54 protein-coding genes, 1 pseudogene and 1 riboswitch (1 of these 56 cut by a window edge) are annotated in these 56,526 nt (G+C 69.0%); of the genes and pseudogenes, 23 read left to right on the top strand and 32 right to left on the bottom strand.

The window, feature by feature from the left end; all coding sequences use genetic code 11:
• Positions 1-473 precede the first annotated feature (473 nt).
• Positions 474-1,496 (top strand): hypothetical protein, encoded by a 1,023-nt coding sequence (locus tag ACZ6O0_RS10360; protein ID WP_465764542.1) that lies wholly within the window; start codon positions 474-476, stop codon positions 1,494-1,496.
• 1,169 nt (positions 1,497-2,665) lie between these two features.
• On the opposite strand, the gene ACZ6O0_RS10355 is transcribed toward ACZ6O0_RS10360, so the two are convergent.
• The 8 genes from ACZ6O0_RS10355 to ACZ6O0_RS10320 form a co-directional block, all read right to left on the bottom strand.
• Positions 2,666-3,142, bottom strand: coding sequence for a GNAT family N-acetyltransferase (locus ACZ6O0_RS10355; protein WP_465765586.1), 477 nt, complete (start codon positions 3,140-3,142; stop codon positions 2,666-2,668).
• Between the two features lie 239 nt (positions 3,143-3,381).
• Positions 3,382-4,977 carry an alpha/beta fold hydrolase gene (locus tag ACZ6O0_RS10350; protein WP_465764541.1) on the bottom strand — a complete coding sequence of 532 codons (1,596 nt, stop codon included), beginning with the start codon at positions 4,975-4,977 and terminating at the stop codon, positions 3,382-3,384.
• Positions 4,978-5,122: 145 nt separating this feature from the next.
• A complete protein-coding gene (locus ACZ6O0_RS10345) occupies positions 5,123-5,611 on the bottom strand; it encodes a hypothetical protein (protein WP_465764540.1) in 489 nt (162 codons plus the stop codon).
• Positions 5,612-5,943: 332 nt separating this feature from the next.
• On the bottom strand, positions 5,944-6,669 hold the full coding sequence (locus ACZ6O0_RS10340) for a ComEA family DNA-binding protein (protein ID WP_465764539.1): 726 nt from the start codon (positions 6,667-6,669) through the stop codon (positions 5,944-5,946).
• Positions 6,670-6,688: 19 nt separating this feature from the next.
• Positions 6,689-7,027 carry a hypothetical protein gene (locus ACZ6O0_RS10335; RefSeq protein WP_465764538.1) on the bottom strand — a complete coding sequence of 113 codons (339 nt, stop codon included), beginning with the start codon at positions 7,025-7,027 and terminating at the stop codon, positions 6,689-6,691.
• Between the two features lie 18 nt (positions 7,028-7,045).
• The gene (locus ACZ6O0_RS10330; protein ID WP_465765585.1) at positions 7,046-8,083 is read right to left on the bottom strand and encodes a serine hydrolase domain-containing protein; all 1,038 of its coding nucleotides are present in this window, start codon (positions 8,081-8,083) and stop codon (positions 7,046-7,048) included.
• A gap of 132 nt (positions 8,084-8,215) precedes the next feature.
• Complete coding sequence (locus tag ACZ6O0_RS10325; protein ID WP_465765584.1) at positions 8,216-8,857, bottom strand: tyrosine-protein phosphatase; 642 nt, start codon at positions 8,855-8,857, stop codon at positions 8,216-8,218.
• 59 nt (positions 8,858-8,916) lie between these two features.
• Positions 8,917-10,341, bottom strand: a complete 1,425-nt coding sequence (locus ACZ6O0_RS10320; RefSeq protein ID WP_465764537.1) for an MFS transporter — start codon at positions 10,339-10,341, stop codon at positions 8,917-8,919.
• A gap of 92 nt (positions 10,342-10,433) precedes the next feature.
• Here ACZ6O0_RS10320 and ACZ6O0_RS10315 point away from each other — a divergent pair, with 92 nt between their 5' ends.
• From ACZ6O0_RS10315 to ACZ6O0_RS10305, 3 genes are read left to right on the top strand one after another with little or no spacing between them, the layout of a single operon-like run.
• Positions 10,434-11,105, top strand: a complete 672-nt coding sequence (locus ACZ6O0_RS10315) for a TetR/AcrR family transcriptional regulator (RefSeq protein ID WP_465764536.1) — start codon at positions 10,434-10,436, stop codon at positions 11,103-11,105.
• Complete coding sequence (locus ACZ6O0_RS10310; RefSeq protein ID WP_465764535.1) at positions 11,106-11,699, top strand: GNAT family N-acetyltransferase; 594 nt, start codon at positions 11,106-11,108, stop codon at positions 11,697-11,699.
• 51 nt (positions 11,700-11,750) lie between these two features.
• Complete coding sequence (locus ACZ6O0_RS10305; RefSeq protein ID WP_465764534.1) at positions 11,751-11,936, top strand: YegP family protein; 186 nt, start codon at positions 11,751-11,753, stop codon at positions 11,934-11,936.
• A 57-nt stretch (positions 11,937-11,993) separates the two neighbouring features.
• Here the strand turns inward: ACZ6O0_RS10305 and ACZ6O0_RS10300 are convergent, their stop codons facing one another.
• Positions 11,994-12,356 carry a YciI family protein gene (locus tag ACZ6O0_RS10300; RefSeq protein ID WP_465764533.1) on the bottom strand — a complete coding sequence of 121 codons (363 nt, stop codon included), beginning with the start codon at positions 12,354-12,356 and terminating at the stop codon, positions 11,994-11,996.
• 94 nt (positions 12,357-12,450) lie between these two features.
• On the opposite strand from ACZ6O0_RS10300, the gene ACZ6O0_RS10295 reads away from it, so the two are divergent.
• Both ACZ6O0_RS10295 and ACZ6O0_RS10290 read left to right on the top strand, forming a co-directional pair.
• On the top strand, positions 12,451-13,410 hold the full coding sequence (locus ACZ6O0_RS10295; RefSeq protein WP_465764532.1) for a threo-3-hydroxy-L-aspartate ammonia-lyase: 960 nt from the start codon (positions 12,451-12,453) through the stop codon (positions 13,408-13,410).
• A 294-nt stretch (positions 13,411-13,704) separates the two neighbouring features.
• Positions 13,705-13,877, top strand: a riboswitch (cyclic di-AMP (ydaO/yuaA leader).
• Entirely contained in the window at positions 13,877-14,734 is an 858-nt protein-coding gene (locus ACZ6O0_RS10290; protein WP_465764531.1) for a C40 family peptidase, read from the top strand. (Overlaps the previous riboswitch by 1 nt.)
• Before the next feature lie 130 nt (positions 14,735-14,864).
• On the opposite strand, the gene ACZ6O0_RS10285 is transcribed toward ACZ6O0_RS10290, so the two are convergent.
• Positions 14,865-15,521: a response regulator gene (locus tag ACZ6O0_RS10285; RefSeq protein ID WP_465764530.1), complete on the bottom strand. Its 657-nt coding sequence runs from the start codon at positions 15,519-15,521 to the stop codon at positions 14,865-14,867.
• On the bottom strand, positions 15,518-16,726 hold the full coding sequence (locus ACZ6O0_RS10280; protein WP_465764529.1) for a sensor histidine kinase: 1,209 nt from the start codon (positions 16,724-16,726) through the stop codon (positions 15,518-15,520). The genes ACZ6O0_RS10285 and ACZ6O0_RS10280 overlap by 4 nt, the downstream gene beginning before the upstream one ends.
• A 143-nt stretch (positions 16,727-16,869) precedes the next feature.
• Here ACZ6O0_RS10280 and ACZ6O0_RS10275 point away from each other — a divergent pair, with 143 nt between their 5' ends.
• The 3 genes from ACZ6O0_RS10275 to ACZ6O0_RS10265 all read left to right on the top strand — a co-directional run bounded on the left by ACZ6O0_RS10275 (position 16,870) and on the right by ACZ6O0_RS10265 (position 18,983).
• A complete protein-coding gene (locus tag ACZ6O0_RS10275) occupies positions 16,870-17,757 on the top strand; it encodes an ABC transporter ATP-binding protein (RefSeq protein ID WP_465764528.1) in 888 nt (295 codons plus the stop codon).
• 28 nt (positions 17,758-17,785) lie between these two features.
• Positions 17,786-18,592 (top strand): ABC transporter permease, encoded by an 807-nt coding sequence (locus tag ACZ6O0_RS10270; protein ID WP_465764527.1) that lies wholly within the window; start codon positions 17,786-17,788, stop codon positions 18,590-18,592.
• 205 nt (positions 18,593-18,797) lie between these two features.
• Positions 18,798-18,983, top strand: a complete 186-nt coding sequence (locus ACZ6O0_RS10265; protein WP_465764526.1) for a DUF3073 domain-containing protein — start codon at positions 18,798-18,800, stop codon at positions 18,981-18,983.
• A 253-nt stretch (positions 18,984-19,236) separates the two neighbouring features.
• Here ACZ6O0_RS10265 and purM read toward each other — a convergent pair whose 3' ends face one another.
• Both purM and purF read right to left on the bottom strand, forming a co-directional pair.
• Positions 19,237-20,310 (bottom strand): phosphoribosylformylglycinamidine cyclo-ligase, encoded by a 1,074-nt coding sequence (gene purM / locus ACZ6O0_RS10260; protein WP_465764525.1) that lies wholly within the window; start codon positions 20,308-20,310, stop codon positions 19,237-19,239.
• Between the two features lie 25 nt (positions 20,311-20,335).
• Positions 20,336-21,898 carry an amidophosphoribosyltransferase gene (gene purF, locus ACZ6O0_RS10255; protein ID WP_465764524.1) on the bottom strand — a complete coding sequence of 521 codons (1,563 nt, stop codon included), beginning with the start codon at positions 21,896-21,898 and terminating at the stop codon, positions 20,336-20,338.
• A 318-nt stretch (positions 21,899-22,216) separates the two neighbouring features.
• Here purF and ACZ6O0_RS10250 point away from each other — a divergent pair, with 318 nt between their 5' ends.
• Positions 22,217-23,200 carry a helix-turn-helix transcriptional regulator gene (locus ACZ6O0_RS10250; protein ID WP_465764523.1) on the top strand — a complete coding sequence of 328 codons (984 nt, stop codon included), beginning with the start codon at positions 22,217-22,219 and terminating at the stop codon, positions 23,198-23,200.
• Positions 23,201-23,479: 279 nt separating this feature from the next.
• Here ACZ6O0_RS10250 and ACZ6O0_RS10245 read toward each other — a convergent pair whose 3' ends face one another.
• The 4 genes from ACZ6O0_RS10245 to ACZ6O0_RS10230 are packed head-to-tail and all read right to left on the bottom strand — an operon-like array spanning position 23,480 to position 27,651.
• Positions 23,480-24,850, bottom strand: coding sequence for an NAD(P)(+) transhydrogenase (Re/Si-specific) subunit beta (locus ACZ6O0_RS10245; RefSeq protein WP_465764522.1), 1,371 nt, complete (start codon positions 24,848-24,850; stop codon positions 23,480-23,482).
• Positions 24,847-25,152, bottom strand: a complete 306-nt coding sequence (locus tag ACZ6O0_RS10240; RefSeq protein ID WP_465764521.1) for an NAD(P) transhydrogenase subunit alpha part 2 — start codon at positions 25,150-25,152, stop codon at positions 24,847-24,849. The genes ACZ6O0_RS10245 and ACZ6O0_RS10240 overlap by 4 nt, the downstream gene beginning before the upstream one ends.
• The gene (locus ACZ6O0_RS10235; RefSeq protein WP_465764520.1) at positions 25,149-26,273 is read right to left on the bottom strand and encodes an NAD(P) transhydrogenase subunit alpha; all 1,125 of its coding nucleotides are present in this window, start codon (positions 26,271-26,273) and stop codon (positions 25,149-25,151) included. The genes ACZ6O0_RS10240 and ACZ6O0_RS10235 overlap by 4 nt, the downstream gene beginning before the upstream one ends.
• A 43-nt stretch (positions 26,274-26,316) precedes the next feature.
• Positions 26,317-27,651 carry a M20/M25/M40 family metallo-hydrolase gene (locus tag ACZ6O0_RS10230; protein ID WP_465764519.1) on the bottom strand — a complete coding sequence of 445 codons (1,335 nt, stop codon included), beginning with the start codon at positions 27,649-27,651 and terminating at the stop codon, positions 26,317-26,319.
• A 120-nt stretch (positions 27,652-27,771) separates the two neighbouring features.
• On the opposite strand from ACZ6O0_RS10230, the gene ACZ6O0_RS10225 reads away from it, so the two are divergent.
• Complete coding sequence (locus ACZ6O0_RS10225) at positions 27,772-28,713, top strand: hypothetical protein (protein ID WP_465764518.1); 942 nt, start codon at positions 27,772-27,774, stop codon at positions 28,711-28,713.
• Here the strand turns inward: ACZ6O0_RS10225 and ACZ6O0_RS10220 are convergent.
• Positions 28,710-30,224 (bottom strand): serine/threonine-protein kinase, encoded by a 1,515-nt coding sequence (locus ACZ6O0_RS10220; protein WP_465764517.1) that lies wholly within the window; start codon positions 30,222-30,224, stop codon positions 28,710-28,712. The two genes, ACZ6O0_RS10225 and ACZ6O0_RS10220, sit on opposite strands and share 4 nt — an antisense overlap.
• Positions 30,225-30,350: 126 nt before the next feature.
• On the opposite strand from ACZ6O0_RS10220, the gene ACZ6O0_RS10215 reads away from it, so the two are divergent.
• From ACZ6O0_RS10215 to ACZ6O0_RS10180, 8 genes are all read left to right on the top strand, one after another.
• Entirely contained in the window at positions 30,351-31,553 is a 1,203-nt protein-coding gene (locus ACZ6O0_RS10215) for a hypothetical protein (RefSeq protein ID WP_465764516.1), read from the top strand.
• A gap of 75 nt (positions 31,554-31,628) precedes the next feature.
• The gene (locus ACZ6O0_RS10210; RefSeq protein ID WP_465764515.1) at positions 31,629-32,366 is read left to right on the top strand and encodes a metallophosphoesterase family protein; all 738 of its coding nucleotides are present in this window, start codon (positions 31,629-31,631) and stop codon (positions 32,364-32,366) included.
• 17 nt (positions 32,367-32,383) lie between these two features.
• Positions 32,384-33,514, top strand: coding sequence for a histidine kinase (locus tag ACZ6O0_RS10205; protein WP_465764514.1), 1,131 nt, complete (start codon positions 32,384-32,386; stop codon positions 33,512-33,514).
• Between the two features lie 9 nt (positions 33,515-33,523).
• A complete protein-coding gene (locus tag ACZ6O0_RS10200) occupies positions 33,524-34,270 on the top strand; it encodes a LytR/AlgR family response regulator transcription factor (RefSeq protein WP_465764513.1) in 747 nt (248 codons plus the stop codon).
• Position 34,271: 1 nt separating this feature from the next.
• The gene (locus tag ACZ6O0_RS10195) at positions 34,272-34,652 is read left to right on the top strand and encodes a hypothetical protein (protein WP_465764512.1); all 381 of its coding nucleotides are present in this window, start codon (positions 34,272-34,274) and stop codon (positions 34,650-34,652) included.
• 12 nt (positions 34,653-34,664) lie between these two features.
• Complete coding sequence (locus tag ACZ6O0_RS10190) at positions 34,665-36,191, top strand: sodium/solute symporter (protein ID WP_465764511.1); 1,527 nt, start codon at positions 34,665-34,667, stop codon at positions 36,189-36,191.
• Positions 36,192-36,456: 265 nt separating this feature from the next.
• Entirely contained in the window at positions 36,457-36,789 is a 333-nt protein-coding gene (locus tag ACZ6O0_RS10185) for a DUF485 domain-containing protein (protein WP_465764510.1), read from the top strand.
• 11 nt (positions 36,790-36,800) lie between these two features.
• Positions 36,801-38,432, top strand: a complete 1,632-nt coding sequence (locus ACZ6O0_RS10180) for a solute symporter family protein (protein WP_465765583.1) — start codon at positions 36,801-36,803, stop codon at positions 38,430-38,432.
• A 98-nt stretch (positions 38,433-38,530) separates the two neighbouring features.
• Here ACZ6O0_RS10180 and ACZ6O0_RS10175 read toward each other — a convergent pair whose 3' ends face one another.
• The 3 genes from ACZ6O0_RS10175 to ACZ6O0_RS10165 are packed head-to-tail and all read right to left on the bottom strand — an operon-like array spanning position 38,531 to position 40,990.
• A complete protein-coding gene (locus ACZ6O0_RS10175; RefSeq protein WP_465764509.1) occupies positions 38,531-40,018 on the bottom strand; it encodes a CYTH and CHAD domain-containing protein in 1,488 nt (495 codons plus the stop codon).
• 31 nt (positions 40,019-40,049) lie between these two features.
• On the bottom strand, positions 40,050-40,193 hold the full coding sequence (locus ACZ6O0_RS10170; protein ID WP_465764508.1) for a hypothetical protein: 144 nt from the start codon (positions 40,191-40,193) through the stop codon (positions 40,050-40,052).
• A complete protein-coding gene (locus ACZ6O0_RS10165; protein ID WP_465764507.1) occupies positions 40,190-40,990 on the bottom strand; it encodes a methyltransferase in 801 nt (266 codons plus the stop codon). Before ACZ6O0_RS10165 ends, ACZ6O0_RS10170 begins: the two co-directional genes overlap by 4 nt.
• Positions 40,991-41,018: 28 nt before the next feature.
• Between ACZ6O0_RS10165 and ACZ6O0_RS10160 the strand changes: the two are divergent.
• Positions 41,019-41,435 (top strand): annotated as a pseudogene (locus ACZ6O0_RS10160) (GntR family transcriptional regulator); the annotation flags it as partial.
• Between the two features lie 321 nt (positions 41,436-41,756).
• The gene (locus tag ACZ6O0_RS10155) at positions 41,757-42,821 is read left to right on the top strand and encodes an aminotransferase-like domain-containing protein (RefSeq protein ID WP_465765582.1); all 1,065 of its coding nucleotides are present in this window, start codon (positions 41,757-41,759) and stop codon (positions 42,819-42,821) included.
• A 104-nt stretch (positions 42,822-42,925) separates the two neighbouring features.
• Here the strand turns inward: ACZ6O0_RS10155 and ACZ6O0_RS10150 are convergent, their stop codons facing one another.
• The 3 genes from ACZ6O0_RS10150 to ACZ6O0_RS10140 all read right to left on the bottom strand — a co-directional run bounded on the left by ACZ6O0_RS10150 (position 42,926) and on the right by ACZ6O0_RS10140 (position 45,700).
• Positions 42,926-43,894 carry a hypothetical protein gene (locus ACZ6O0_RS10150; RefSeq protein WP_465764506.1) on the bottom strand — a complete coding sequence of 323 codons (969 nt, stop codon included), beginning with the start codon at positions 43,892-43,894 and terminating at the stop codon, positions 42,926-42,928.
• Between the two features lie 11 nt (positions 43,895-43,905).
• Positions 43,906-45,192, bottom strand: a complete 1,287-nt coding sequence (locus ACZ6O0_RS10145) for an MFS transporter (RefSeq protein ID WP_465764505.1) — start codon at positions 45,190-45,192, stop codon at positions 43,906-43,908.
• A gap of 163 nt (positions 45,193-45,355) precedes the next feature.
• Positions 45,356-45,700, bottom strand: coding sequence for a sterol carrier family protein (locus ACZ6O0_RS10140; RefSeq protein ID WP_465764504.1), 345 nt, complete (start codon positions 45,698-45,700; stop codon positions 45,356-45,358).
• 84 nt (positions 45,701-45,784) lie between these two features.
• Here ACZ6O0_RS10140 and ACZ6O0_RS10135 point away from each other — a divergent pair, with 84 nt between their 5' ends.
• Positions 45,785-46,414: a hypothetical protein gene (locus tag ACZ6O0_RS10135; protein ID WP_465764503.1), complete on the top strand. Its 630-nt coding sequence runs from the start codon at positions 45,785-45,787 to the stop codon at positions 46,412-46,414.
• A 12-nt stretch (positions 46,415-46,426) separates the two neighbouring features.
• Here the strand turns inward: ACZ6O0_RS10135 and ACZ6O0_RS10130 are convergent, their stop codons facing one another.
• The 8 genes from ACZ6O0_RS10130 to ACZ6O0_RS10095 all read right to left on the bottom strand — a co-directional run bounded on the left by ACZ6O0_RS10130 (position 46,427) and on the right by ACZ6O0_RS10095 (position 56,002).
• A complete protein-coding gene (locus ACZ6O0_RS10130) occupies positions 46,427-47,968 on the bottom strand; it encodes an alpha/beta hydrolase (protein WP_465764502.1) in 1,542 nt (513 codons plus the stop codon).
• Positions 47,965-48,987 carry a PSP1 domain-containing protein gene (locus tag ACZ6O0_RS10125; protein ID WP_465765581.1) on the bottom strand — a complete coding sequence of 341 codons (1,023 nt, stop codon included), beginning with the start codon at positions 48,985-48,987 and terminating at the stop codon, positions 47,965-47,967. Before ACZ6O0_RS10125 ends, ACZ6O0_RS10130 begins: the two co-directional genes overlap by 4 nt.
• 79 nt (positions 48,988-49,066) lie before the next feature.
• Positions 49,067-49,501, bottom strand: a complete 435-nt coding sequence (locus ACZ6O0_RS10120) for a DUF488 domain-containing protein (RefSeq protein ID WP_465765580.1) — start codon at positions 49,499-49,501, stop codon at positions 49,067-49,069.
• A 220-nt stretch (positions 49,502-49,721) separates the two neighbouring features.
• Positions 49,722-50,891, bottom strand: coding sequence for a DUF4190 domain-containing protein (locus ACZ6O0_RS10115; RefSeq protein WP_465764501.1), 1,170 nt, complete (start codon positions 50,889-50,891; stop codon positions 49,722-49,724).
• Positions 50,892-50,907: 16 nt separating this feature from the next.
• A complete protein-coding gene (locus tag ACZ6O0_RS10110; RefSeq protein ID WP_465764500.1) occupies positions 50,908-51,576 on the bottom strand; it encodes a DUF4190 domain-containing protein in 669 nt (222 codons plus the stop codon).
• Positions 51,577-51,701: 125 nt separating this feature from the next.
• A complete protein-coding gene (locus tag ACZ6O0_RS10105; RefSeq protein ID WP_465764499.1) occupies positions 51,702-52,910 on the bottom strand; it encodes a DNA polymerase III subunit delta' in 1,209 nt (402 codons plus the stop codon).
• Positions 52,910-54,892 carry a dTMP kinase gene (gene tmk, locus ACZ6O0_RS10100; RefSeq protein WP_465764498.1) on the bottom strand — a complete coding sequence of 661 codons (1,983 nt, stop codon included), beginning with the start codon at positions 54,890-54,892 and terminating at the stop codon, positions 52,910-52,912. The genes ACZ6O0_RS10105 and tmk overlap by 1 nt, the downstream gene beginning before the upstream one ends.
• A gap of 9 nt (positions 54,893-54,901) precedes the next feature.
• The gene (locus ACZ6O0_RS10095; RefSeq protein ID WP_465764497.1) at positions 54,902-56,002 is read right to left on the bottom strand and encodes a pyridoxal phosphate-dependent aminotransferase; all 1,101 of its coding nucleotides are present in this window, start codon (positions 56,000-56,002) and stop codon (positions 54,902-54,904) included.
• Positions 56,003-56,065: 63 nt separating this feature from the next.
• Here ACZ6O0_RS10095 and ACZ6O0_RS10090 point away from each other — a divergent pair, with 63 nt between their 5' ends.
• Positions 56,066-56,526: the start of an aminotransferase-like domain-containing protein gene (locus tag ACZ6O0_RS10090; protein ID WP_465764496.1), read on the top strand. It continues 964 nt past the right edge of the window; 461 of the gene's 1,425 nt are visible here — the first part of the coding sequence; it begins with the start codon at positions 56,066-56,068; its stop codon lies off the right edge, out of view.

The raw sequence follows: 56,526 nt of genomic DNA, 5'->3' as shown, positions 1-56,526 counted from the left end.
GTCGCGGTGAGCATCTGTACTACGCCGAGGGATCTGCTCATGGGGCACCTGCTTCGGTCAAACAATCACGCCGGTTGAGTCGATTGAATCGCCCTCTCCCACATACCGAGTGGCTTCAGCTGACTACAAGTTGAGTTCACTCCTACGGTAGATCGCAGGTGGAATCGCCGCCAGATCTAGGCGTGTCGCGACGGAGCGATCGTGGAGGGAGTAACAAAGCGGTGCGTCGCGCGTTATAGACGAGGGCGCGCCAAACCTTGTCCCAGACTTGAAGTTCAGCGGTGGCCGGTGTACTTCAGTAGACAGTATGGTGCTCCTTTGACTGCCTGCGGTTGGCCGACCCTTTGGGAGTGACAGTGGCCCCTCCATCAGAGGCCGGGCGACTCGCCAGGCGACTTCGGGATCTGCGAACGTCTCATCGACTCAAACAGGCAGACCTGGTTCGCGCCTTCAGCGAACACAGCAAGGTCTCGGTGGCAGCGATCAGTTCCTGGGAATCCGAGTCGACGACGGCAAAGGTGCCACCCGAGGAACGCCTACATGTGTACGCACTGTTCTTCTCACAGACTGACGCGGCCATCGGCGATCTGCATCTACCGCGTGAAGAGGATCTGACTCCGGCCGATCGGGACCGCTTCACTGTGCTGCACGAAGAGCTCATCGATCTCCGGAACTCGGCTACCGGCCAAGCCGGTTCGCAGATCAGCAGCTCCAGCACCTGGGCATTCGCGACGGGACCGATCACCATCATCTGTCCGGAAGCGCCGGCGGACGGTCGCTCGCCGCTCGCAAAGGACGTCAATCCCAACCACACTCGGCTGTATCGCTACGCGGACCTTGATGCGCTGATCGAGTTATGGGGTCACATCCGCGCGTCCAATCCTGCGTTGAACAACGTCGCACACCGGCTTCCGACGGAAGTGGTCGCCGACGACTTGTCCGGTGATTTGGTTGTGCTGGGTGGCATCGCCTGGAACCAGGTCGCCGAACGGCTGCAGCAAGTGCTGGACGAACTGCCCTTCGAGCAGGTCTCCGTCCCAGATCTGGAGAATGGCGAGATCTTTCGGTTGAGAGAGCCTGGCGGCCGAGAATTCCGTCCGCGCTGGGCGGATCGCAAAGGCGCTCGGCGAGAAGCGATGAACCTGGAACAGATCAAGGCCGAGCAGGCGCAGGACGCGTGGCACAACGGCAAACGTCGCGAACTGGTCGAGGACGTCGGACTCCTGGCACGGATGCGAAACCCGTTCAACCACAGCCGCACCATCACCATCTGCAGTGGTGTCTACAGCCGCGGAGTGCTGGGCTCAGTCCGCACGCTGACCGATACCGCCATCCGCCAGGAGAACGAGGCGTACGTCGCCCGCCGGTTCCCGACCGGCTCGTTCGCATTACTCATGCGGGTCACAGTGGTGAACGGCGAGGCGCTCACGCCCGATCTGGAGAATCCCGAGAACCGTCTCTACGAATGGTCACCGAACGGAGAGCCGTCCGAGTGAGCCGCCAGATCAGGCATGGACAATCCCATGCCTCCCTGCTCCGCGATGTGTCCGCTTCCGTTGTCCCCTCGAGCCGCAGCCGCCTGAACGCAATCGTGGTTCCGGCCGCACGGCCGGCGTCCGCGCTGCAGGACGTCATCTCCTTATCCGCAACGCTGTCTGTACCGCTGGTCGTGTTGTGCAGCCGGCAGGCCCATATCGACCAAGTCGCAGAACGAGTCGAGAGGACGTTCGGTGCTCGAGCGCTCGTCGTCGAGGTAGACGAGTGCACTCCACTGCTGGACATTCCCCTGCTGACCTCCACCCGGCAATTTCGCGACGCATGCGCCGATCGTTCCAGTGACTTGAGCATCAAGCGGAACATCGGGCTTCTGCTCGGCCGGTTGCAGGGCTGGAGCAAGATCCTCTTTGTCGACGACGACATCAGTCGGCTCCGCCCTTCAGACATCGAGCGACTGACGGGCTACCTCGATCGTCATGCCGTGGCATCGATGGTCAGCCGGCAGTTTCCCGACAACTCGGTCGTCTGCCATGCGCGGCGCCTCGCCAGGCTCAGCCAAGACGTGTTCGTCAGCGGGGCAGTCTTAGGCGTCAATCTGCGGGACCCCAAGCTCTCGTTCTTCCCGGACATCTACAACGAAGATTGGTTCTTCTTCGCCCGTCACGCTGCCGAGCGCGCGCTGCCCAAGATCGGAGAGGTCCGGCAAGCCGAGTACCTACCGTTCGCGGATCCGGGACGCGCGGAACGTGAGGAGTTCGGAGATCTACTCGCCGAGGGTCTCTATGCGCTCTTCGAGTACAGACCCGGCTGGGACTTCAAGGAACAGTTGCGGGCCGCATCTCGAGCCAGTTATTGGGAGCACTTCAAGGCGGTTCGCCTGCGGATGATCCGGGAGATCGATAACGCGCTTTCGGCGGAGCAGCTCACGGCGGATCGGACGACCTACCTGCACATATTGCAAGCCCAGGAGTCGCTGCGCTTCGCCGAGAAGCAGGCATCGGGGATCTCGGCGGAGCTCTGCGTAGGCTTCGTCGAGAGGTGGCAAGAGGATGAGATCCGTTGGCAGCAGGTCCTCACGAGGTACAAGTCGGTCCTCGGCGAAGGGGACGCGCTCGCCGAGCTCGGGCTGACGAAGTGGATCTCTTGTGGCTACGGCGTCAAGTCGCTGTCATCCGGGGCGCCCACGGCGTCGGAACCTCAGCCGGATCTCATTTCGGCCGGAGCCGTCGGTCAGGGGCTGAACCTCACCTGTGGGGTGAAAGTCGAGCCGGTCATAGACCCTGCGTGCCTGGATGTTGTCGTCGAGGACCCAGACGAGCCAGTCTCTGATCGTCGGCTCCACGTCGGTCAGGTACTGCAGGATCGCGCGTAGGACGCCCGACCTTCGGTACTTCGGATCGACCCAGACGGACTCGATGTGTCGCTCGTCGGGTGGGCGGTTGTCGACGCGGAGTACGCGTGCGAGGCCGATGATCTGGTCGCGATCGCGGGCTATCACCCATTGGGCGCGGTAGAACTTATGTCGCCAATCTGCCTCGGTCCAGGACTCTTCCTCCTCGTAATCCGCAATATAGGCCGCCGGAGAGTCCTTCAGCGCTCGGAGGCGGACGTCTCTCAGGACCTGCCATTGATCGGTATCGAGCATCTCGAGTTCCACCACTCGAGCCCCCTCCGTCGAACCTCACGGCCCTGCCGTCGCGCGCGAATCGCAGTTCACTCCAGCGAGCGTTTGACGCGCAGCGACAGGCATCCATCCCAGTGTGACCGTTCCGTGGGAACGCCAAACGGTTCAGGGGCAATCTGGTCTGGATCACAGACAGGGAACAGCCGCGCCGGCAGGAGCTGGTCCTGCCGACGCGGCTGTCGGTCGTCGGTACGGCTAGGTCAGCGGATCGGCGCTGACAGGGAGGCTCTCAAGGAGCCGGCGGTGGTGGTGGATTTGGCGGCTGCTGACAGGGTTTCTGGTTCGGGGGCGGGGACCGGCGGGCATTGGACGTCGGAGCGGTTGCCGGACTTGCGGGGTGGCAGGGCTCCGGTTTGGAGGTACGCCGCGATGCGGTCGTCGGTGCAGGTCACGCCGGACAGCGAGCCGGCGTGGGTGGTTCCGCCGACGCCCTCGATCAGGACCGCGTTGGGGAACGTCTTGCGGGTCTGGAGAGCGCCGGAGTACGGCGTTGCCGCGTCCAGGGTCTCGTTGATCATCAAGAGGCTCTTCACGCCGCGGCCGTCGACCTTGACCGGCTTGCCTGCCTTCGCCGGCCAGTAGAAGCACGGCGCGTTGAACCAGGCGTTGGCCCAGGTCAGGAACGGAGCCTTGGCGAATGTGCGCCAGTTGTCGCGCTGCCACGTGCTCCACTTCGCGGGCCACGGCGCGTCGGTGCACGAGACGCCGAGGTAGACGGCGTACCCGTTGTCGTCGAACGGCGGACCGCCGTACAGCTCGACCAGTGGTGCGGCGTCCTTGTTGTGCACCCACGCGGCGAACGCGTTGGCCACATCCACCCAGCCGTACACGTAGTACGCCGCTTGCGTGAAGATGTCGGTCCACTCCGACGGGCCGATCTTGCCGTCGGCCGGGTGGCCGATCAGCTTGACCATCTGCGAGTAGTACAGGCGCTCGACGGCGGCTTCGGTCTTACCGAGGTGCCAGGTGGAGTCGTGCGCGGCGACGTACTGGAAGAACACCTTGACGCTCTTGTTGAACGCGATGTCCTGGTCGAGGTTGGCGTCGTACCAGACCCGCGTCGCGTTGACGACGCCGTCGAAGACGACCCGGCGCAGCCGGTTCGGGTAGAGCGTGCCGTACACCTGACCGAGGTAGGTGCCGTACGAGAAGCCGTAGTAGTTGATCTGCGGAGCGCCGAGCGCCTTGCGGATGCTCTCCATGTCGCGCACCGAGTCGGTGGTCTTGAGGTGGCTGAGCAGCGCGTGCTGGTTGGCGTCGCAGGCCTTCGCGTACGACTTGGACAGCTTGAGCCACGTCTGCTCGATCTTCGGCGTGACCGGCACGTAGAACGGCCGGTTGTAGCCGGCATAGTCCGGGATGCAGCTCAGCGCCGGCTTGCTCGCGCCGACCCCGCGCGGGTCGAAGCCGACCCAGTCGTAGGCATCGCCGGCACCATGCGGGATCGCCGGGCCGAGGATCGAGTAGATCAGGCCGGATCCACCCGGACCACCCGGGTTGACCAGCATCGGGCCCTGCGCCTGCGAGTCAGGGGTCTTGTGCATCACCCGGGACACGGCGAGCTGGATCTTCGTCCCGTCCGGATGGTCGTAGTCGAGCGGTACGACGACGTACCCGCATTGCGCGCCGGCGCTCGCCAGGCGCGGATTGCTGCACGCGCCCCACTGCACGGGCGGCGGCGTGTAGCCGGACGACACCGGACTCGACGGTACGGCGGTGGCGACGGGGACCGACATCACCCCGGCAACCAAGGCGGACGAAACTGTGGCGGCAACAACTAGTCGGCGGATTCTCATGTGCCCTCCATCCCGAACCGCATCCTGAACCTGCAACTCACGCAGGACAAGTCCCGGGATCAACCTCACGGGGAAACCCGCAGAGCTCCGGGCGGCGGTCGAGGTCCATCCGCGCAGCCCGCGGCTGGTGCCCGGCGAGGTCGTGTCAGGATGCGCCGCCCGTACGCTGCGTGTCCGGCACCTCCTCGACGAACGGGATCTTGCTGACGCAGTGCTGATATTGATCGGCGGCTTCCTCCACCGAGACCTGCCCGAATTGGAGGGACGTCAGCACACCTTCGAGTTCCGTATTGCAAACCTCCGCGGCGGTGACATGGGCGGCGAGGTCGTGAGATTTGCTCAGGTTGCTGGAAATGGCCGAGATCAAGGAGACGATCAACGCGGCCAGGCAGAGCGGCTGCCAAACACTCGCGGGACTGCTGAGTGACAATTCCTCTTTGATCGCGTTGGTGAACGGTGGCCCGGCCAAGGCGGGACCGCCGACGAGCACGGCCGCTGTCGCGCTACTGACGATGCTGACATTGATCAGTCGATTCCGGCGCGGCCGGGCTGCGTGCAGGAAGGTGGCGATACCTGCCCGCCGAGCTTCGATTTGCGCCCGCAACTCCGCGCGGGCGTTGGGATCATCGGTCATCCCGCCCCTCCTGCCTCCCCGAGCCGGCCAGGTCCGCGATCAATGGCGGCCAGCGCTTGGTGGCAGGTCGTGCAGCAGTCGCAGAGCCGGCGATAAGGGCTCCGTCGTTACCCTGAGTCTGGCACCACCCCTTCATTTCCGCCAGCCAATTAACTGCAGACAAAAATATCCCGGAGAACGCATTCAAGAGCATCTGCACTGTCGTTTGTTTGATGACCTTGCGCACGCGACTAAACACTTGACGTATGCCACTGTCAAATGTTTGTGCACGACACCGGAAGCGCCGCGCACCGGTACTCGGCCGGCTCCGTCGTCAGCTCGCGGAGCATCCGTCAGTCGCGGAGGAACAGCAAACGTTCGGCAAGCCGATCGCAGAGGCCCGGTGGAAGATCGGCGAACACGCTGAGCTCTTCGACAGACGAGTACGGACCACGGGTCTCGCGCACCAGCACGACCCGCTCGGCCAGCTCCGGCGTCATCCCGCGCAGCTGCGCGAGCACGTTGGCAGGAACACTGTTGACGTCGACCAGACCGCCGTCGTCGAAGTCGTGCTGCTCGTCGGACCGGCCGATCCCGAGCTCGCGCGCCAGTCCCGGATCCTCGGTGGCGATCTCGCGGGCCTTGCGCCGCAACTCGCGACGGTCCCGGGCGGCGTCCGCCGCTGACTCCATCGTGAGCTGCTCGGACGGCGACTGCGAACGGAAGACCGAGGAGCGAACCGCCAGCGCGTGCATGGTGCCGCCCACCCAGGCAATCGTCAGGAAGGCGAAGGAGACGTCCTCGTTCGTCACGACGAATCCCAGCACGACCAGCACCGAGTACACGATCGTGGCCACCACGTAGTGCTTGGATCGCACCCGCTGCGCCGCCCACAGGAAGGTCACAGGTGTGGCCAGGCCGAGGGTGACGAAGGGCAGGATCGCCCAGATCCAGCTGATGACCAACGTCCGGGTGTCCAGCCGCCGGCCGCGAGCAGGCCGCGATCCACGCGGTGCGGACGACGAATCCCCCGACCGCGACACCGGCTCGGACCCCCCGGGCGGCTCACGCGCAGCCATGTTCTGGATGGTACGCGCGTCAGGCGAGGAGCGAATCGCCCGGGAAACTCCGGGCTGGGTGGAGGTGGTAGGTGAAGACTCCGGCTCGGACGCCCGGGTCTTCGTCCATGACGCGGCGGATCTCGTCCGGGGTGCCGCTGAAGATCCCGACACCGCACAGCGGGGAGTCGTCGGCGATCGGGCAGACGATGTTGAGGATTCCGTCGGCGCGGAGTTCGAAGTTGCGGCGGCCGTGTTCCCAGATGATCGCCCTGGCGTCGTCCGTGCCGTACTGCGGTCCTGCCTCGAGGAGTACGACGGTGTACTCACGGGTCTTGGTCAGCGCGGCCTGCATCTGCTCATCGGTGAAGCGAGTCATAGCAGCAGTGTGAACCCATCAGCGGCAGATCGCCTTGTCTATTAAGGCGTTGACGGGGCCGTCGGGGTTGGTGGTGAAGTTGGGGGTGACGGCGACCGTGACCTGGTGGCGGGTGTCGGCTGTGGAGAACGAATAGGCCTGGTACGCCAGCGCGTCGCCATCGTTGCCGTAGACACGGATCCCGCACGAGGTGTCGTGCCACGACAGTCCCAGGCCGTAGGTGCCGTCCTTGATGCCCGGTGTCTTCATCTCGTCGAGCAGCCGGCGCGGGAGGAGGTGGCCGCCGAGCAGTGCGGCGAAGAAGCGATTGAGGTCCGCGGTGGTGGAGATCATCTCGCCACTGGCGCCGAAGAGCGACGGATTCAGCTCCGTGTAGTCGAGAAGACCTTGCTCAGTACGGATGTAGCCGTGCGGATGCGGTCCGCGGATCCACGGCGACGTACCCGGCACCGACGTACCACTCAACCCCAGCGGGCGGATGAGCCGGCGCTCGATCTCCTGGCCGTACGAGCGTCCGGTGACCTTCTCGATGATCTCGCCGAGCAGGAGGTAGTTGGTGTTCGAGTACGAGTACGCCGAACCCGGCGGCTCGAACTCCGGCCCGTGAGCCGCCGCGCGCTCGACCAACTCGGATGCCGCCCACGTCCGCCACCGATTGTCGAAGAACTCCTGCGCGGGCGGCATCGGCAGAGTGTCCTTGTAGTCGTACAAACCACTGGTGTGGTTGAGCAATTGGCGCACCGTGATGTTCCGCCCATTCGGCACAACGCCCGGCAGCCACCGCTCCACCGAGTCGTCCAACCTCACCCGCCCCTCGGCCACGAGCTGCAGTACGACGGTCGCCACAAACGTCTTCGTAATACTCCCGACCCGCACCCGCCCGTCAACGGGCACACCCCGAGTCGACCCCACCTCGGCCACCCCGCTAGTCCCCCGCCACACCCGCCGCCCGTCCCGCACCTCAGCCAGCGCCCCCACCGAACTACCAGCCACCACCTCATCCAGCCTTGCCTGCAAGGGATCCGGCGGCCCAGCCACCGCCACCCCCGGCCCCATCCCCACCACCGCCACCGCAACCACAGCCACCACCCGCATCCCCAGCTCCCATCACCAGTCCGTCCACCCACCCTCACGAACCAGCGCGCCGCAAACATCCGGGACGACCCCGACGCCCTCCCCGAAACCCAACTAGTGGAAGCGCGAGATCAGCGATGTGAGCTGGGTCGGGGTTGCACCGGACCGGAGCAGGTACGCCGCAGTCCCGCCGTACCAAGTCTCGAGGTGAGCCAGCATGCGAAGCATGGTCTCGGGCCGCGGGGGCGCCAGTTCGGGAAGTGAGCTGCTGGACGCGGGGGCGGTGGCGTAGTCGGCGGCGATCGCCACGTGAGGTACGCCGAGCAGATCCAGCGTCAGCCCAACAACAAGACCCGTCCGGTCCTTGCCGGCATGACAGGCAACCACTACACATCCAGCAGGCGCGTCGGCGATCGCAGTGACGGCGGATGCGAAGCGATCGCGGTAGTCGTCGATCAGAAGGCGGTACTGCTTGAACAGGTCCTGCTCGGACACGTCAGGATCGGCGGGGTCGGTCAACGGCACGTTGAGCCAACGCTCGTCGTCAGCGAACGGTGATGGGAAGGTCTCGCACTCCCATGCACTACGGAGGTCGACAATGCGGCTGACTCCGGCAGCCCGGACAGCGGCGAGTCCCTCGTCGTTAAGCTGATCGAGGTTGTCACTGCGGATCAGAGCACCGGCCCGGATCTGACCACCGTCGCCGGTCGGGAGTCCACCGAGATCTCTCGCGTTCCGGCAGTGCGGCCAAGGCATCACAGCATCACAGTAAACAGCAGTCCCGGCCCGCCTGGGCCGGGACTGCTGCTGGAGAACTACGCCGCGGCTGTTGCTTCGGTCAGCTGTTCTGAGGTGGGCTGCAGTTGGGGGGTGGCGAGGGTTAGGAGGACGTTGACTACGGCGAAGAGGGCGGCTACCAGGAGGCCTCGTTGGAAACCGGACTGGAGGGCGGACTGCTGGGAGGCGCCGTGGGTTAGTTCGTTGGTGGTGTGGGTGATGGAGAGGGTGGTGACGATGGCGAGGCCGAGTGCGCCGCCCACCTGGTACATCGCGTTGACCACACCGGATGCCGCGCCGGCTTCGACGGGGCGGACTTCGGAGACGGCGGTGATCTGGCCGGGGACGCCGACGCCGATGATGCCGAAACCGAAGATGATGAGGCCGGGCAGGAGCTCGGACGCGTAGCTGCCGGCGACGTCGGCCTGCGAGAGGTAGAGGAGTCCGACCACGCTCAGTACGGCGCCGGCGAGCTGCACCGTACGAGTGCCGACCCGCTGCACGAGCTGCGAAGCCAACAGAGCACCGACGATCGCCGCACCGCCCATGGGCAGGAAGTGCACGCCCGCCTCGAGCGCCGTGTCCCCGCGGACCTGCTGCAGGTAGATAGCGGTCAGGAAGAACATGGAGAGGAACGCAGCTCCGTTCAGAGCGAGCGATCCGCCCGAAACACTCAGCGCACGCGACCGGAACAACCGCATCGGCACCAGCGGAGCAGCAGACCGACGCTCCACCACGACGAACGCAGCCAGCAGGACCACGCCAGCAATCAGTACGCCGACAACCTCAGCCGATCCCCATCCCGCGGGCTCCGACCGCACGACGCCGTACACAACAGCCATGAGTCCGGCAGTCCCGAGCACCGCCCCCAGAGTGTCGAACGTACGTCGGCCAGCAGAGTGCCGTACGTCGCGAACGAACACCGGCACCACAGCGACCAGCGCGATCACGATCGGCACGTTGACGAAGAACACCCACTGCCAGCTGAGTGAATCGACCAATATGCCGCCCGCGACGACACCGAGCGTTCCACCAAGACCGGCGAGACCACCCCAGACACCCATGGCGATGTTCCGCTCACGTCCGTGCGCGAACGTCATCGTCAGGATCGCCAGCGCCGCCGGCGAGAGCAGTGCACCGCCAAGACCCTGTACGGCGCGCGCACCGATGAGGAACTCGGGTGAGTTGGACAGCCCGGCGACCAGCGAGGTCGCACCGAACAGCAACAGGCCGGCCACGAACACCCGCCGCGGGCCGAGCAGGTCGGCCATCCGCCCGCCGAGGAGCAGGAAGCCGCCGAAGAGCAGTGTGTAGGCGTTGATCACCCACTGCAGGGAGTCGGCGGAGAAGTTCAGGTCCGCCTGGATGTGCGGCAGCGCGACGTTCACGATCGTCACGTCGAGCACCACGATGAACTGCGCGAGAGCCAGCACCGCCAGGGTGGCCCAGGGACTGCGTCGCATTGTCCTACCTCACTCGGAAGAGAGTCTACGTTGTATGTATACGGCGTAAGCTTACGTAGTAGACGGTAGGTCTACGGTGTAAACTTGTCAACGTGATCACCAAAGAGACCTCCCGCCGCCTGGATCCGGCGAAGGTCGTCGACAGCGCGCTGGCCATCGCCGACGACGAGGGCCCGGCTGCCGTCACCTTCCGCCGGCTGGCCGCCCAGCACGACGTCACGCCGATGGCGCTGTACCGGCATTTCAAGGACAAGGACGACCTGCTCGCCGCGCTCGGCGATCGCATGCTGACCGACGTCGTCCTGCCGGAGCCGACCGACGAGCGGTGGGACAAGCAGCTGCACAAGCTGCTGACGGCCTTCGTGACCGCGCTGCGCGCACACCCGCGGGTGGCGGACCTCACCCTGCCCCGCATCCTGGTGACCGATCCCGGACTGGTGATGGCCGAGCGCGCGATGGAGCTGCTCACCGAGGGCGGGTTCTCCGTCGACGACGCGGCCGAGGTCGGCCGGCAGTCGTTCTGCTCGCTGATCGCCCTGGTCACCACGGACCCGATCGCCCGCGAGGTGAGCGACCCGGTGGCCCGGGAGGACTCGATGCGGCGCAAGCGCGCGTCGCTGGCCGCCCTGCCGCCGCGGAAGTACCCGCTGGTCGCCAGCGCCGCGGATACGCTGATCTGCCCTACGTCCAGGGACCGCTACTACTCCCTGGGGATCGACATGACGGTCGCGGGCATCCGCGGCGTAGTGGAGAAGGAGCAGTAGTTGGCCCTCAGCGTCATGACCTACCTGGAGCAGAGAAGTCCTGACGAGCTGGTGCCGGCGCGAGAGCAGCCGATCGAGGTCAGGCGGGTCGAGGAGCTCTCACCGGAGTTCGCCCGCTACCTCTACACCGCGGTCGGCGGTCACTGGCACTGGATCGGCAAGCTCGGGTGGAACTGGGACCAGTGGGTCGACTGGCTGAGCCGGCCCGGCTTCGAGACCTACGTGCCGTGGGTCGGCGGTATACCGGCCGGGTACGTCGCCCTCCGCGGCGTCGGCCAGGAGACCGAGATCGAGAACTTCGGACTGCTGCGGGGCTTCATCGGCCGTGGGATCGGCGGTCACCTGCTGACGGTCGGCCTGCGGAACGCGTGGACCGTGCACGAGCGGCACGCCGGGGTGGACCCGATCACCCGGGTCTGGGTGAACACGAACACCCTCGACGGACCTGCCGCGCTGGGCAACTACAAGGCCCGCGGCATGACGCCGTACAAGACAGTGGAAGAGGAGCGTCCCGACGGCGACGGTCCGCCGCCCGGTCCGTGGCCGGGCTGGTCCGGGCCGCCCGGCGTGGTGCGCGAGGTTCCGGCGGGCTGACGACGCTACGCTCCGGAACGGAGTGATACCAATTCAGGTGGAGGTAGACCGATGGCGGGGAAGTTCGAGCTCTACAAGGACAAGTCGGGCGAGTTCCGGTTCCGGCTGAAGGCCGGCAACGGTGAAGTGATCGCGACCAGCAGCGAGAGCTACACGAGCAAGGCCGGAGCGCTGAACGGCATCGAGTCGATCAAGAAGAACGCGGCCGACGCGAACGTCGACGACCAGACGGACTGAAACCTCATAAAACAAGGGGGTTCTCCACCACCTGTGGAGAACCCCCTTCGGTGTTTCTCAGAGACCGACCTCGTGGACGACCGGCCGGACCTCGACGCCGAGGCCCTCGATCGCGGCGTCCGGGATCATCGCGGCCAGTTCGTAGGCGCGCTCCGGCGTGGCCACGTCGATCAGGTAGTAGCCGGCCAGGAACTCCTTGGCCTCCAGGAACGGCCCGTCGGTCACCGCCGGGACGCCGTCGCGGACCTTGACCACCGCGGTCCTGGCCGGCTCGGCCAGCGCGACCGTGCTGTGGAACTCCCCCGACTCCTGTGTCGTCGCCATGAACTTCTCGTGCCCGGCGAAGATGGCTTGCTGCTCCTCCTCGTTCAGCGCGGCCAGCACGTCGGGGTTGATGTTCAGGACCAGTAGGTACTTCACGGTGTCTCCTTCAGCCGTGGCCCCCGGTTGGGCGCCTTTCGTCCATCAGTACGGAGCCGTCCGCCCGATCTTGACATCGGTATAGCGTCACCCCATGGCCGAGCTGAGTCTCACAGATGTCCGGGCCGCCGCGGACCGGATCGCCGGCGTCGCCCACCGTACGCCGGTGCTCACCTCGCGGACCCTGGACGAGCGCGTCGGGGCGCGGGTGTTCCTCAAGGCGGAGAACTTCCAGCGGATCGGCGCGTTCAAGTTCCGCGGCGCGTTCAACGCGATCAGCCGGCTCACCCCGGAGCAGCTCCGGTACGGCGTCGCGGCGTACTCGTCGGGGAATCACGCGCAGGCGGTCGCGCTGGCGGCCCGGATCGCGGGGGCCAAGGCGGTCATCCTGATGCCCACGGACGCGCCGCCGACGAAGCTGGCCGCCACCCGGGGGTACGGCGCCGAGGTGGTCACCTATGACCGCTACACCCAGGACCGGACCGCCCTGGGCAAGGAGCTGGCGGCCGAGCGTGGACTCACCCTGATTCCGCCGTACGACCACTACGACGTGATGGCCGGGCAGGGGACGGTCGCGCTGGAGCTGATCGAGGAGGTCGGCCACCTCGGAGCGCTGCTCGTCCCGGTCGGGGGCGGTGGGCTGATGGCCGGCTGCGCGACCGCGGCGACGATGATGTCGCCGGGGATCCGGATGATCGGCGTCGAGCCGGCCGCCGGGGACGACCACGCCCGGTCGCTGGCCGCGGGCGAGCGGGTGGAGATCGACGTACCGCGGACGATCGCCGACGGGCAGGCGATCTCGACGCCCGGCGAGCTGACCTTCGCGGTGAACCGGCGGCTGGTGGACGCGTTCGAGCTGGTCAGCGACGAGGAGATCGTGGCCGCGATGGCGTTCGCGTTCGAGCGGCTGAAGATCGTGCTCGAGCCGAGCGGCGCGTGCGCGCTGGCCGCGCTGCTGGCCGGCCGGATCCGTGGGCTGCCCGAGCGCGTCGGAGTGGTGCTGTCGGGCGGCAACGTCGGCCTGGACCGGTTCGTCGAACTGCTCGGAAAATAGCTGAATTCGCAAGGATTTTAGGGTGCCCTGGGCACGCACTGTGCCCGTTGTCACAGACAGCAACCGTGAAATGTGACCGGAGTCACACGGAACCTCTCATTCGCCGCCTGAGCCCCGCTCAGACGCGCTCAGGACACCTCGTGTTCACCCCGGCTCCCTGATCCGTCAGAGAGCCATCCAGGGCTTTCCAGAGGGTCTCTGTGGATCTGAGGGTTTGCGTCGTGATCATTCTGTTATACAGTCGTCGGCGGTTCGGTAAAGACGACGAACCGCAGACGGGTCAACGCCGAGCCCTGCCAAGGCCCGCCTGCTCCCCTCGAACAACTTTGGCAGGGGTGGGGGACCCAGGAAGTTGGGTCTCGACCGTGAGTGGTCGAAACCCTGGGGTGAAGTCCGCGGGAGCGGACCGGGCGATGAATCCCAGCCCGAACCCGACAGCTAACTTCACAGGCGTCGGGAGACAACCATGCCCGTCACTGCCCGACGGACGTCGCTTTCGCGCGCCGTCAGCCAGAACGAGATCAGTACCACCCGGCCTACCGGCCGGACCCCCGCGAGGCACCGCAAGTCCACCAAGCCTGCGACTCCCCGAGCCGCCGCGGCCGTTCTCTCGGTCGGCCTCGCGGTCGGCAGTGGAGCCGCTCTCTCGGTCACAGCCTCTCCGGCCACCGCTTCGGCGGCGACCACTTCCGCAACTGCCACCACCACGCCGCGTGGGTACTGGAGCATTCCCAGCAGGCCGCTGCTCCGCCTCGGCGACAAGGGCCCGACCGTCAAGTACGTGCAGAGGGCCCTGCACCTGGGCCCGGACGGCTACTTCGGCACCAGCACCGTGCGGGTGCTGAAGAAGTTCCAGACCTCCTGGGGTCTGCGCGCCACCGGCTACATGGACAAGAACACCTGGGGCCGGCTGACCTGGGCAGCCAAGCACAAGGTGCTCTACGGCAAGTACGGCGCCTCCAGCGGCACCACGACCTTCCGGGCCAAGGTGCTCCGCGAGGCCGCGAAGCTCAAGGGCACGCCGTACCGCTACGGCGGCACGACCCCGCGCGGCTTCGACTGCTCCGGCTACACCGGCTACGTGTACAAGAAGGCCGGCAAGAAGCTGCCGCGTACGTCGCGGGCGCAGTACAGCGCGACGAAGCACATCAGCCGCAAGACCGCCAAGCCGGGTGACCTCGTGTTCTTCAAGAGCGGTGGCGGCGGCGTGTACCACGTCGGCATCTACGCCGGCGGGAACATGCTGTGGCACGCCTCGAAGCCGGGCCGCCCGGTCGCCAAGGCGAAGATCTGGACCAGCAGCGTGGCCTTCGGCCGCGTCTGAGTCCTACCGGTCGGCGCCCTTCCCCCCGGGCGCGCGGACCGGTGTCAGCGTCCTCTCCCCCAGGCACGCTGGCCAGTGAAACCGGCACGGGCCGTCGTCCCCCACCCCTCCGACGGCCCGGGCCGGTTTCCTACGTGTCGAGAAGGCCGGCCTCGTACGCGAGGATCGCGACCTGGACCCGGTTGGTGGCGTCGAGTTTCACCAGCGTCCGGGACACGTGCGCCTTCACCGTCGCCTCGCTCATGAACAGTGTCTTGCCGATGTCGGAGTTCTGCAGCCCGCGGCCGACCTCGACCAGCACCTCACGCTCCCGCTCGGTGAGCTTGCTGATCCGCTCCTGGGCCGCCCGCCGCCGGTCCGCCCGCGGGTCCGCGGCGAAGTGCCCGATCAGCCGCCGGGTCACTGCCGGCGACAGCATCGCCTCGCCGGCCGCGACCACCTTGATCGCCTGCACGAGCTCCCGCGGCGGCGTGTCCTTCAGCAGGAAGCCGCTCGCGCCGGCCTGCAGCGCCCGGAACACGTAGTCGTCCAGGTCGAACGTCGTGAGCACGACGATCTTCGGCGGATCGGGCAGCGCCTGCACCTCGCGGGTCGCGGCCAGGCCGTCCAGACGAGGCATCCGGATGTCCATCAGGACGACGTCCGGCCGGTGCTCCTTCACCATCGCCGCGGCGTCCGCGCCGTCCTCGGCCTCGGCGACCACCTCGAGGTCCTCGTCGGACTCCAGGATCATCTTCAGCCCGGCCCGCACCAGCGCCTCGTCGTCCACGATCAGCAGCCGCGTCATCGTTCCCTTTCCTCGCGATTCAGCACCGTGTCGACGAACACCGGCTCGGCGCTCTGCCGGTGGTCTTCCCAGGGCAGCCAGGCTTCCACCCGCCAGCCCCCTTCCGCCGTCGGTCCGGTCGTCAGCCGGCCACCGACCAGCTGCACTCGCTCACGCAGCCCGACCAGGCCGGCTCCGGCGCCCGGGAGCAGTGAACCAGCAGCCACCGGCCGCACGTTCGTCACCCTCACCGTCACGCCCTCGCCCCGGGCGCCGTGCACCTCCACGGCCGTCGACGCGCCCCGCGCGTGCTTGTGCACGTTGGTCAGCGACTCCTGGACCACGCGGTAGACAGTCCGGCCGAGCGAGACCGGTACGTCGTCCGGCAGCAGGAACTCACCCGTCACACTCACCCCGGCGTCCCGCGATGCCGCGACCAGCCGCTCCAGATCCGACGCCTGCGGCACGGGCGTCAGGTCGGCCCCGTCCACACTGACGTCAGAACGCAGTACGCCGAGAACCTCGCGGAGATCCTCCATCGCCTGCCGTGCGGTCTCCCGGATCAGCCGGGCCGACCCCTCGACCTTGTCGGGGCCGACGGCCGGGTTCACCTCGAGTCCACCGGCGTGCAGGGCGATCAGCGAGACCTTGTGCGCGAGGACGTCGTGCATCTCCTGAGCGATCCGGGCCCGCTCGCCCAGCCGGGCCTGCTCGCTGCGCAGCTCGCGCTCCGCCTCGGCCCGCTCGGCCCGGTCCCGCAGCGACACCATCAGGTCCCGGCGGGCGCCGATGTAGGCGCCGATGGCGACCCACGTCCCGACCAGGAACGGGCCCGAGAACACCGGCACCCAGAACTGGCCGTCCCCACCCCAGGTGTTCAGGACGTAGGCGGCGTACGCGGCCAGTCCGAGGATCGCGAGGACGAGGTCGCGGCGGCGGATCGCCAGCGTCAGCAGCGCGAGCCCCATCGGCACGAAGATGCCCGAGGTCAGCATCGCCACCACGGTGATCGCGGTGACGGTCGCCGGGAACCGCCGGCGCCAGAGCAGCGCGAACGACGCCACCACGCCGACGCCCAGGACGTACCAGTCCTTGACGCTCCAGCCTCCGCCGCCGGACGCGGCCTGGGCGACGATGGTGAGCAGGCTGAAGGCGACGTACAGAATGTCGCGCAGGCGCGGGGCATGCCTGACCCACCAGGCGTACCACCGGCGCAACCGTCGCATTCTGTCAGCGTAGTTGTCCGGCGTCCGCCGTCACGTCCCCCATCTGGGTGGGATCCGGGGTCTTCCCGGACGACTTTCGTAGGGGGTCGGTGCAGCCGGTTGTCCGATGTGCGAACAGGGTGCCGACCGGTTGACTCGTTGCCATGATCACCGTCGAGAACCTGACCAAGCGCTACGGCAGCACCACGGCTGTCCAGGATGTGTCGTTCACCGTCCAGCCCGGCAGCATCACCGGCTTCCTCGGCCCGAACGGCGCCGGCAAGTCGACCACGCTGCGGATGCTGACCGGACTCACCCCGCCGACCTCCGGCTCCGCGAGCATCACCGGCAAGCGGTACGTCGACCTGCCGAACCCGGGCCGGGTCGTCGGGGTCATGCTGGACGCCGCCGCGCAGCACCCGGGCCGCACCGGCCGGGAGACGCTGCTGCTGAACGCCAGCCTGCTCGGCGTCCCCAAGGCCCGCGTCGGCGAGATGCTGGAGGCCGTCGGGCTCACCGACGCCGCGAAGCGCCGGGTCGGTCAGTACTCGCTCGGCATGCGGCAGCGGCTCGGTATCGCGAGTGCGCTGCTCGGCGATCCCGCCGTACTGATCCTGGACGAGCCGGCCAACGGGATGGACCCCGAAGGCATCCGGTGGATGCGCGGTCTGCTGCAGGACTTCGCCGCCCGCGGCGGCACGGTGATCCTGTCGAGCCACCTGCTCGGTGAGGTGCAGGCGACGGTCGACCGGCTGGTCGTCATCGGCGGCGGGCGGATCGTGGCCAACGGCTCGCTGGAGGAGCTGCTGGCCGGGACCGGCACGCTCGTCCGCGGTCTCGACCCGATCCGCCTGAACGAGGCACTCACCGCCGCCGGTCTGCAGCTCGAGCCCTTGCACGACGGCTCGTTGCGGGTCGACGCCACGGCCGAGCAGGTCGGGCGGGCCGCCGCGGCCGCCGGCCAGATCCTGCTCGAACTGCGCCAGAGCGACGGCGCCGGCCTGGAGGACCTGTTCTTCCAGCTCACCAGTCCGACCGCCGTCGCGGCCTGATCACACCTACTTCCTGGAGCTCATCACCATGACCACCGTCACTGACATCGCGCCGACCGCCCCGGCCAAGCACCGGGCCGAGGTGGCGACCGCGTTGCCGCCCGCCCGCGGGCAGTCCTTCCTGAAACTCGTCACCATCGAACTCCGCAAGGCGGTGAACACCCGCAGCGGCCGGGTCCTGATCGCCGCGATCCTGCTGCTGGCCGCGATCGCGGTCGGCTGGCAGCTGACCCACCTGCCGCAGGGACCGGCCGGCATCGACGGCTTCCTCGGCGCCGCGTCGACCAGCGTCATGCTGCTCCTGCCGGTCATCGGCGTGATGGCGATGACGTCGGAGTGGACCCAGCGGACCGCGCTGACCACGTTCACGCTGTCGCCCCGCCGGGTGCGGGTCCAGCTGGCCAAGTTCGTCTCCTCGATCGTGCTGAGCGTCGTGGTGATGACCGCGGTCGTCGTCATCGCCCTCGCCGGTACGGCGCTCGCCGGAGCGGTCACCGACCACACCACGTCGTACGCCGGTCTGGGCGGGCAGCTCGCCGGGGCCTACCTGACCGTCGCGCTGAACGTGGTGATGGGCGCCGCCTTCGGTGCGGTGATCGCCCAGACCGCGGTCGCGATCCTGGTCTACTTCATCGCCCCGACCGCCTGGTCGCTCGCCGGGCCGGCGCTGTTCAAGGACAACGCCAACTGGCTGGACGTGTTCGGCGCCTTCGGCCGGATCGCGGAGCGCGACCTGCACGGGATGCTGCCCGAGACGCTGACCGCGATCGGGGTCTGGATCGTTGTCCCGACCATCGTCGGACTGTGGGCAAGCTCACGTCGCGAGGTCAAATAACGGGGCCGGACGCGGCGGGGTGGGCCGGTTCGAGGGGACCGGGCCACCCCGCCGGCGGTGTGATCGGACCTCTGTGGTCCCAGGCCAGGGGGCCGGTGCGTGTGTCGATCCCTCGCTCCGGGTATCCTTGGATCACGATTACTGACGACTGATCCGTGGGCGCCACGCTGCGTACCCGGTTGACTTGTGCGAGGGGGTCGACGCTATGGGGCGCGGCCGTGCAAAGGCCAAGCAGACGAAGGTCGCTCGCGACCTGAAGTACCGCACCTGGGACACCGATTTGGACCAGCTCAAGCGTGAGCTGTCCGGTGAGCAGGGTGGGAACGCTTCTGCGAACGGCGACAACGACGGCGACGACTACGACGCCGACGACTACCACCCCCGTCGGTAAGCAACACCAGCCCGGCTGACTGCTCAGCACCCTCGTGGTGCCTGAGCAGTTCACCGTGCGCCGACGAGCTCCACCACACTTGAACCACCGGATGTACTGCCACCTACCCGAAACCCGGGTGGCAGGATGGCCGGCTGGCCTCAGCAACAACTGCTCCCAGGCGGTGCTTCGCCTGGCCGCCGACGGTCAGTCGACCGCCGACCTGCACAGCACCGGCTGGGAGCAACCCGCAGAGCCAAGCGGCGGCCGCGGGTTACTTGGCGTAGGTGCCTTCGAGGGCGACCGTGCCACCGGGCGCGGCGGTGACCTCGCCGCAGACCCAGGCCGGGATGTCGCGTGCCGCCAGGGCAGCGATCGCCGCGTCCGCCGCCGACGGGTCGAGGACGGCGACCATGCCCGCGCCCATGTTCAGCGTCTTCTCCAGCTCCGGCAGCGCGACGTCCCCGAGCAGCCCCACCAGCCCGAAGATCGGCGCCGGCGCCCAGGTCGCCCGGTCGATCCGGACCGACAGCTCGTCCGGGATCACCCGCGCCAGGTTCGCCGCGAACCCACCCCCGGTGATGTGCGACATCGCGTGCAGCGGCCGCTCGTCCCCGCCGTTCAGCTCCTGGATCAGCTCCAGGCAGTGCTTCGCGTAGACCCGCGTCGGCGTCAGCAGCACCTCACCGAGCGTCGTGCCGAGCTCCGGCACCTCCCGGTCCAGCGTCCACCTGGCCCGCTCGAAGAACACGTGCCGCACCAGGCTGTACCCGTTCGAGTGCAGGCCCGACGACGCCATCGCCAGTACGACGTCGCCCGCGCGCACCCGCTCCGCTCCGAGCACCTCGTCCGCCTCGACGACCCCGGTGGCCGCGCCGGCCACGTCGTACTCGTCCGGCTCCAGTAGGCCCGGGTGTTCCGCGGTCTCTCCGCCGACGAGCGCCGTACCGGCCTCCACGCACGCCTCGGCGATGCCCTTCACGATCTGCGCGATCGTCTCCGGGACCACCTTGCCGGTGCAGATGTAGTCGGTCATGAACAACGGCTCGGCGCCGCACACGACCAGGTCGTCGACGACCATCCCGACCAGGTCGAACCCGATCGTGTCGTGCTTGTCCAGCTTCTGCGCGATCGCGACCTTGGTCCCGATCCCGTCCGTCGAGGTCGCCAGCAGCGGCCGCCGGTACGACGTCAGCGCGGTGGCGTCGAACAGCCCGGCGAACCCGCCGAGCCCGCCGACCACCTCCGGGCGGGTCGCCTTGGCCACCCACTCCTTCATCAGCTCGACGGCCCGGTCCCCGGCCTCGATGTCGACACCGGCGGCGGCATAGCTCGCGCCTTGACTCACGATCTTCTCTCCTTGGTACGGCGTGCTACGGGCGACTGAGCGCGTCGGCGGCGCCGCCACCGCCGGAGACCGTGGCCAGGCCGTCGGCGTCGGTGGCCACCGGCAGCTCGAGCAGGTGCTTGCCGAGGTGCTCCGGATCGGGAAGCGCCACCGGGTAGACCCCGTCGAAGCACGCCCGGCAGAGCCGGTCCTTCGGCACGGTGGTGGCCTCGACCAGGACATCCAGGCTGATGTATCCGAGCGAGTCGGCGCCGAGCGAGCGGCAGATCTCCTCGGTGTTCAGGCCGTTCGCGATCAGCTCGGCGCGGCTGGCGAAGTCGATGCCGTAGAAGCAAGGCCACTTCACCGGTGGCGCGGTGATCCGGACGTGGATCTCCTTCGCGCCGGCCTCGCGGAGCATCCGGATGACCGCACGCTGGGTGTTGCCGCGGACGATTGTGTCGTCGACCACGACGAGCCGCTTGCCCTCGATCACCTCGCGCAACGGGTTCAGCTTCAGCCGGATCCCGAGCTGGCGGATGGTCTGACTCGGCTGGATGAACGTGCGGCCGACGTACGCGTTCTTGACCAGGCCGGCACCGTACGGGATGCCGGACTCTTCGGCGTACCCGATCGCGCCCGGTACGCCGGACTCCGGGGTGGCGATCACCAGGTCGGCGTCCGCCGGGTGCTCACGGGCCAGCCGGCGACCGATCTCGACCCGGGTGGAGTGGATCCGCTGGCCGGAGATCTGGGTGTCCGGGCGGGCCAGGTAGACGAACTCGAACAGGCAGCCCTTCGGGTCCGGCTCGGCGAACTTGGTCGAGCGGAGCCCTTCGGCGTCGATCGCGACGATCTCACCCGGCTCGACCTCACGGATGAAGCTCGCGCCGACGATGTCGAGGGCCGCGGTCTCGCTGGCGATCACCCAGCCGCGCTCCAGCCGGCCCAGCACCAACGGGCGGATGCCCTGCGGGTCGCGAGCGGCGTACAGGGTGTTCTCGTCCATGAAGATCAGGCTGAAGGCGCCCTTGACCTTCGGCAGCACCTTCGCCGCGGCCTGCTCGATGGTCAGGTCCGGGTAGCCGGCCAGCATCGAGGTGAGGATGTCGGTGTCCGACGAGGCGCTGTGCTTGGCGTTCGCCTTCGCGTGCTCGACCTCGACGTCCAGGCCGAGATCCAGGTCACCCTCGCCGTTCAGGCTGGCGGCCAGCTCACCGGTGTTGGTCAGGTTCCCGTTGTGACCGAGCGCGATCGACCCGGTCGCGGTCGACCGGAACGTCGGCTGGGCGTTGGCCCAGACACTGGACCCGGTCGTCGAGTACCGGCAGTGGCCGATCGCGATATGCCCTCGGAGGGACGCCAGCGTCGCCTCGTCGAACGCCTGACTGACCAGGCCCATGTCCTTGTAGACCAGAATCTGGCTACCGTTACTGACCGCGATCCCTGCCGACTCCTGCCCCCGGTGCTGCAAGGCGTAGAGCCCGAAATAGGTGAGCTTGGCAACCTCTTCGCCAGGAGCCCAGACCCCGAACACCCCACAAGCATCCTGCGGTCCCAGGTCCTGCGGATCAATCTCATGAGTCAGCCGACCATCGCCACGAGCCACACCAGCAGTCTACGGGACGGGACACAGTGCCCTGACTCACACCGGACCTGATGGGATACGCCGGCCTCAGCCGGCGATCCGCATCACCAGCAGGCCGCGCCGATCCCACCGCACGCCGGCACGTCGGCTTCCGTGGTCCCTCCAGCGACGGGAACAGCCACGGCGACCGCCAACGCAAACACGCCGGCCCCGATTACGGACAGCATCTTCTTGATCACAACTTGTCCCTTCAGAAATAATCCGGAACCACCTATTGAGTGCTCATTGTCGACGCACTCTGTATATGGTCGGTTCCGACAAGTTCTGGGGAGAAGGATCGTGCTCGAGCCGCTCGGTGTGGATGAAGCCACCTTCGCGGTCTATCACGCCCTGCTCAGCCAGCCAGACAGTACGCCGGAGCAGATTGCCGCGCTAGTAGATCGATCCGTTACTGATGTACATGAGCTGATGGATCGGCTGCGGAAGCTCGAACTGCTCGTCCCGACCTGGGCGAACCCCGACAGTGAGCACGCCGTGCATCCGCGCGTCGGCCTGGCCAGCCTGGCCGAGCGCCGGCGGGCCGAGCTCAACGCGAAGCTCGGTGAGCTCCGCGACGCGGAGGCGTCCGCGGAAGTCGTCGCCGAGCAGTACAACGAGCTCCTGACGGCGCGGAGCAGCGGCGACGTCGAGGTGATCAAGGGCCGGGCGAACGCGTCACGCCGGATCGACGAGCTGGCGCTGAAGGCGCGCGACACCTTCTGGGCGCTGGTGCCGGCCCACATCGACGAGACGATCCGCCCGGTCGAGGGCTCCCCGGATCTTCCCCTGCTGGAGCGCGGCCTCAAGATGCGGGCGGTCTACCTGCAGAACATGATGGAGTCCAAGGTCGCCATCGAGTACGCAGCGACCATCCACCGCCTCGGCGGTGAGGTGCGAGCGACACCGACCCTCCCGATGCGGCTGCTGATCTTCGACCGCGAGATCGCGATCATGCCGATGGACCCCGGAAACCCGACTGCCGGCGCAGTCATCCACCGCAGCCCGGCCGTGGTCTCCGTCGCGCTGGCCCTCTTCGACGCCTACTGGTCCCGAGCCACCGAACTCTTCGACGCGGACGACCGCGACGACGACTCCCCGCTGACGCCGCACGAGGCAGAGGTACTGCGCCTGCTCGCCGGCGGGGCGAAGGACGAGCAGGTCGCCCGGCTCCTCGGCATCTCCCTCCGCACCGCCCGCCGCATCACCGCCAACCTCTCCGACCGCCTTGATGCCGCCAGCCGGTTTGAGTTAGGGGTTGCTGCGGCCAAGCGCGGCTGGGTCTGAGCCGCGGGTGGTTGAAACCCGAGTCCCAAGCGCGCGCAGATCCTCTGTTGGAATGCGCGCAGGGAATAGTGAATCTTCTTGGGCGGGGGATGATTTCGGGAACGGCCGGCGGATCGGAACGGAATCGGGCGTTCGTTCAGATCGAAGTCTGGCCAAGGCTGTTTTTCGCGTTCAACGAATCAGCGTGGCCGGGGTGGGACAGTGACCGCGGGCGGCCAGGTTGCGTGGGAAGCCGAGGGCGCGGGTGGGGCTGGGTTCGGTAGGACCCAGCCCCGCTGGTCACACGTTCTTGAGGGCGGCTAGGAGTTTGGTGAGGGAGTCTCGGGCGTCGCCGAAGAGGAGGGTGGTTCGGGGGTCGTAGAGGAGTTCGTTCTCGATGCCGGCGAAGCCGGGGCGCATGGAGCGTTTGAGGAAGATGACTCGCTGGGCCTCGTCGGCGTTCAGGATGGGCATCCCGTAGATGGGGGCCGACGGGGTGTTGCGGGCGGCGGGGTTGACGACGTCGTTGGCGCCGACGACGAGGACGACGTCCGTGGACTTGAAGTCGCCGTTGATGTCGTCCATCTCGCGAAGCTGGTCGTAGGGGACCTGGGCCTCGGCGAGCAGGACGTTCATGTGGCCGGGCATGCGGCCCGCGACCGGGTGGATCGCGTAGTCGACCTTCACGCCGCGGGCCTGGAGCTCCTCGACCAGGTCACGCAGCGTGTGCTGGGCCTGGGCGACGGCGAGCCCGTAGCCGGGGACGATGATGACCTTGTTCGCGTACCCGAGCAGGATCGCCACGTCCTCCGCGCCACCGGAGATGACCGGCCGCTCGGACGCCGTACCGCCGCCGAGGGTGGAACCGCCGCGGACGGCGCCGAAGAGGATGTTGAAGACGGACCGTCCCATCGCGTCCGCCATCAGCTTGGTCAGCAACGTACCGGCCGCGCCGACGAGCGTGCCCGCGATCAGCAGCAGCGTGTTGCCGAGCACGTAGCCGCCGGCGGCCACCGTCAGACCGGTGAACGCGTTCAGCAGCGAGATCACGATCGGTACGTCGGCCCCGCCCACCGGCAGCACCAGCATCACGCCGATCGCGAGCCCGAGCAGGCCGAGCAGTACGCCGACCCACACGCGCGGATCGGAGACGAGCCAGCCCGCCAGCGCGATCCCGCCGAGCAGCGACGCGATGAACAGCACCGGCAGACCCGGGAACGTCACCGGCCGCGTGGTCATCAGCTCCTGCAGCTTGGCGAACGTCACCACCGAACCCGAGAAGCTGATCGCACCGACCAGCACGGTGAACGCGGTCGCGATCGCGGCGACCGTCTGGCCGTCGCGCACCTCGCCGAGCTCCATCAGCGCGACCAGCGCGGCCGCGCCACCACCGACACCGTTGAACAAGGCAACGAGTTGCGGCATGTGCGTCATTTGCACCCGCCGCGACCCGACCACACCGCCGACCGTGCCGATCGCGAGGGCGATCAGGATCGGGGCCAGGTGGTCCGGCTTGTACGCCGCGAACGTGATGATCACCGCCAGCACCGCACCGGCGGCGCCGAGCAGGTTGCCGGCCCGGGCGCTGCGCGGCGACGACAGCGCCTTCAGCGCGACGATGAAGCAGACCGCGGCGACCAGATAGCCGATCTGGGCCCAGGTGGGGATCACTTGTGCAGCTCCTTCTTGCGAGCCCCCGGACCTTTGAACATCTCCAGCATCCGGTCGGTGACCACGAAGCCACCGACCATGTTGACGGTCGCCAGGACGACGGCCAGCAGCCCGACCACGACCACCGGAGCGGACTCGGCCTGCCCGGTGACGATGATGGCGCCGACCAGGATGACGCCGTGGATCGCGTTCGCCCCGGACATCAGCGGGGTGTGCAGGGTCGAGGAGACCTTGCTGATCACCTCGACCCCGACGAACGCGGCCAGCACGAAGATCGTCAGCAGCGCGATGGACTCGGTCATGCCATCGGTCCTTCCAGAAGCTCGCGGGTCGGCTCGTGCAGGACGCTGCCGTCGTGGGTGACGCAGCAGCCGCGGACGATCTCGTCGTTGAAGTCGGGGTCGAACGCCGCGTTGCGGGTCATCAGCCGGATCAGGTTGGTGATGTTCTGACCGTAGAGCCGGCTGGCCGGTCCGGCCATCTGACTCGGGACATTCGCGCCACCCCAGACCAGGGCGTCACCGATGGTGAGCTCGGTGCCGGCCACGGATCCCTCGACGTTGCCGCCCTGCTCGGACGCCAGGTCGACCACGACCGACCCGGGCTTCATCTGCTCGACCATGGACCGCGAGACCAGCAGCGGCGCGGTCCGGCCCGGTACGGCGGCTGTCGTGATCAGGGCGTCCGCGGCGGCGACGTACGGCGCGAGCAGTTCACGCTGGAGCTGGGCCCGCTCGGCCGTCATCTCGCGGGCGTAACCACCCGGACCGTCCAGGGTGCCGAGCTCGAGCTCGATCGGTACGGCGCCCATCGACGCGATCTCCTCGGCCGCTGCCGTGCGGACGTCGTACGCCTTGACGACGGCACCGAGGCGCTTGCAGGTCGCGATGGCCTGGAGGCCGGCGACACCGGCGCCGAGGACGAGGACCTGGGCCGGCGGGACGGTGCCGGCGGCGGTCATGTTCAGCGGGAAGAATCGCGGGAGCCGTTCGGCCGCGACGATCGCGGCCCGGTATCCGGCGACCAGGGCCTGGGAGGACAGCGCGTCCATCGACTGGGCCCGGGAGATCCGCGGGATCAGCTCCATCGAGAACGCGGTCAGCTTGGCCCGGGTGGCGGTCCGGACCACATCCGGCGGGTTGGTCGGCAGGAACGACATCAGCGTCGTACCGGCGTGCAGCCGCTGCAGGCGTTCACGCTCGAGCGGCTGGACCGACGCCACGATGGTGGCCGCGTGGTCGGCACCCCAGGCGACCTCGGCCCCGGCGTCACGGTACTGCTCGTCGGAGAACAGCGCCCGCTCCCCGGCCGCCGGCTCGACCGCCACCTCGTAGCCGAGCTCGATGAGTTTCGCGACTTGTTCCGGCACCAGCGCGACCCGGCGCTCGGCCGGTCTGGTCTCCCGTACGACTGCGATCTTCACTCGCCGAAACCTATGCCAAACACTGGGTCGCCGAAAAGCCCGATCATTCCTGGTTGGCCAGGTTCTGAAGGAGAAGTGCCTCCGCGAGGCACACCTTGGTGAACTCGGCCAGGTGCAGACCCTCGTCGATTCCGTGCGCGCGGGTGTCCGGATCCTCCACGCCGGTGACCAGGATCGAGGCCTGCGGGAAGGTCTGCTGGAACTCCGCGATGAACGGGATCGACCCGCCCATCCCCATGTCGATCGGCTCGACACCCCACGCGGTCTGGAACGCCGCCCGGGCCGCTTCGTACCCGGCACCGCGCGCATTCACGCTGCACGGCTGGCCGGTCTGGCCCTCGGTGACGGTCACCTGCGCACCCCACGGCGCGTGGTTCTCGAGGTGCTCCTTCAGCGCCAGGCTCGCCTTGATCGCGTCGTCGCCCGGCGCGACCCGCAGGCTCACCTTGGCCCGCGCCACGGGTACGAGCGTGTTGCTGGCCTCTGCCACCGACGGTGCGTCGATCCCCAATACGGCGATCGCAGGCCGGGTCCACAGCCGGTCGACCAGCGAACCCGAGCCGGTCAGCCGGACCGAGTCCAGCACGCTCGACTCCGACCGCAGCCGGACCTCCGGGTACTCGACATCCGCCGCCCGGGAGGCGTGCAGCCCGTCCACCGCGACGTCGCCCTTGTCGTCGTGCAGGGTGGCGAGCAGCCGGCACAACGTCGACAGGGCATCCGGGATCGGGCCGCCGAACAGACCGGAGTGGACCGCGTGATCCAGCGTGCGGACCTCGACGTACGCCTCGACCAGACCGCGCAGCGACACCGTCAGCGCCGGCCGGCCGACATCCCAGTTGCCCGAGTCGGCGATCACGATCGCGTCCGCGGCGAGCTCGTCGGAGTACTCGTCGAGCAGCTGCAGCAGGGTCGGCGAGCCGATCTCCTCCTCACCCTCGACGAACACCGTCACGCCGACCGGCAGATCGTTGCCGAAGGCCCGTACGGCGGCCAGGTGAGCGGCGATGCCGGCCTTGTCGTCGGCCGCGCCCCGGCCGTACAGCCGGTCGCCGCGCTCGGTCGGCTCGAACGGGTCGGACGTCCACTGGTCGACCGGTCCGGTCGGCTGGACGTCGTGGTGCGCGTACAGCAGCACTGTGGGCTTCCCGGCCGGCGCGGCCTTCTTGGCGATGACCGCGGGCGCGCCCTGGCCGGCCCGGACGATCTTCACCGTGAAGCCCTCGGCCTCGAACAGCGCCGCGGTCGCCTCGGCGGAGCGCTGGACGTCGGCCGCGCGGGCCGGCTCGTAGCTGACCGACGGGATCCGGATGAGGTCCTCGAGGTCGGCACGGACGCTGGGCAGAACGCGGTCGATCGCCGCGGACAGATCGGTCATGCGACAACCGTACGGCGTCGGTTCGCGGAGCCGACGCCCGGTGAACCCTCGCGCGTTACTCATTGGCGATCTACTCTGAAGTTCTCGTAGGTTTCCGCCCAACCTCTAGAGGACTCCACCATGGTCAGACGCCCCCTCGCCATCGTCACCGCCCTCATCACCTCCGCCGCGGCGCTCACTGCCGCACTGCCCGCGAACGCCGCGATCAGCTGCGACACAGCGACCACCGGAGGCGCGACCTTCTACGACGGGCCGTCCGCGTCGAAGAAGTACGACGCCCGGTTCAGCAACAGCGTGAGCATCCCGAACCTCAGCACGCACACCCCGCAGGGCGCGGGCACTTGGTACAACTGGGACGGCTCCGGCAAGAACCTGCTCCTGGTCGCGTCCTACCGCGAGGGGGCCGACTCGCAGATCTACGGCATCGACCCGTCCACCGGTTCCACCGTCGGCGTGGTCGCGATCGCCGAGTCGCATGTCGGCGGGATCACCGTGAGCAAGGGCTGGGCCTTCGTGGCCGGTGCCGGCAGCAGCATCCGGAAGTACCGCCTCACCGAGCTGCGGGACGCGCTGAAGGCAGCGGGTACGCCGTACCTTGCACAGGTCGGGACCGCACGGGACGTGGCCGGATCGTCGTTCATCGGCAGCTACGGGGACTCGCTGTTCTCGGGGACGTTCAACGAGACCGGCCGCGGGACCATGTACGAGTACAAGATCGCCGACGACGGCACACTGACCACGCTGGCCGGTGCGTGGGAGGTGCCGACCAAGACGCAGGGTCTGACCGTGACCGCGAACCACTTCATCTACAGCACGTCGTACGGGCGTGGGAACCGCAGCAACATCTATGTGGTGAAGCGCGGCCAGAAGGACCTGGATGCGGCGGCGTTGAGCTGCTTCCGGGCGCCGAGCATGACCGAGGGCATCACGGAGTACAACGGAACGGCGTACCTGGTCTACGAGTCCGGATCACACCTCTACGCCTCGGACCCGGCCACCCTCAACGTCATCCCCCGCATGCACAAGGCAACCATCTCGTCCCTGACGTCGCTGGTCCCTTAGGGCGTGTAGGTCACCGAGTTCAGCACTGTCTCGCGCTGTGGGTTGTTGTCCTCGCGCACCTGGATCCGCAGCAGCGTGGTGGGACTCACCTGCCGGTACTGCTCGACCACCGAGGGATGGCCGTCGCAGCTGTGCCGGAAGGTGACGATCTGCTGGTCTCCGGCCGTACTCGTGTCCGGCGACCCAGCGGTGCAGCCTTCCGGCGCGGTGGCGCTGGTCGGCAGCGAGGTCCCTGGGGTCAGCCCGACGAAGACACCCTCGGTGTCCGGGTTGGACTTCCAGGTCGCCGTGTCGGTGCTGACCACCAGCGACTTCCCAGGGTCGACCGCCTTCTGCGACCACGCGTGCGGCACCTCGACCGACATCGGCCCGTTGTCGACCTTCACTGGGCGACTGAGGACGTACTGGTAGCCGCCGTAGCCACCACCGGCGGCCAGCAGGACTGCTGCGAGCGCAGCGATCCACCATGAGCGACTGGACCGCTTCGCCGGCGTTGCGACGGTCGGCGTGGTCGCGACTGTCGACTGGTTGGCTGGGGCCGGTTGGTCGGTGCCGACCGGCTGGGTCACGCTGGCCGGCTCGGCGGTGCCGGTCGGCTGGTCCGCGCTGGACAGGGCGGTGGCCTGGTCGACAGCACCCGTCGCGTGAGCCGGAGTGGGCATGTCGGCGGCCGGCACCAGTCCGGGCGGGATCTTGCCGGTGGTGTGGGCCTCGCGCAGTGCGTTGAGGAAGCTGTCCAGGTCAGGCCAGCGCTTGTCCCGGTCCGGCTCGAGTGCACGGCGTACGACGGCGTCGATTGCGTCCGGGACGTCCTCGCGCAGTGTGGTCATCGACGGCGGTGGCTTCTCGATCTGCATCACCGCACCCAGGCTGACCACGCCATGCGGTGCCTGGCCGGTGAAAGCGGCATACGCGACCGCTCCGAGCGAGTAGAGGTCCGCACGGTGGTCCAACCGCTCTCCCAGCACCTGCTCGGGAGCGACGTACGCCGGAGTGCCGCCAGGCATCGTGATCCGGGAGACCTCGGCCAGCGACTTGCCCAGGCCGAGGTCCGACAGCATCGCCCGGTCGCCGGCCGGATCGGAGTGGAAGAGCACGTTGGCCGGCTTGACGTCCCGGTGCAGGACTCCTCGGGCGTGCAGGTGCTTGAGCCCTCTGCCGACCTGGGTGATGATGCGGACCGCCTCGGCGAACTCGAGCGGCCCGGCCTTGATCCGGTCCGCGAGCGTGCCGCCGTCGGCGTAGGTGAGGACCATGAACGGGCGGCCGTCGTCGGCCTCCCCGATGTCGTGGACGCCGACGACGTACAGCGAGTCGACCTTGCGCAGGAACCGGCCTTCGGCCAGGAACCGGCGGCGGACGTCGTCGTCCTCGATCCAGTTGTCGGAGAGGATCTTGACCGCGACGTCGGCATCCAGTTGCTCGTCCCGGGCCAGCCAGACCGTCGCGAAACCCCCGGCACCCACCCGGCGGACCAGGGAGTACCGGCCGATCCGCGGAGGCTGGTCCATGGCGCAATTATGCTCGATCCTTCCTGCGACTCGCTCGCCGGAGAGAACAAACGGACATCTTTGAGCGTCACAAACGGAGAATGGGCACGGGCGAGTGGCCCGGAGCTTGACGTTAGGAGTCCGCTGATGCGGCAGAAGAACGGGCGCCTGATCGCCCTCGTCGCAGCCGTCGCCGTGGCCGCCATAGCCATCGGCGGCGCCCTCGCCTACCGCCAGGGCCCCACCAACGCCACCCAAGCCGAAGCCGCCCCCCTCACCGGCAGCCCCTCGCCGAGCGCCAGCAGGTCCACACCCACTCCTACCCCCACGCCGTCGGTCACTCCGAGCACCAAGCCGACGCCGACCGCCAAACCGACGTCGTCGACCGGTCCGACCAGGATCACGCTGAACGTCAGCAAGCTGCCGCGCGGTCGTGATCCGCAGGTTCCGTACCTGGTCGGCCGGGAGGTCCGGGGCGGAGCGGGTTACGTGACGAGGATTCCCGGCACCGGAGGTGTCGTCGAGGTCGGCCGGCTGGACCAGTCGGTCCTGGCTGTCGTCCTCGAAGGCGACAGCGGCAACGACGGGACCGAACTGCTGAAGATCGAACACGACGACACCGTCTCCCGGCGGACCCCGGGTGTGTCCTCCCTGGTCACCACGGTGGACCAGTCGGCCGCGGCGTACGCGGTCGCCGAGATCAGCTCGATGGGCGTCGCCACCAAGGGTGGAGTCGTGTACGCCGAGACCGGGAGCGGCGTGGAGTCGCTGAAGCTCCCGGATGCCTGGAACACCGAGGTCCTGGCGTACTCCGACGGCAAGGTCTACTACCGGGCCGGCGACAAGGAGACCGGCGGCTGGAAGCTGTACACCTGGTCGCCGGGCGACGCGAAGGCGACACTCGTCAAGACGGTGACCTCACCGACCGCGGTGTCGGACGACGGCCGGATCGCCGCGTCGGCAAGCCTGATCAACGATGCCGGCAGCTGTTCGTCGGTCGTCGAGGTCGCGACCGGGAAGCAACTGTTCCGGACCTGCGAGAATCTGGTCACCGGCTTCACGCCTGACGGCGCCACCGCCATCGGCGGCCCGGCGTACGGCGACGGCTACTGCAACACGGCCGAGGCGGCGCTCGACACGCAGACGGGCAAGCTGATCCGGGAATGGAAGGGATGCTTCCACCAGGTCGCCGCGGAGGACGACCAGCACTTCCTGCTCGTCGCCGTCGCCTCGGGTGGCGGCGGAGACCCCGGCACCAAGAGCGCGATCATCCGCTGCACCGTCGCGACAGGCGCCTGCGAACTGGCCACCTCGATCAGCACCGACGTACCTCTGAGCATCGGCACCTGACTGAGGGCGGAGAACGCTGATCTGCTTTGAGCAGATTGGTCTGTGTTTGCAGGGGTTTCGGGGCAGACTGCCGACATGGCGACGGTTGCGGTGTTGGCTGATGTTCATGGGGTTTTGCCTGCGCTGGAGGCTGTGCTGGCGGAGGGGGACGTGCTCTCGGCTGACGTGATTGTGCTGGCGGGGGATATTGCCAGTGGGCCGCAGCCGGTGGAGACGTTGGATCTGCTCGCGGGGCTGGGTGAGCGGGTGGTGTGGGTGCGGGGGAATGCGGATCGGGAGCTTGTGGAGATGGCTCGGGGACGGTTCGCGGGGGAGGCGCCGGATGCGGTGAGTCCTTGGGCTGCTGGGGAGTTGCGGGCGGATCAGGTGGAGTTGCTGGCCGGATTGCCGACCTCGGTGACGATCGGGGCCGTGTTGTTCTGCCATGCGACACCGCGGGACGACGAAGAGATGGTGCTGGTGGACAGTCCGATCTCGCGGTGGGCTGAGGTGTTCAGCGGGCTGCCTGACGAGGTCCGGACGGTCGTCTGCGGGCACACGCACATGCCGTTCGCCCGGCAGGTGGATCGGCGACTGGTGGTGAACGCCGGCAGCGTGGGGATGCCGTACGGCGCGCCCGGTCCCAGCTGGGCGCTTCTCACCCCGGACGGCGTCCAGCTCCGCCGCGCACCCCTGGACGCGACGAAGGCCGCGGAGCGCATCATCGCCGAGTCCACGTACCCGGGCCGGCAGGACTGGGTGGCCGAGTATCTCCTCACCAACTACTCCGACACCGAGGCGCTGGAAGCGTTCAAACCACGCGCGGAGGGTTGACCGGCTACCGTCAAGGGGTGTTCGCGCGGCGGCGGAAGCATTTCGGGACTCCGGCTGACAAGGCGACGTATGCGACCCTGCATACCGCCTCGCTGGCCACTCCGCACCTGCGCGAGGGCCTGACGCCCGCCGCGGCCGGCAAGGCGAGCCGCCACCTCAGAGACCTCCTCGGTACGGCGGCCATCGCCATCTGCGACTCCTCCGGCGTACTGGCGTGGGACGGGGTCGGCGGCCCCTACGAGAGCACCCACCGGGGTGACGCCAAGGCCCTCGCCGCCCCGACCCTGCGCTCCGGCCGTACGGCGGTGCTCGGTCCGCACGACGTGGCCTGCAGCGACCCGCAGTGCCCGATCCGTACGGCGGTGGTCGCGCCGATCGTCACCGAGGAGCGAGTGGTCGCCGTACTGGTCGCGTACAGCATCCGCTCGTCGGCCGCACTGGTCCGGGCCACCGACGAGGTCGCCCGCTGGGTGTCCGGACAGGTGGAGCTGGCCGAGCTCAACAAGGAACGCACCCGGGCGATGGAGGCTGAGCTGCGCGCACTGCGGGCGCAGATCAGCCCGCACTTCATCTACAACGCGCTGGCCGCGATCGCGTCGTTCGTCCGGACCGATCCGGAGCGGGCGCGGGAGCTGCTGCTGGAGTTCGCGGACTTCTCCCGCTACGCGCTGCGGCGTGGCGGCGAGTTCACCACACTGGCCGACGAGCTCCGGAACGTGGAGCGCTATCTGGTGCTGGAGCAGGCCCGGTTCGGCGACCGGCTCAAGGTGTCGCTGCTGATCGCGCCGGAGGTGCTGCCGGTGGTCATCCCGTTCCTGGTCGTGCAGCCGCTGGTGGAGAACGCCGTACGGCACGGTCTGGAAGGCACCACCGGGGTCGGCCGGATCACGATCCACGCCCGGGACCGGATCAACGAGGCCGAGATCAGCGTCGAGGACGACGGCTCCGGCAGCGACCCGGAGGTGATCCGGGCCGCCCTCGCCGGCGAGTCCGGCAGTGACTCGGTCGGGCTCGGCAACGTCGACGCCCGGCTGCGCCAGGTGTACGGCGACGCGTACGGCCTGGTCGTGGAGACCGCGGTGGACGCCGGGACCAAGGTGACTTTCCGGGTGCCCAAATACTCCTCAGGAGTGCATGCCTCGCCCTAGGGTGAAGCCATGGCCGACACTCCGCTGCGCGCGCTGGTCGCCGACGACGAGCAGCCCGCCCTGTCCGAGCTGGTGTATCTGCTCGGGCAGGACCCGCGGATCGGCCGGATCCAGACCGCCTCGAACGGCCCGGACGCACTGAAGATCCTGCACGAGGCCGACCTGGACGTGGTGTTCTGCGACATCAAGATGCCCGGCCTGACCGGTATCGACCTGGCCCGCGTGCTGACCAAGTTCAAGAGCCGCCCGCAGATCGTCTTCGTCACGGCGTACGACGAGCACGCGGTGGACGCATTCGACCTCCAGGCGACCGACTACGTGATGAAACCTGTCCGGGCCGAGCGCCTGGCCGAGGCGGTCCGCCGCGTCGTCACCCAGGGCGCACCGGCCGCGCTGCAGACCCCGGAGGACACCGAGGACGAGACGATCCCGGTCGAGCTCGCCGGCGTGACCCGCTGGGTCAAGCGCTCCACGGTCCGGTACGTCGAGGCCCAGGGCGACTACGCCCGCCTGCACACCGGCCAGAACTCGCACCTGGTCCGGATCCCGCTGAGCACCCTCGAGGAACGCTGGCGCGACGCCGGCTTCACCCGGATCCACCGCAGCACGCTGGTCGCGCTCGCCCACGTGGACGAGATGCGCGTCGACGGCGGCCGTTGCGCGGTCCGGGTCGGCGGCGACTGGCTCCCGGTGAGCCGCCGCCATACCCGTGAGCTGCGCGACCTCCTGGTCCGCTCGACCTCGTTGCGCGGATGACGTGAGTACGCCGGAAGGCCCGCGACGGGTCCGGGTCACGAGCCCCCGGACCAGTGCCGCCCGGCGACCGATCATCCCCACCGGTACGCGCGAGATCGACGAGCAGACCCGGCTCGGTGAGATCTACATGCACTCGCTGATCCAGTCGCAGCTCCGGCTCACGCTCGCCGTGATCGGCGGCGTCCTGCTCGTCCTCGGCAGCATCCCGCTGCTGTTCTACCTGGTCCCGCCGACCCGCACGCTGTCCGTCCTCGGCCTGCCGCTGCCCTGGCTGCTGCTCGGCGTCGCCGTCTACCCGGTGGTTTATGTTGCCGCGCGCATCTATGTCCGCAACGCCGAGCGGATCGAGACCGAGTTCACCGAGTTCGTCGGGCGGCAGTAGATGTCACCTGCGATGAGTTTGACTGCGATCGGCTTGGTGATCGTGGCGACGATCGGGATCGGCTTGTTCGGGTTGCGGATCTCGCGGACCACGAGCGACTTCTATGTCGCCAGCCGCGCGGTCACCCCGCGGTGGAACGCGTCCGCGATCAGCGGCGAGTACCTGTCGGCGGCGTCGTTCCTCGGCGTGGCCGGACTCGTGCTGGTGAACGGCGCCGACATGCTCTGGTTCTCGGTCGGCTACACCGTCGGCTACCTGATGCTGCTCGTGCTCGTCGCGGCTCCACTGCGCAGGTCGGGTGCGTACACCTTGCCCGACTTCGCCGAGACCCGCTTCGAGTCCGCGATGGTCCGCCGGATCTGCTCCGGCCTGGTCGTCGGCATCGGCACGCTCTATCTGCTTCCCCAGCTGCACGGCGCCGGTCTGGCCGTGCAGACCGTCACCGGCGCACCGCCGTACGTCGGGGCCGCGATCGTCGCGGTGATCGTGGTGATCAACGTCGCCGCGGGCGGCATGCGCTCGATCACCTTCGTGCAGGCCTTCCAGTACTGGCTGAAACTCACCGCACTCGCCACGCCGATCTTCGTCATCCTGATCACCTGGCGCCATCCGGCCGGCGTACTCGATTCGCTGCAGGGTGCTGCGGCAGAGTGGGCCGAGCCGCTGTCCCGGGCCGGCGGTCGCGACCATCCGCTGTACGCGACCTATTCGTTGCTCTTGGCCCTTTGTTTCGGGACGATGGGCCTGCCGCACGTGCTGGTCCGGTTCTACACCAACCCGGACGGACGGGCGGCACGTCGTACGACGGTCGTCGTACTGGCGTTGCTCGGCTTCTTCTACGTGTTCCCACCGATGTACGCCGTGCTCGGCCGGACGTTCGCGCCCGAGTTGGTGAGCAGTGGCGCGGACACCGTCGTACTCAAGCTCCCCGGTGAGGTTTTCCCTGGTACAACAGGGGATCTGCTCGGTGCACTGGTGGCCGCGGGTGCGTTCGCGGCGTTCCTGTCGACGTCGTCCGGGCTGACGGTCGCCATCGCCGGGGTGATCGATCAGGACCTGTTGCGGAGCCGGCTGCACCGGTGGACCGGCGGTGACTCCGTGGCGGTGAACAGCTTCCGGATCGCGGCGCTGCTCTCGATGACCGTGCCGTACTTGGCGTTCACGGTGACGGGCGCATTGAGTCTCGCGGACACCGTGGGCCTGGCGTTCGCGGTCGCCGCGTCGACCTTCTGTCCCCTGCTGGTGCTGGGGATCTGGTGGCGGCGGATGTCGACGACCGGAGCCGCCGCCGGGTTGGTGGTCGGCGGGATCGCGGCCAGCGCGGCCGCACTCGTGAACGTGATCGGCGCGCCATCGGGCGGGTGGCCGCGAGCCCTGGTCGGCCAGCCCGCCGCGTGGACGATGCCGCTCGCGTTCGTCACCGTGATCGTGGTCTCGAAGCTGACCCCCGACCGCATCCCGGCCGGCACCGCCCGCAGCATGGTCCGCCTGCACACCCCCGAAGCCGTCGACGTCGACCGCGGCCTCCCGCAACGCTGACCGCTCGTCGTGTGATTCCTACCGCTCGCCGCAGGTGAGTGATCCACCGGTCGACTGGTGTGGTCCGCTGAGCGCTCGGTGCGCGCGGGCGCTGTCGGCGGCGTCGTGACCGGGACCACAGTACGGATCAGCAGCAGCCCCTGCCGGCCTCTACCGCCCGGCCTGATCCCCCGTCTGGAGGTCTCCGTGAATGAGCGCAGCGAATTCACCAAAGGCACAGTGAGTGCAGGCACTCATCCGCGCCCGCAGCGAAGCGAGGACGGGGATGAGTGACACGCGTGATCCGGACCTGACGACGTACCGGGATGTCCAGCTCTCGCCGGACTTCTCCGAGCTACGCCGCCGGTTCCGGAACTTCGTGTTCCCGATGACCGGACTGTTCCTGGTCTGGTACTTCCTCTACGTCCTGCTCGCCGCGTACGCGCACGACTTCATGTCGCACAAGGTCGGCGGCAACATCACTGTGGCCCTGCTGTTCGGGCTCGGCCAGTTCGTGTCGACCTTCGCGATCACGATGATCTACGTCCGCTGGGCCGATCGCCGGATCGACCCCGACGCCGAGAAGCTGCGCCACCAGATCGAGGGAGCCGAGCAGTGACCGCCCCATTGATGTTGCCGCTGGCAACCGACATCGGCAACCCGACCGTCAACATCGTCATCTTCGCGCTGTTCGTGGTCGCCACCCTGGCGATCGTGCTGCGGGCGTCGCGGAACAACCGGACCGCGGCCGACTTCTACGCCGGTGGCCGGTCCTTCACCGGCCCGCAGAACGGCATCGCGATCGCCGGCGACTACCTGTCCGCCGCGTCGTTCCTGGGCATCGCGGGCGCGATCGCCCTGAACGGGTACGACGGCTTCCTCTACTCGATCGGCTTCCTGGTGGCATGGCTGGTGGCCCTGCTGCTGGTCGCCGAGCTGCTCCGGAACACCGGCCGCTTCACGATGGCCGACGTACTGTCGTTCCGGCTCAAGCAGCGGCCGGTCCGGATGGCGGCCGCGATCTCGACCCTCGGCGTCTGCTTCTTCTACCTGCTGGCGCAGATGGCCGGCGCCGGGGGTCTGGTCGCCCTGCTGCTCGGTGTCTCCGGCCGGACCGGGCAGAGCATCGTGATCGCCGTGGTCGGCGCGATCATGATCACCTACGTGCTGGTCGGCGGCATGAAGGGCACCACCTGGGTGCAGATCATCAAGGCCGTCCTGCTGGTGATCGGCGCGGGCATCATGACGCTCTGGGTGCTGGCGAAGTACACCTTCAACCTGTCCGCGCTGCTCGGTGCGGCCGTCGACAACAGCCCGGCGGCCGGCGAGAAGCTGCTCAACCCGGGCCTGCAGTACGGCGCGACCGGGATCAGCAAGCTGGACTTCATCTCGCTCGCCCTCGCCCTCGTGCTGGGTACGGCCGGCCTCCCGCACGTGCTGATGCGGTTCTACACCGTGCCGAACTCCAAGGAGGCCCGGCGCAGTGTCAGCTGGGCGATCTGGATCATCGGCATCTTCTACCTGTTCACCCTGGTGCTCGGGTACGGCGCCGCCGCGATCGTCGGCCCGGACCGGATCAAGGCCGCCCCGGGCAAGGCGAACTCGGCCGCACCCCTGCTGGCGTTCGAGCTCGGCGGTGAGCTGCTGCTCGGCGTCATCTCCGCGGTCGCCTTCGCCACCATCCTGGCGGTCGTGGCCGGCCTGACGATCACCGCGAGTACGTCGTTCGCCCACGACGTCTACGGCCAGATCATCAAGAAGGGCCAGATCAGCGGGGACGGCGAGGTCCGGGTGGCCCGGTACACCGCGGTCGTGATCGGCCTGGTCGCGATCGTCGGCGGCATCTTCGCCAACGGCCAGAACATCGCCTTCCTGGTGGCCCTGGCGTTCGCGGTCGCGGCCAGTGCGAACCTGCCGACGATCCTGTACTCGCTGTTCTGGCGGCGGTTCAACACCCGCGGCGCACTCTGGAGCATCTACGGCGGTCTGGGTTCGGCGATCATCCTGATCGCGTTCAGCCCGGTCGTCTCCGGCAAGGTCGACGCGAAGACCGGTGCGAGCCTGTCGATGATCACCGACACGTCGATCGACTTCCACTGGTTCCCGCTGGACAACCCCGGCATCGTCTCGATCCCGCTGGCGTTCCTGCTCGGCTGGCTCGGCACGGTCACCAGCAAGGAGCCGGTCGACGTCGACAAGTTCGCCGAGATGGAGGTCCGTTCCCTCACCGGCGCGGGCGCCGAGAAGGCGGTGCAGCACTAGAGACCTGTCAGGCAGGCCCTGCTGATTCGACGCGAACCTGCCTGACAGCCCCACCCCGGGAGACGGGCCCGGCCATCCGGCCGGGTCCGTCTCTCGTGTCAGTGGAACTTCAGGGTCGGCCAGAGCTCGAAGAAGGCGTCGCGGGAGCGGGTGCCGCGGAGCTCCTCGGCCGCGTGCAGACGGCCGTACGTGAAGGCGTTGCCGCCGTCGAGGTGGACCTCTATGGCGAGTTGGCGGAGCAGGTCGCGGGACACCACGCTGTCCTGGTGCTCGCCCAGGACCTCCTGGACCTCCTCGGCGCGCGCGGCGAGGCCGGCGGCGTCGTCGAGGATGGGCACGGCGGACTCCGCGGCGTACCGGAGTCGTTTGGCGGCCTTGCGGACCTCATGGAGCTCGTGGTCCTGCTCGGCAGTGGTCTCGGCAGACTTGGCCCGGCGGACGGACTTACGCATCCGGCGCCAGTCGTGGTCGACCAGGTCCGGGATCTGCTTGGCGGCCTTGCGATCGTCGCCGGTCAGCGGCGGCTTGGCGATCAGCTCGTCGAGCGCATCCAGCAGCCGGAAGTAGCGCTCGTCCTCCAGCGCGGCCAGCGCGCCGGCGCGGCCCTCCTTGTAGACGCCCCGCAGGTGGTCGTCGATGCGGCCGGCGACACGGCCCATCACGAGCTCGGCCGGCTGCTCCGCGACCTCGGCCGCGAAGTGCTCGCGCTGCACCTCGGCATCGCGCGCGACCCCGAGCTCGCCGGCCAGCCACTTGAGCTCGGCCCGGAGCTCGTCCCCGGCCTCACGATCCACGATCGGCCGGTACGTCGCCAGTGCGGACCGCAGCCGCCGGGTGGCCACCCGGAACTTGTGGATCGAGTCGGGGACATCACGCCGTACCTCGGGGTCCCGCTGGCGGATCGCGTGCACCTGGGCGGCGGCGTACGCACGGAACACGTCCGAGGTCCTGGGCTTCTTCGGCAGGTCCCACGTGTCGGCCGCCGGGACGCGGTCGCCCAGCGCCCGGGCCAGCTTGCTCGGGCCTACGGCCGGCTCAGCGCCGGCGGAGCGCAGCAGCTCGTCGGCGGCCACGAGTATCGACTCGTCCCCGGTGACGAGCTCGACCTCCCACTCCCGCCAGCTCTCCGGCTCCTCGCCGGTGACGGTGGCGGTGACGTGATCGTCGGCGAGCTCCGCGAGCACGGCGCCGGTGTCGTCGAGCAGCCGGTGGACAATGCGCTTGGTGCTGAGCGTCACGATCGGGACGAGGCGCTGGTCGCGGACGTGAACGCGAACCGCGCGGACCACCGCGATCGGTACGTTGCGCGTCGACCGGCCCAGCGGATGCCTGACCTCGAGCCGTTCCCCGGACGACATCGGGAACTTCACGTGCCAGCCGTCGTCCTCACCACCGGTACGCCGGCGCAAGGTCACCTTGTTCGCGACCAGGTCCAGCTCGGGAGTGTCGTAGTACACGGCCTCCAGATCGAGCTCGACCGGTTGCGCCACACTCGCGACCCCGGGCAGCTCGTGCAGGGCCGGCAGACTCGCGTCCTCGCCGACGTCGTACTTGGTCTCGATCTCGAGCTGCTCAGTCGGGGACATACGTCTTGTTTACCAGGTGTTCATGAACTGGTCAGCTCAATGCGCGGAGGTCGGCGACCAGCCGTTCCAGATCGCGGTCCGGTACGCCGTTGGGCGATATCGTCCGGAGCTGCCTTCGCTGGTTGCGATTGAGCCCGCGGCAGATGAGTACGACGAGCGCCAGCAGGGTGATCATGTCCGTCCCACCGCCTTGAAGAACGTGTAGTGGAAGGTGCCGCCGGACTCGGCGGACCTCTCCAGGTCGCGGATGCCGGTGGCCCACTCGGCCGGCGTCCGCATCCCGGCGGCGATGGCGCGGTCGCGGACCGACTCGACCATCGCGATGAACGTCTTGCGGGTGAAGCCGTCGACCAGGTGCGGCAGGGTCTGGTCGGCGTACACGGTGCATGGGTGGGTGCGGACGTCGGCGTACCCGGCGTTCTCGAGGAGCGGCTGGAGCCGGCGGCCGATGAGCGCGTCGCCGCCGGCCTCGGCCTGGAGGTTCACCAGGCAGTCGATCACCGCCTGCGCCGCCGTGCTCTGCGGGTGGTAGAACGCCGAGCCGTGATCGCCCTCGATGACGGTGATCGTGCCGCCGGGCTTCAGGTGCCGGCGGAGCTGGATGAGGGCGTCGTGCGGGTTGGGGAGGTGTTCGAGCACGAAGCAGAGGAAGACATGGTCGAACTGCTCGTCGGCGAGGTCGTGCAGGTCGGAGTGACGCCAGTCGACGCGGGCGTCCGGTGCGGTCGCGGCGACCCGGGCCTTGGCCTGCGCGAGTGATTCCTCCGAGATGTCGACGGAGACGAGGTCGATACCCGGGCTGCGGGTGACGAGCTGCACCGTCTGCGCGCCGACTCCACAGCCGGCTTCGAGTACCCGGCTACCTGCTGTGTAGCTGGTGCCGTCGTGAAGGAGGTCGGCCAGGGTCTGCGCCTGGTCCGTCAGCCGGCGCGTCTCCGCCGGGGTGTAGCCGTGCACGTAGTCGGTTCCCATACCTGCACGGTGCCGCCACAATGGTCCCGTGGACAGGTCCAATCCAACCCAAACTGGCAGGTCCAATGGACCGCTCCCCACCCCCGAGGTCTCACCTGGCGCCGACTTCCTCCAGCTCAACCCCGCCGGGGCTCCTCCCGGTGCTGACTTCCTGCAGCTCAACCCCGCCGAGGCTCCCCCGGGCGCCGACTTCCTGCAGCTCAACCCCGCCGAGGCTCCTCCCGGTGCGGACTTCCTGCAGCTCAACCCCGCCGAGGCTCCTCCGGGTGCTGACTTCCTGCAGCTCAACCCCGCCGAGGCTCCTCCGGGCGGCCTCGCCGACTGGCTCACCGGGCGCCTCCGAGCCGCGATCTCCGACGGCCGTCTCCCGCTCGGCACCCGCCTCCCCGCCACCCGCGTCCTGGCCGCCGAACTCCACATCTCCCGAGGCGTGGTCACCGAGTCCTACCAACGCCTCACCGAAGCCGGCCACGTAGCCGGCCGAGGCAGAGCAGGCACGGTGGTGGTCGCAGCCGGCACGAGAGCCGCCCGCACAGCACCAAGCGCGGCTGCACCCCACACGACCGGACCCGGCACGGCGTCGGCCGGCACGCCGGCAGCCGGCACGCGGTCGGCCGGCCCGGCGGGTGGGGTGGGCGACCTTGACCAAGTAACTGAAGGCCGCGGCCTTCGGGCGCGGCGGGACGTGGGGGTGGTAGGGCAGCCGGGGTTGGACATTTTTGACAGCTTGCGGGCGGCGCCGGCTCGAATTGATCTGACGCCGGGGGTGCCTGACCTGGCGGCGTTTCCGCGGAGTGCCTGGTTGCGGGCGGAGCGGGCCGTGCTGAACAACCTGGAGGCGGCCGCCTTCGGGTACGGCGACCCGGCGGGGACCCCGGCACTCAGACGCGCGGTAGCCAACTGGCTGGCGCGCAACCGGGGTGTCGCCGCGGACCCGGACGACCTGATCATCGTCGCCGGCGTCTCGCAAGCGATCGGCCTCGTGGCGCAGGTGCTCAAGCAGCAAGGGATCAACGAGATAGCGGTAGAGGATCCCGGCTCACTCGGATCCCGCCAGCATCTCCAGAACTGGGGCCTGGACACGATCCCGATCCCGGTCGACGCCAACGGCCTGCGCGTCGACGTACTGCGTGACTCCAAAGCCCGAGTGGTGATGGCGACCCCAGCACACCACTTCCCGACCGGTGTCGTGCTCGAGGGAGAACGCCGGCGGGAGCTGATGCAGTGGGCGGCCGAGGGCGGGCTGATCCTGGAGGACGACTACGACGCCGAGCACCGGTACGACCGTCCCCCGGTCCCCGCCCTCCGCGCGATGCTCGCCGATCAGGTCATCTACGCCGGCAGCGTGTCGAAGCTGCTCGCCCCCTCGCTCCGGATCGGCTGGATGCTCCCGCCCCCGCAGTACAAGGACGCGCTGATCGGGATGAAGCGCCTGGCCGACCTCGGCAACGCGGCGCTCCCGCAGCTCACCCTCGCCCATCTGATGGAGTCCGGCGAACTCGAACGCCAGCTCCGCTTCCTCCGCCGCCGCCATCGGACCCGCCGCGACGCCATGGTCCGGGCCGTCCACAACTATTTGCCCACAGCAACCGTCCACGGCGCCGCCGCCGGCCTGCACCTCACCATCACCTTCGACGACACCACGAACGACGTCGACCTGGCCGCGGCCGCCCTCCAGAAGGGCGTCAAAACCCACCCCCTCTCCTGGCACTGCCAGCTCCCGCACGCCCCCGGCCTCGTCCTCGGCTACGCCGCCCGCACGCCCACCGAGATCACCGAGGCCATCGCCACCATCGCCGAGGCCACGGGTGGCGTACCGAAGAACGGGTAGTGGTCGCCTCCCGCCCGTCCACTCACGCCGCTCTACGCCTGGCCTCCCCGGCCCGGCACCGAATCAGCCGACGACTACCCGTTCTTCGGTACACACCGACGATCTCAGCGGGTATACACCGGCGACATCGCCAGCGCGAACGCCGTCATCAGGTCCGGGTCGACCGCCCGGGCCGGCAGCGGGACCAGCTCGACGAGCTTGTCGTCGCCGACCCGGATCGTGGTCCGTCCGGTGGCGGTGTCGACGTACCCCTCGTCCCCGAGCGGGATCGGCTGCGAGGTCGCGGCCTTCCGGAGCGGCGCCATCAACGCTGCCGCCTTCGGCGTACGCCGTACCGAGGTGTAGAGGACGCTGGCCGGGTTGACCCACCCGCAGACCAGGTCGCCGAGCGCCGTCTGCCCGCCCCGGCGGACCATCGCCGGCGCACCCATCACCTTCTCCGCCGCCGACGAACCACGCTCGCACTCCGGCCGCGTGATCAGCGGCTGGGCCTCCGGCAACCCGGGCGCCTGCCGGACCACTTCCTGACCCAGTACGACGTACTTCGCCAAGGTGGCCGGCGGTCCGCTCACCTTGTACAGCCGCCCGTCCAGCAGGAACACCACGAACGTGCTGGTCCCGAATCCACCCTCGCCCACGACCGCGGGCTTGGCCGGCTCACCCTTCGTCGCCGCATACGCCTTCTGGGCCGCCGCCAGTGTCGCTTTCGTTGCTGGAAGCACCGAAACCCCGACCCGCAGGACCGGCCCGTTCGGGCTGGCGCTGAGACCGAGCTGGCACACGTCGTACGTCGGGAACCCGAACTCGGCCGGCACCGGCTTGGGCTGGATCTGCACCACCGGCACCGCGAGCGTCGACTGCACGAGCGGCTGGTCCATCCGCACACACACCGTGTCCGCGACCTTGGAGGTCGCCGGACCGCTCGGGGTCTCCGAGGGGGTCGCCGACGGGGTTTCCGAGCTGGGCGTGCTCACCGAGACCAGCGGCGGCACGTTCGGAGCGTCCTCCTGGCCGGGACCGCTACACCCCGCGACAGCGAGCAGGCCGGCGACCACTACTAGGCGGATACGCATGATGACCGACTCTAACCGGCAGTGCGCAGTTCCCTTTCCCGGACCGCGTGTTCGTCGGTACGGGCGTCGTACCGCCAGAACTCACGCAGCCATCCGGCCGTCGCGACGACGCCGACGACGCACAGAGCGCCGCCGCTGACGATCGCGGTCCGGACGCCGGTGAGGTCGGCGACCAGGCCGGAGCGGGCCTGTCCGCCGAGCGGGCCGAGGGAGTAGCCGAGCATCTCGATCCCCGCCAGCCGGCCGCGCATCTCGTCCGGGATCGTCTGGTTCCAGATCACCGACCGGAACAGCACCGACACCATGTCGGCCGCCCCGGCGACGGCGAAGAACGCGATCGCGAACCAGATGTTCGGCGCCAGTCCGGCGATTCCCACCGCGGCGCCCCAGCTCATGGTCGCGAGGACGACGGCGCGGCCCTGGTGGTGGATGTGTTTCGCCCAGCCGCTGGTCAGGCTGGCGCACATCGCCCCGATCGCCTCCGCGCTGTAGAGGAGACCGAGCAGTTTCGGCTCCTTCAGGACTTCGGTCGCGAAGGCCGGGAACAGCACGATCGGCATCGCCAGGAACATCCCGACCATGTCGACCAGGTAGGTGGCGAGCAGGTCCTTGCGGCGGAACGCGTAGACGATCCCGCCGCCGATCGCGCGCAGGCTCGGCGGCGTGCTGTGCTCGTTCGTCTTGTACGAGCCCAGCCCGAGGTAGAGCAGGGTAGCGATCACCAGGCCGGTGAGCTCGACGGCGAACGCCCAGGTCACGCCCACCGATCCGACCAGGACGCCGCCCAGCGCGGGACCGGCGAGCTGGCCGATCTGCATCATCAGCGAGCTGAGCGCGACCGCGGCGGGAATCTCCTCGTGCCGGACCACGCGCGGCATGAGCGCCTCGCGCGAAGGCCGCTGCAGCGACGAGGCGATCGCGTTCAGGGCGCCGCAGACGTAGATGAGCCACACCCTTGGGCTGGCGAGCAGCGTGTTGCCGAGGAGGGTCGCGCAGATGGCGACCTGGGCGACTCCGGTGCCGATCAGCAGCTTCCGGCGGTCCACGTGGTCCGCGAGGGCGCCGCCGTACAGGCCGAACACGACGAGCGGGGCGATCGTCACCAGGCCCATCGCGCCGACGGCGAAGTTCGATCCGGTGATCTGGTACAGCTGGTATGGCAGAGCGACGTACCCGACCATGCCGCCGAGGAAGAAGACCGACCCCGAGATCAGCAGGATGCGGAAGTCGCGGGAACCGTGCCACGGGGTCAGATCGACACGGAGCCGGGCCAGCCCTGCGCGGACACTTGCTGCCACTGGCACATAGTGACATCTCCCCTGACCAGGATGAACCTATTTTTCCTTACTGTGAGACAAGGTGAGCCGCGGCGTCCTGGGGGCGCCGCGGCTCGATGCCGTCCGGCCGGCCCTGCCGTGGATCCGATTGGTTGCCTAAGGCGTCAATCAGGCTCAGGTGTGGTCAGACCAGCGGCAGGTACGAGCTCAGGTCCGTCCGTTCGCCGCTGGCGCGGAGCTTTCCGGTGGCGCGGGCGTCGGGCCAGGCGATCCGTCCGAGGGCCAGATCGATCCAGAGCTCGGGCGGGAGCTCCACCACGGCGCCCGGCGTACCCCGGGTGTGCCGCGGGCCTTCGATGCACTGCACCGCGCCGTACGGCGGGACACGCACCTCGACCGCGTGTCCGGGCGCCTTTGCGACCAGGAGTTTCAACAGGTACTTCGTGAGCAGTTTGAGGTCGGCGCGTTCCGCCGTACCGTCGTTGTATCGCTGTAGGGCCTGGTCGAATGCGGGGTCGTGCGTGTCCACGACGTGTCAGCGTACGCGGCAGTTTGCGGAGACGCCCCTTTCGTCGGGGATAATCAGGCCCGGAGAGAGGGAAGCGAGGTCGGGATGCTCACGCCCAGGCACCAGGCGCTGCTGATGACGCTGGCGGGAATGACCGTCGGCGTAGCCGTCTTCGGCGCGGTGCTCGCCGTCAACGGCAACCCACTGGCAGGGGACGACACCCCGGCCGGGATCGTGAACAGCCAGCCCGCGACCAGTACGCCGCCGCGGACCGACGGGCTCCAGCCCGACTCCCTGCAGTACACGACGCAGTCCTTCGGCAGCAACAGCGCACCGGTGACGGCCGAGGTCCCGACCGGCTGGAAGAGCGCCGACGACGGCACCCGGCCGCGGTTCCTGGACCCGACCGGCGTCTGGCAGATCCGCTTCGACACCCGCGGCAGCAAGCAGTCCCCGGACAAACTCGTGGACCTCCGGGCCCGGAGCATCGACGAGCGGGACCTCAAGGTGATCAGCCGGGACAACGGCACGCTGATCTACACCTACGTCGATCAGACCCGTGGGCCGCGGATGGGCCTGTCGCGGTGGATCTCCACCGACGGCGGAGAGACCTCCGCGGTCGAGATCACCGTCGGCGGCCGCCCGCAGGACGAGGCCGGCCTACGCGCCGTCCTCCAGCACGCCACGGACACGCTCCGGCTGTCCGACACGGACAACGACGACCGGCCGAACTAACAACGACCGGCGCTAGCACTTGATGTCGGCGGTCGGGGCGGTGCCCTCCAGGAGGTAGGTCTCGACCGCGCTGTCGACGCAGGCGTTGCCGGACTTGTAGCCGGTGTGACCGTCGCCGTCGCGGGTGACCAGGACGCCGCTCTCCAGCTGGTGCGCGAGCCCGACGGCCCACTCGTACGGCGTGGCCGGGTCGCGGGTGGTGCCGACGACCAGGATCGGCTTCGCGCCGGCCGCCTTGATCGGGTGCGGCTTGCCCTCCGGCTTGACCGGCCAGTTCGCGCACGACAGCGAGCCCCAGAGCAGGAACGACCCGAACCGCGGTGAGGCCGCCTTGTACTCCGGCTCCTCCGCCTTCGCCTGCGCGACCGAGGTGATGTCCGGCCGGTCGACACAGTTGACCGCCACGATCGCCTCGTTCGAGTTGTCGCCGTACCCGCTCGGCCCGCGGTCGGTGTACTCGTCGGCCAGCGCCAGCAGGCGGGCGCCGTTCCCGGCCAGCCCGTCCAGGACCGCGTCCTCGAGCCGCGGCCAGAAGTCCTGCCGGTAGAGCGTGGAGATGATGCCCAGCACGACCAGCGCCTGCGTCACCTCCCGCTTCCCGTCGCCGGGCAGCGGGGTCGCGTCGCTGTCGTTGATCAGCTTGTCGACCTTCGCGAGTACTTCTTCCTTCGTGCTGCCCAGCTGGCAGGACCGCCGCGCGCAGTCCTCGGCGAACGCGTCCAGGGCGACGTCGAAGCCCTTCGCCTGGGCGATGTTGTTCTGCTCGGAGGTCTTCGACGGATCCACCGCGCCGTCCAGCACCAGCCGGCCGACGTTCTTCGGAAACAGCTCGGCGTACGTCGCGCCGAGGTAGGTGCCGTAGGAGAAGCCGAGGTAGTACAGCTGCGGGTCGCCGACGATCCCGCGGAGTACGTCGATGTCGCGGGCGGCGTCCTTGGTCGAGACGTGCGGCAGCAGGTTGGCGGAGCGCTGCTCGCACCCGGCCGCGAAGATCTTCGTCTCGTTGTCCAGCTCGGCGATCTCGGCGTCGTTGTCCGGGCTGCCGTCGGTGGCGATGTACTTGTCCAGCTGCGCGGTGTCCAGGCAGCGCACCGGCGTGGACTCCCCGACCCCGCGCGGATCCCAGCCGATCACGTCGAACTTGCGCAGCAGCGAGGACCCGAGCACGAACCCGGCCGCGGCCGCGAACTCCTGCCCGGATGCGCCCGGACCGCCCGGGTTGATGAACAGCGTGCCGATCTTGCCGGCCCGGTCCCGCGCCAGCACCTTCCGCGCCCGCAGCTCGATCGTCTGACCGGTCGGCTTGCTGTAGTCCAGCGGCACGGTGATCGTGGCGCACTGCTGGTTGTTACCGCAGCGCTCCCAGTCCGGCTGCTGCTGGTAGAACTTCTCGAGCCCGGCGGGGACCGGTCCGGCCGGCCCCTTCGTGGGGTTGCCGCCCGGCCGGGTCGTCGTACCGCCGCTGTCCGCGTCCTGCGCGCGGCTCGCCACGCCACACCCGCTCGCCAAGACCGCAAGGGCTGCCACCAGTACGGTCGTCCTGCGGAATCTCACTGCGGGCTTTCTCCCTCGTCGTCGTGGTGCAACCGGCGCCGGCGCCGCGGCTTCCGGCGACGCCGCTCCTCGGGCGTCTCGGCCGCCTCGGGCTCCGTTGCCTCAGACGCTGTGGTCTCCGGCTCGGTGGTCTCGGCTACGTCCGGTACGGCGATGTCCACCAGGTCCTCGGGCAGTGGCGCGTCGGGGGTCGTCGTACTGGATGCTTCGTACTGTTGCCGCGGCGAGCACACGTCCGCCCGGCTGCACGCGCAGCGCCGGCCGGACGCCGCCAGCCGGACCACCACGGTGTCGCTCGGGACGTTGTGCCCGACCACCACTCCATCACCCGCGGGGGTCTCCACCTGCGTCCCGGTCGCCGGCGCCTTCGCGTTGAACTCCTGGTAGAGCGGGTGCTCGTACTTCAGGCAGCACATGAGCCGGCCGCACGCGCCGGAGATCTTCAGCGGGTTCAGCGGCAGGTCCTGGTCCTTCGCCATCCGCACGCTGACCGGCTCGAAGTCCTTCAGGAACGTCGCGCAACAGAGGTCCCGCCCGCACGGGCCGATCCCGCCCTGCAGCCGCGCCTCGTCCCGCGCCCCCACCTGACGCAGCTCGATCCGCGCGCGCAGCCCACGGGCCAGATCCCGCACCAGCTCGCGGAAATCCACCCGGTGCGGCGCGGAGAAGTACACGATGACGAGCTGATCCACATCCGGCCGCCGGTCGACGAAGTCGATCCCGACCACCTTCATCGGCAACCCGTGCTGCCGGATCGTCCGCTTCGCGATCACCCGCGCGTCGGCCCGCCGCTGCCGGTTCTGCTCGTCCCGATCCAGGTCCGCGGTCGAGGCGATCCCCTCACACAGCGGCAGCCCACCGATCTCCTCAGTCACGAACTGAGGCGCCCACACGCACTCCGCCACCTCCGGCCCGTCCTCGGTCGGAACCAGCACTTTGTCCCCGACACGCGGACGATGCGGGCCGGGGTCCAGGTAGTACAGCCGCCCGTACCGCTCGAACGACACCGCCATCACCATACCCACGCCGCCAGCGTACTGTCCGACCCCTCCTCCGTCCTCCCACACGTGCTAGGCAGCCGCTCCTCCGTGGCGCCTGCTACGCGCGCTCCCACCCAGAGTGCGGGCGCAGGTGCTGAATTGTGATGTGGTGCTCGTCGGTCAAACGCTGGGCGATCAGGGAGCGGTGGCAGGCTTCCGGGTCGCGCTTGACGCAGAAGAGGGCTGCGGTCCCACCACTCGGCACCGCTGACACGATCGGCGTGAGGTCGGCGGTGTAGCGGCGGACGTACTCGGGTGCCAGCTCGTGGCGCGAGCGCTTGCCGACTCCTTGGCGGTCGTCCTCGGCGTACTGGAGTCGGCGAAGCTCGGTGGTCGGGGCGAGCTCGGGACGGTGCTCGTAGGCGATCCCGGCCCTGGTGAGGGCCGTTTGCAGCCGGAGTGAGTTCGCCCAGGCGTACTCCGGTCCGCGGACACCTCGGCGCTGACGTACGTCGAGCACCAGGCGGACGTCCGCGTCCCGCAGTCGTTGCAGAAACGACTCGCCGTCGAAGCCGTAGATCGTCAGCGCGAGCCGGTGATCCAGCTCGCGTGACCCTCACGGGCGGGGCGGTCTGCGGACGGGCGCCGGCCAAGCAGTCGAACGCGCGCGGCAGCGCGGCAGCCCGGCAAGGGAACGTCGGGTGGGTGGGACCGCGCGTAGCAGGCTCGACGAAGGAGAGACTGCTGTAGCACGCGTGGGCTGGACACAGTACCTAGCGTTTGGAGCCTTTGACGGTGCTGGTTAGGTCTTCGCCGGGTGGGCCGTAGGCGGCGCAGACGACCAGGTGGTCGTCGTCGTTCCAGAGGTCTTCGTCGGGGGTCCACCAGCCCAGGTCGAGCTCGGATTTGTCGACGGTGTTGCCGACGTACGCGGCGAAGTCTGTTGCGCAGCCGGACTTCGCGGCTTTCACGATGTCTTTGTTGCCTGGGTACGGGCCGTCGGGGAGGGTGATGTTGGAGATGATCTCGGCGTCGTGGGGTTCGGCGCAGGGGCGGCGGATGGCTTCGTCCTCCTCGTCGCCGTCGTCGAAGCACTCGCCGACTGCCAGCTCGTCGACGTACGTCGTGGGGCCGGAGACGGGGTCCGGGGCGCCGTAGTCTTCGTCGACGCCGGCGCCGATGGCGAACAGGGCGCCGAAGAGGATGAGGTATCCGAGCGTGGTCAGCGAGCCGATCACCAGGCCGGCGATCGCCATCCCGCGGCCGCCTTCCGGCCGTTTCTTGAGCTGTACCAGCGCGGCGATGCCGAGCCCGATCGCCACCGGTGCGGCGAATCCGACGAAGATCCCGCCGATGCCGGTCGCCAGGGCCGCGGTCGCCAGCCCGTTCGTGCCGCGCGTCTGCCCCGGATACCCATACCCGTAGCCATAAGCCGCCGGCGGTTGCCCGTACGCCGCCGGATACTGCGCCGGCCCATACCCCTGCCCGTACGGCGACTGCCCGCCGTGCGGTTGCCCGTACGGCGGTTGCCCGTACGGCGCTTGCCCGGCCGCCGGCTGCCCGTAGGACGGTTGCCCCGACGCCGGCTGCCCGTCCTGCGGCCGCCCGTACGACGGCTGTCCGTACGACGGTTGGCCGCCAGCGGGTTGCCCGTACGGCGAATGTCCGCTCGGCGAATGTCCGCTCGGCGGTTGCCCGTCCTGCGGCTGCCCAAGGGACGGTTGTCCGGCCGACGGCTGCCCGCCCTGCGACTGTCCGTACGGCTGCCCATACGGCGGCTGCCCGTACTGCGGCGCAGCTGGCTGCGGCTGCGGTTGACCAGGCGCGACCCATTGCGTGCCGGACTGTGGGGCCTCTGGCTCCTCCGGGCGGCCGTACGTCGGGAAGGACCGTGTGGTGTCCTGTGGCCGGCCAGGGTCCGGTTCGTGTGGTGGTTGAGTCACGCTTCCCCCGCGGGTGCTACCGCTGCGATCCGCGCATGCTACCGGACAGCCGCATCCCCGGCATTCCGAGCAGGCACAGGACGTTGCCATCAGCAACAGCACGATCTTCCAGGACGACGTAGTACATGTCCAGCTCGGACCGCTCGTACGGCTTGCCGACGAACGCGCTGAACGCGGTCGCGCACTGCTGGGTCGCGACCGTCCCGGTCTGTTCCGCGGAGAGCCCGGCCAGGTTCGCCCGGACCTTCGCGTACGCCTCCCCGGTGTGCGCGACCGAGCAGTCCGCGATCCGCACCAGCTTGAGGGCCTCGGCCTCCAGGTCCGCGTCGAAGCACCGGCCGACGTCGACCTGCGAGATCGAGACGGTCCGGCCGATCCCGGCCCGGCGCTCGCCGTCCAGGCCGAGCGCGACGGCGACACCGATCGCGATCACCCAGCACAGGCTGACGACCAGTGCGCCGTACGCCAGCCGCTTGCCGCGGGCGCCGGTCCGTTTGATCCGGCGCAACGCGATCCCGGCGAGCACCACCGCGATCGGCACCAGCCCGGGCAGGCTGGTCACGAACGCTGCCAGGGCGTACCGATCCTGCCGCTGCTGGGCCGGGGTCGGTACGCCGGCCAGCCACGACTCAGCCGGCGGCAGCGAGGGCCGCGCAGGCTGGATCGGAGGGGGCGGCTGGCTCATGCAGGTCCGTTTCGGCGATTCGGCCGAGCGGTGGTGCCCGGACACCCAAACATCGGACCGGCCGGTCTCGGTGTTACACCGGCTGACCAGTAATCGGACGACTGTCTCAGAGCGTGACGCAGGGCTTATCGCTGGACACGGCGCGGCACATGCGGGCCGTCGTTCCGCCCCTCGAACAGCGACACCGTCATCGCCTCGAGCGCGAGCAGCGGTGCGACGTTGGCCTCGATCGCCTCCCGGCAGGCGGCGATCGCGCCGATCCTGCGAATCGTTTGCTCAGGCGTGGTCCGGCCGCCCAATTGCTCGATGTTGCGGCGCAGTTCGGCGTTGATCAGTTCGGTGCCGGCCGTGGTCTGCACCACCAGCACATCCCGGTAGAGCGCCATCAGATCAACGAGTGACCGGTCGAGCACGTCGCGTTCCCACCGCTTGGCCCGCGCCTTCTGCTGGTCCTCGAGCTCCTTCAGCGCGGCGTTCGCCTCCCGCGGCTTGGCGCCCTTGGTCCCGACGCCGAGCGCCTGCTCGAGCGCGGCCCGCTCCTTCTCGTCGACCTTCTCGGCGCTGGCCTTGGCCTCTTCCTTGGCCGCCTCGACCAGCTGCTGCGCGGCCTTCAGGCACGCACCGAGATCACGCAACGCGAACGGGACCTCCAGCACCTTCGTCCGCCGATCGCGCACCTCCTCGTCCCGCGCCAGCGCCCGCGCCCGGCCGATGTGGCCCTGGGCCGCCCGCGCCGCGAACCCGGCCAGCTCTGGATCCACGCCCAGCTTGCCGGTCAGCATCTCCGCGACGGCCGCCGCCGGCGGTGTCCGCAGCACCAGCAGCCGGCACCGCGACCGGATCGTCGGTACGACGTCCTCCACGGTCGGCGCGCACAGCACCCAGACCGTCCGCGGCGCGGGCTCCTCGATGCTCTTCAGCAGCGCGTCCGCGGCCTGCTCGGTCAACCGGTCGGCGTCCTCGACCACCATCACCTGCCACCGGCCCTGGGTCGGGCTCATCGCGGCCCGGCGGACCAGTTCGCGGATCTCGCTGACCCGGATCGAGAGCAGTTCGGTCCGGATCAGCGACACATCCGGGTGCGCACCGCTGAGCGCCGTACGGCACTCGTTGCACTCGCCGCAGCCTTGGTTCGCACACAGCAGGGCAGCCGCGAACGCCCGTCCGGCATTCGACCGGCCGGATCCGGGCGGCCCGGTGATCAACCAGGCATGCGTCATCCCGGCCACCGCGGCGCCGCTTTCGCCGCGCATCCCGGCCTCGGCCCCGGCCACGGCCCTCCGCAGCACGGCAACCGCCGGCTCCTGCCCGACCAGGTCGTCCCAAACGCTCATCAGGTCACCTTCGGAAGCATCGGCTGGAGTCGGGCGCGGATCTGTTTCGCGATCTCCGCGCGGTCCTGGGAGGCGTCGAGGACCAGGTAGTGCTGGGGTTCCGCGGCGGCGAGCTCGAGGAACGCGTTCCGGACCCGCTCGTGGAAGTCGTGCGACTGCGCCTCGATCCGGTCCCGTTCGACGAATCGGTCCAGCCCGCCCTTCGGCGGCATGTCGAGCAGGATGGTCAGGTTCGGCCGGAGGTCCGCGGTCGCCCAGCGGTTCACCCGCTCGACGTCGGTCAGGTCCAGGTCCCGCCCGGATCCCTGGTACGCCAGCGCGGAGTCGACGTACCGATCGGTGATGACGACCGCGCCGGCCTTGAGTGCGGGTTTGATCACCGAGTCGACATGCTCGGCCTTGTCCGCCGCGTAGATGAGCGCCTCGGCGCGGTGCGAGATGTCGCCGGTGGCCGGGTCGAGGACGATCTGCCGCAGGGTCTTGCCGAGGTCCGTGGCGCCCGGTTCACGGGTCAGCAGCACCTGCTGCCCCTGCTCCTTCAGCCACTCCACGAGCAGCGCCGACTGGGTCGACTTCCCCGCACCGTCACCGCCTTCGAGCGCGATGAACAGGCCGGTCGTCGGATACACCCCGGGCGTCTTGCCGAAGCTGCGCCGTAGGTCGCGCCAGAACGGGACGCCCGGACGGTCGTCCATCTGCTTCCACGCGATCAGCCCGATCACGCCGGCCACGATCGCGGCGATCAGCATGGTCATCGAGGCGCCGTTGTAGGTGACCGACCGGCCGCCGATCGTGTACGTGTGGCGGCCGATCGCGCCCGCGGCGAACGGCGCGATCGCCAGCGTGACCGCGAGCACCGTGCGTACGGCGGACTGGACGAAGGCGAACGTCCGCCCGCGGACCGCGTCCGGGACCTCGAGACCGAGCAGCGTGTAGCCGGACACCCAGGAGGCTCCGGCGCAGAACCCGAGCAGGACCGCGATCATCGTGGCGATCTCGATCTGCTGGATCAGCGCCAGCCCGGCCAGGCAGATGCCCGAGCCGACGAGCCCGGCCGCGAACAGCCGGCGCCGGGACAGCCCGGAGAAGATCCGCGGCGCGAACCCCATGCCGAGCGCGAGACCACCGAAGACGGCCCCGAACAGTACGCCGTACCCCGGATCGCCGGCCTTGAGATCCTCGACGTACGTCCGGCCGAGGCCGATCACGACCGCTCCGGCCGCGAACGCCCCCGAGATCCCGACCACCAGACCGCGGACCACCGGCGTACCGGTGACGTAGGACCAGCCCTCGACCATGGTCCGCCAGAGCGTCGGGTGCTCCTCGTGCTCGTGGATCGCGCGCCCGATCTCGGCGACCGACACGATCGCGAACGCGGAGATGACGAAGGTCGCGGCGTTCACATAGACGGCCAGGTCGATGGCGAAGTCGCCGGCCCAGCGGGAGACCAGGGTGATCGCGGTGAAGATGACCGCGGCCGGCAACGCCGTCCCGTACGTCGTGATCAGGCTGAGCTGGTTGGCCGCCTCGAGCCGGTGCCGGGGCACCAGGTTCGGCACGCTGGCGTCCTTGGCCGGGCCCCAGATCAGGCTGACGATCTCGATCAGCACGGTCGCCACCAGCACCCAGGTGAGCGTGCCGACGATCGGGATGCTGACGAAGAACGCGGCCCGGATCAGGTCGCCGAGGATCATCGTCCAGCGCCGGTCCAGCCGATCGGCGATCCAGCCCGCGATCGGACCCATCACCAGCGCCGGCAGCACCCGCAGGAACAGCACGGCGCCGATGGCGAAGTTCGCCGCCTGGTAGTCGTCGCCGGCGAACGCCTTCGCCATCGCGGTCAGCGCCAGCAGGCCGATCCAGTCCCCGAGACTGGACAGCCCGAACCCGATCCACAGCCGCCGGAACGCCCGGATCCGCAACACCGCCCGCACGTCGTGCGCCGGTGCAGGATCGGTCAACGGGTCATAAACCTCCGGCACACCCAAAGACTAGTCGGCGGCATCGACAGCCTGACGCAGCGCATCCAGCGCGGCCTTCAGCTCGATCGGCGGCGGGAATCCGAACCCCAGCCGGAACACCCGGGGCTCGTCGCCGAACCAGTCGCCGTCGGCCAGCCGCACGCTCAGATCGGCCGCCGCCCGGCGGAACCGGTCCAGATCGAGGTGCGGCTTCAGCCGGACCACGCACAAGGCCCCGGCGTCCGGACGGATCCACTCGACCGCATCGCCGTTCGCCCGCACCCAGTCCTCCGTGATGGCCAGGCCTTCCGCGAGCCAAGGACGTCGTACGGCGAGAATCTCGTCCTCACGCTCGAAGACGCGCACGGCCAGGGCCTCGGTGACCGGGGAAGCGGAGACGACCGTGTTGAACTTCGCCGTGACGAGCCGGTCGACCAGATCCGCGTCGGTGCTGACGATCCAGCCGATCCGCAGGCCGGCCGCACCGTGGCACTTCGACAGCGACGCCACGACCACCACCTTCGGGCCCAGACCCACCGCGGTCTCCGCGATCGCGTCATCGCCGTACGTCGCGGTCCGGTAGGTCTCGTCGACCATCAGGTACGCGTCCGGGCAGATCTCGGCCATCGCGGCGACGATCTCCTCCAGGGTTGTGCGAGGTACGACGACACCGGACGGGTTCTGCGGTGTCGTCAGGCTGACCAGCTTCGTGTCCGGCGTGAGCTGCGCGCGAACGGCTTCCGCGGTCAACCGATAGCCGTCGTCGAAGGTCAGCGGGACCACCCGGACGTCGGCACCGACCGATTCGTAGGCGTTGCGGGTCAAGGGGAACAGCGGCGCGGTCGTGACGACCTGGCCGCCGTGATCCGCGAGGAGGTAAGCGAGCAGGAAGATCGCGTGCATCCCGCCGACGGTGACGACGACCTGCTCCGGGCGGACGCCGTGAGGTTCGGCGATCGCAGTCCGCAGCTGGAGACTGCCGGCCGCTGTGCCGTACCCGAGTTCGAGGTCGGCCAGCTCCGGCGTCAGCAGGTCCGACAGACGGAGGTCCGGCCCGTAGCTCTCGCCCAGGTCGTGCCGGGGCTGTTCGTCGGTCAGGGACACGATGTCGTTGCGAGGAAAGGTGGCCATACGGCCATGGTTCGCGACCAGCACTGGCGGCCCCAGAGCCAATCCGGCAGAATTGGTTCGCGAATGAGGCCAATCGAAGCGGTGGATCGGTTGGGCCGCTGGTCGTCCGGCCGCGGCCCGCTGTACGTGCTGCTCGCGACCCGGCTGCGGCGGCTGATCGACGACGGAGAGCTGCCACCGGGAGTGCTGCTGCCACCGGACCGCGCGCTGGCCGACGCACTCGCGGTCGGCCGGACCACAGTGGTCGCGGCGTACGACCTGCTGCGCGCGGAGGGCCGCATCACCCGTCGGCAGGGCAGTGGGACGCGCGTGGCGGGTACGCCGCCGTCGGTGGCGATGGAGGACGCTCCGGTCGACCCGATCTTCCTCGACTCGCTGGAGTCCCGCGACGACGACGTACTGCTCGCCATCTGTGCGGCACCGGGTGATCCGCCGCCGCAGGTCGCCGAGGCGTACGCGCGGATCGTGCCGGAGCTCAGCCGGATCTCGGGGGACATCGGGTACTACCCGTACGGCCATCCGGT

Source organism: Kribbella sp. NPDC048837 (assembly GCF_055586945.1).
The sequence above is the reverse complement of the archived record's forward strand: the minus strand, read 5'-3'. Positions and strand labels throughout refer to the sequence as shown.

Coding starts and splice junctions, on each gene's coding strand:
- ACZ6O0_RS10355 (WP_465765586.1), bottom strand. CDS start 3,142: ATGCTCGATACCGATCAATGGCAGGTCCTGAGAGACGTCCGCCTCCGA.
- ACZ6O0_RS10350 (WP_465764541.1), bottom strand. CDS start 4,977: ATGAGAATCCGCCGACTAGTTGTTGCCGCCACAGTTTCGTCCGCCTTG.
- ACZ6O0_RS10345 (WP_465764540.1), bottom strand. CDS start 5,611: ATGACCGATGATCCCAACGCCCGCGCGGAGTTGCGGGCGCAAATCGAA.
- ACZ6O0_RS10340 (WP_465764539.1), bottom strand. CDS start 6,669: ATGGCTGCGCGTGAGCCGCCCGGGGGGTCCGAGCCGGTGTCGCGGTCG.
- ACZ6O0_RS10335 (WP_465764538.1), bottom strand. CDS start 7,027: ATGACTCGCTTCACCGATGAGCAGATGCAGGCCGCGCTGACCAAGACC.
- ACZ6O0_RS10330 (WP_465765585.1), bottom strand. CDS start 8,083: ATGGGGCCGGGGGTGGCGGTGGCTGGGCCGCCGGATCCCTTGCAGGCA.
- ACZ6O0_RS10325 (WP_465765584.1), bottom strand. CDS start 8,857: ATGCCTTGGCCGCACTGCCGGAACGCGAGAGATCTCGGTGGACTCCCG.
- ACZ6O0_RS10320 (WP_465764537.1), bottom strand. CDS start 10,341: ATGCGACGCAGTCCCTGGGCCACCCTGGCGGTGCTGGCTCTCGCGCAG.
- ACZ6O0_RS10305 (WP_465764534.1), top strand. CDS start 11,751: ATGGCGGGGAAGTTCGAGCTCTACAAGGACAAGTCGGGCGAGTTCCGG.
- ACZ6O0_RS10295 (WP_465764532.1), top strand. CDS start 12,451: ATGGCCGAGCTGAGTCTCACAGATGTCCGGGCCGCCGCGGACCGGATC.
- ACZ6O0_RS10290 (WP_465764531.1), top strand. CDS start 13,877: ATGCCCGTCACTGCCCGACGGACGTCGCTTTCGCGCGCCGTCAGCCAG.
- ACZ6O0_RS10285 (WP_465764530.1), bottom strand. CDS start 15,521: ATGACGCGGCTGCTGATCGTGGACGACGAGGCGCTGGTGCGGGCCGGG.
- ACZ6O0_RS10280 (WP_465764529.1), bottom strand. CDS start 16,726: ATGCGACGGTTGCGCCGGTGGTACGCCTGGTGGGTCAGGCATGCCCCG.
- ACZ6O0_RS10275 (WP_465764528.1), top strand. CDS start 16,870: ATGATCACCGTCGAGAACCTGACCAAGCGCTACGGCAGCACCACGGCT.
- ACZ6O0_RS10270 (WP_465764527.1), top strand. CDS start 17,786: ATGACCACCGTCACTGACATCGCGCCGACCGCCCCGGCCAAGCACCGG.
- ACZ6O0_RS10265 (WP_465764526.1), top strand. CDS start 18,798: ATGGGGCGCGGCCGTGCAAAGGCCAAGCAGACGAAGGTCGCTCGCGAC.
- ACZ6O0_RS10240 (WP_465764521.1), bottom strand. CDS start 25,152: ATGACCGAGTCCATCGCGCTGCTGACGATCTTCGTGCTGGCCGCGTTC.
- ACZ6O0_RS10230 (WP_465764519.1), bottom strand. CDS start 27,651: ATGACCGATCTGTCCGCGGCGATCGACCGCGTTCTGCCCAGCGTCCGT.
- ACZ6O0_RS10225 (WP_465764518.1), top strand. CDS start 27,772: ATGGTCAGACGCCCCCTCGCCATCGTCACCGCCCTCATCACCTCCGCC.
- ACZ6O0_RS10220 (WP_465764517.1), bottom strand. CDS start 30,224: ATGGACCAGCCTCCGCGGATCGGCCGGTACTCCCTGGTCCGCCGGGTG.
- ACZ6O0_RS10215 (WP_465764516.1), top strand. CDS start 30,351: ATGCGGCAGAAGAACGGGCGCCTGATCGCCCTCGTCGCAGCCGTCGCC.
- ACZ6O0_RS10210 (WP_465764515.1), top strand. CDS start 31,629: ATGGCGACGGTTGCGGTGTTGGCTGATGTTCATGGGGTTTTGCCTGCG.
- ACZ6O0_RS10200 (WP_465764513.1), top strand. CDS start 33,524: ATGGCCGACACTCCGCTGCGCGCGCTGGTCGCCGACGACGAGCAGCCC.
- ACZ6O0_RS10190 (WP_465764511.1), top strand. CDS start 34,665: ATGAGTTTGACTGCGATCGGCTTGGTGATCGTGGCGACGATCGGGATC.
- ACZ6O0_RS10185 (WP_465764510.1), top strand. CDS start 36,457: ATGAGTGACACGCGTGATCCGGACCTGACGACGTACCGGGATGTCCAG.
- ACZ6O0_RS10180 (WP_465765583.1), top strand. CDS start 36,801: ATGTTGCCGCTGGCAACCGACATCGGCAACCCGACCGTCAACATCGTC.
- ACZ6O0_RS10175 (WP_465764509.1), bottom strand. CDS start 40,018: ATGTCCCCGACTGAGCAGCTCGAGATCGAGACCAAGTACGACGTCGGC.
- ACZ6O0_RS10170 (WP_465764508.1), bottom strand. CDS start 40,193: ATGATCACCCTGCTGGCGCTCGTCGTACTCATCTGCCGCGGGCTCAAT.
- ACZ6O0_RS10165 (WP_465764507.1), bottom strand. CDS start 40,990: ATGGGAACCGACTACGTGCACGGCTACACCCCGGCGGAGACGCGCCGG.
- ACZ6O0_RS10150 (WP_465764506.1), bottom strand. CDS start 43,894: ATGCGTATCCGCCTAGTAGTGGTCGCCGGCCTGCTCGCTGTCGCGGGG.
- ACZ6O0_RS10135 (WP_465764503.1), top strand. CDS start 45,785: ATGCTCACGCCCAGGCACCAGGCGCTGCTGATGACGCTGGCGGGAATG.
- ACZ6O0_RS10125 (WP_465765581.1), bottom strand. CDS start 48,987: ATGGTGATGGCGGTGTCGTTCGAGCGGTACGGGCGGCTGTACTACCTG.
- ACZ6O0_RS10110 (WP_465764500.1), bottom strand. CDS start 51,576: ATGAGCCAGCCGCCCCCTCCGATCCAGCCTGCGCGGCCCTCGCTGCCG.
- ACZ6O0_RS10105 (WP_465764499.1), bottom strand. CDS start 52,910: ATGAGCGTTTGGGACGACCTGGTCGGGCAGGAGCCGGCGGTTGCCGTG.
- ACZ6O0_RS10095 (WP_465764497.1), bottom strand. CDS start 56,002: ATGGCCACCTTTCCTCGCAACGACATCGTGTCCCTGACCGACGAACAG.